Origin of the sequence: Gordonia sp. KTR9 (assembly GCF_000143885.2) — a bacterium.
Classification (GTDB): Bacteria; Actinomycetota; Actinomycetes; order Mycobacteriales; family Mycobacteriaceae; genus Gordonia.
This window is the reverse complement of sequence record NC_018580.1, coordinates 115,344-173,014: the sequence shown is the minus strand read 5'-3', so window position 1 is coordinate 173,014 and position 57,671 is coordinate 115,344. Positions and strand designations below refer to the sequence as shown.

The following is a 57,671-nucleotide window of genomic DNA, read 5'->3' as shown; positions in this document are numbered from 1 at the left end:
TCGAAGCTCCTCGTCATGCTGGGACAGCTGGCGAGCCCGTCATGAGCCCTGCCGAGCACGTCCAGATGATGGTGACCGCAGCGAAGCAAGGCTGGTCGGTGACCCGGGAGATTCGCAGATATGGGCGGCGCCATACAGCTGCCCTCATTCCGAGCCTGAATATCCCTACGTCAATGAGCTACCGCTTCGAGGCGCACAACTACTCCTACAACGACGAGACCAGCGAGCATTACCGAGGTGCCGGCGCCGAGCTCTCAATGTCCCTGGCCTTGGGGACCACTGAACAGAGCACGACCTGGAACTACGCTCTGCGAGACAGCGAGCGGGTCGATCCGGCTGAGATAGTCGCCGAGGTGAGCCAGACTCCGCCCTGGCACACCCGGGTGGCCCGATTCGACGAAAACCTCGAGGAATGGGTGCTCTGACCAGGTAGCGGGGCGTACCGGTCGCGCGAAGCCGATCGACGTTGCAGGCCCGATCGGTCCGTGCTGACAGCCAGAGAGCCCGCACCTGCTTCACGGCAGGTGCGGGCTCTTTCCGTTGCGCTCGGCAAGCAGTCGACCGTCATCGGCTGGCGTAGCCACCGTCGGACGAGGTCACAGCATCCCTGCTTCCACCAGCGAAAGGATCGACTGATGGCACGAAAGTACTTCACCGACGCTCCGACTGACCGGGCCATACAAGCGTGCCGCGCCGTCGGCGTCGAGTTCCATGCGCTGCATCCCGACCACGGCAAAGCGTGGGGGATCGCCCTGGACGGTTATGGATCATTCGCCTGCTTCGTTCTCGTTCACTACCGTGCGAACCGGGCGACCGGCTGTGTGCGCATCCAAGCGTTCTACGGCGACGCCGGGAGCACCGGCGGCGACATACTGCGCGACGGCATCGAAAATCGCCGCCCCGCTGACTTCCACGGCTTCCTGCGCGACGGCTTCGCACCGCGCGCAACGACCGAGGACGTTCTCACGCTGGCGTCGTCGGTCGATGACCTCGAGCTCCCTGAGCTGATGCTGGCGTGATCAGCGCACAGCCCGGGTTCGGGCGGTGGGCAGCGCACGGCAGCTTCACAGCCGCCCGGTGACCTGCGTCGCGGGCCACCGGGCGGACGAGCGGAAGCGCCTCGTCGTCAGCAGTACTGATTCCGAGCAGGAGAGATCATGTCCACCACGACCCACCAACCTGTGATCACCGAGAGCCAGCACGTCGCCGCCGTTCACCGGCTGGCCTGTGCTCGACAACAACACCCGCAGCTCCGCGCCGCTGAAGCCAACGCACGGGTCGTGCTCGCTGCCGCGATCATGGCGATGGACGAAGCGTGCGACACCGGTCCCGCCGTTGCGGAACAAGCCGCGGTGGAGCAGGCCCGCCACGCCTACGCCGTGGCACTGGCTGATCTCATCAGGGGCGAAAGCAACAGCTGCATCTGATGTGAACCGACGCAAGATCACCGCGTCACGATCTCTGGAACCCGCGCTCTGCCCTCATGGCAGGTGCGGGTTCCTCTTTTCACTCGAACGAACGCCGTGAGTGAAACGAGGGGAAGCGGCGGAGCCACTTCCGGGCCAGGTCGGCCGACATGTCGGCCGACCAAGTCACCATCGAGGTACGACCGGCTCCGACAGTAGGCACTATTTCTGGTACCGGAACCGGTACCTTAGATCGCAACGAGAGGAGCTGACATGCCGTCACTGAACATCGAGTTCACCGAGGAAGAGCACGCTCAGATCAAGGCCGCCGCTGAGAGCGCCGGCGTCTCGCTCAAGCCGTTTGTCCACGACGCCGCGGTCGACCGGGCGAGCGAGCATCGTCGCCGGGTCCTCGACGCCGCGAAGTCGGTCGCATCCTGGTCCTCGGAGCTGAACGAAAGGCTGCGATGACAGACTTTCTGGATCGAGAGGACGTCCTCACGGCCGGTTCGGTGGCGTGTGGCGAGCAGCTGATCGTGCGGGACGAGGGTCTACTCCAGGCCGCCGTCGCCAGACCGCTGACCTCAGTGTTCGGTGTTGAGGCGTACCCGAACCTCTGGGACAAAGCAGCGGCGCTGATGCACTCGCTCGCGCGCAATCACCCGTTCGTCGACGGCAACAAGCGCACCTCCTGGGCGAGTGCCAACGTCTTCCTACACATCAACGGCATCATGCCGACTGTGGATCTTGACGTCGATCGCGCCGAGGTGTTCGTCAACGACGTCGCCAAAGGTGTCATCGACGAGTGGGCCGACATCGCGGACGGCCTGCACTACCTGTACGGACTGAGCCATCGATCGCTGCCCATCAACTCGCCCGTTAAGGATGATCGCCGTGAACGATAAACGTCGTAAGAAGCTTGACGGCATCGCTCAGCGTGCTGATGTCAACCTGCGCACACTCCTCGAATCTCTGTCCGAAGAACTTGACGCGGTCCATCGCGAGGAGGTCAATGCGTACAACAACCTCCCCGAGCCAGTAGAGGACAGGTCCCGCCGCGATGAGATGCAAGCAGGTCTCTACTTGATCGCGGAAGCCAAGCGCCTGCTGGATAGCTGGGCCTCGCACGTTGACGAACTTGCCTACCTCATCACGACTGCGACCGGCGTCAATGGATACGCACAACGCAGGCCTACCCCGAAGAACCCGCACCCCCATCCTGAACGGAGGCGATCTACCATGCCCGCCGCACACATTCCCTCCGTATCTACCGAAGACGACCTCCAAGCGTTCACGAAGCCCGAGGTGATGGCCCGGCTCAAGTGCTCAGAACGGCACGTTGACCGTCTCATCGACGCCGGTAAACTCCAGCCCATCGGCCGACGTGCTCGCGGCGTCACGGTCCGCATCACGGCGCGTTCTCTCCGTGAATACATCTACGGCCCAGTGAGCGCGGGCGAGCCGGCATGAGTTGCCAAGCCACAAGCTGGGCTCTAACTCACACCGACGTGACGGACGCCCAGGAACACATGGTCCTCCTCGCCATGGCGTACCACGCTGACCCGCGCGGCGACAATGTGTGCCCACATCAGTCCACCATCGCGACGATGGCCCGGTGCAGCGTGCGGACGGTCGGTCGCAGGCTGGCCGCGATGGAGGCCCGAGGGGTCATTGTCCGCGGCGACCAACGCTTGGTCGAGCACCTGGGACGAGGTCATCGGCCCGTGGTCTGGCGGCTCGCGCTGGAGCGCCGACGACCCTCTGACAATTTGTCACCCCCATGACAGAGGTGGCATGTGCACGCACAGCAGTCCCCGCTTGAACCCGCACCCCTGCCGCCCTGGCGGGGTGCGGGTTCGTCTTTTCACCGCCGGGGGAACACACTGTGACCGCGAACTCGCGGCGGCACGACAATTCATCAGCGCGATCAGCGACTGTTATACCGTCTCTTCCGCGCTCGACACCGGGTGTCCGCGCCGCTCTGTATCCAGCCGACCGTCCGTATAACTGGCGCTAGAGTGTCAGATCGCCGACAAAGATACAGTTGTGCGCCGGTAATAGTGTCTCTTCGGCGTCCGATACGATTGAGACCTCGCGTCGAGGGCCAGTTATACGGCGCTTCACAGACATCGTGACCGGCTCTTAGGTCGCACGAGCGCTTACTTCAGGGAGACTGGAGCCGCTGATACAGTCCACAGCCAGACAGTTACACGGACAACTGCGAGCCACCTATTGCGCGAACAATATCCTTTCAGTTGCTATCTCGGACAGCGCATAATGGGTCCGCGGCACCTTTCGACCATTTCGATACCGCGCATTCGATTTGTTTGACGACCATTTTTTGGCGACGTGGATATATCACTGCGTCGGAGGTGTCGAATTGCTCAAACAATCGCCGCGTCAGCGGCGCGAAATTTTTTTCCCTAGCGCCGAAAATAGCCGTCGCAGAAATACTCCTGCGCACGATGGAACAGCCTCCTCCGCCCGCCCGTGGGACCAGGTGAGCTACCCACCTTCGGTGACCTGGTCGGCGTCCCGTTGGTCCGCCGGCGGCCGCGGAAACCCGCTGCGGCCGCCACCCACGGGCGGGCGAATGAGTCAGTCCTGTGTCGCCTCTGCTGCCACACGACGGCAGCCGAGATGGCAGCCTGGCGGCTGCGTGAGCTCGTGGCCGAGCTCGAGGTGCCAGATCGCCGCTGAGCTCAAATCGGGGCCCTGTCGCCGGCCGGTGAAGCTGGCAGGCGACAGGGGATCGGCGACCTGGACGCGGCGGCCGCCGCCCACCCTCAGCGACCTCTTTGAGACGCCACTGTAGTGACGTCACCCCCCATCTCGCGGCAGCCCTGTCGAGCCGTCTGCAACGGCCTGAACCGCCCGCGGATCGAGGTCCTGAAGCCGAGCTTGTGACAAGCCCCCGTCGACCCGGACTACCTCCATCGGACGGGGCCGCCACCCACCTGCGATCGCATCGACGCGGCCTCGGCCCTCGCATCGAAGGCCGGTTGCACCGGTGGCCGCAACCGCTTGCCGGCCGCAGTCGCGACCGGCCTTGCTACCCGACATCGGGGGCACGAGCGAACAGACCTCGACGCCCCGGCTGATACCTGATGCGCCTTCGGCGCCGAATCGACCTCGCGCCGGGGCCGCTGCGGTTCCGCGGTGTCGTGGGGCCCTCACCGATGCCTGCTTCTCTTCGAGCGCGCTCACGCGCGGGCATCGGACCCACGACACCGCTACACCTCCACGGAGGTTGGGACCGGCGGCTGACGCCGCCTGCTGTCACACACGGGTGCTCCCAACCAGGGGCCCGCGGCTGGCGCCACGGGACGGTCACGCCGTGCTGAGGCGTGCCGCTGGCGCGACCCGCAACACTGACGCCATCGACTCCTGCAGCCCCGCCACTCGCTGCGCTCGCCGGCGGTTCTGAGCTGCCACAAGGCCAAAAGCGGGCCTTGCGCCACCTGCGTCAGTGACCTAGCCCATACTACGCAAGGCGTACCCGCTCTGAACTGGGGAAATCCGTGAACGGAACCGTCCTTGCGCCCCCTCGTTCCGAGGTACTCTCACGGTCTTGCGGCCGGGCGCAAGGACGGCCATGCTCTCATGTTTCCCCAGTTCGCCACGGGCGCAAGCTTCACTCGCTGACGCTCGTTGCCGCATGCTGTGGCGCTACACGAAAAGGGCATAAGGAGTCGTGACGTCACTGCGGTTCCGGTCGCTGCGCTCCCTCCACCTCCGTTAGCCCGGCAGAGCCGGGACGACCTCCTCGGCTGGCGCCTCGTCGCCCTCGCTGCGCGAGGGTCCTTATCGCCTTCGGATCGCTTCGTCCGGTCGCTGCGCGACCTCCCTACGCTCACCTCTCGGCGCCCCCTGCGGGGTGCCCTGGTCCGCTGCGGCTGTGCTTCTGCTGCGGTGCTCGGCGCTGGCGCGCCTGTGCCCGCAGCGGGTCGGTTGCTCGCTCGCTCGCAACCTCGTGGCGCCGCTACGTCCTGCCGGCCGGTGACGCGCCCCGGGCGCGCATTGCTGGATCAGGGGCGGCCGGCTGCCCGGGTCGAGCCCTCTGTTCATCGAGACCTGGAGGCGGTGTCCTGGCGGCCCGACGGATCTCCACCAGCTCGTGGCCTCGCTGGGGTGTGGCCACGCCCCGCGTGGCCGTCGATCAGCACGGCTGCTGCATCACTTCTTCGACATGCGGCGGCCGTCTGCCGAGCCGGTTCTGGGGACGCCGGTCAGCGTTCCTTCGGTGCCAGTGTCAGTTCTGCTCCGCGAATCTCGCCCTGGACACTGCGCGGCTCACCACACCGGCTGGCACGCTCTGCGTCGTGCCGTGTGATGACGTCACTGGGTCGGATTGACTGACGAATCGCAGACGGCTGGAGGCCCCTCGTGGCCCGGCCCGGTCGGGGTCACGAGACCAGGACGGAACCGTGACCGGACCAACTCGAGACTCCTTGGAGAAGGCACCCGGAGGGTGCTGCGGGAGACAGGTTTGCACCCGTTGAGGGGGTCAGGGGCGTGCCGGAGTTGTGCACCGAACGTGGCGACGATGCGGGACCCGTTGGGGCCGCATGAGCGCCCGCAGCAGAGCCAGGTCACGCACCTTCGCCGGTCTCGCTGTGGCCCGACTAGACCCCTGGTCTTGTGCGTCGAGATGCCCCTTCCGATGGTGCAGAACGGCTGCAACACGGGCCGAGCGTGGAGGCTGTTCAGCTTCTCTGAATTGATTTTCGCGGACCAACGATCTGAATCAACGCTGATGTCGTTCGACAGGCGCTATTTGTTTCTTTGCGGACCGATCTCACGGTCGTACGCCATGTATCTGTCGTTTCCTTGAGCGTTTCCACTGACCATTCCAACGCGAATTTGTTGACTAGCGATGAATGCGCCTGTTCATCCGTCAACGGACACGGTCTTGGTCACCAGGCATGGCCGCGCGGCACGCGGCCCGGGCGAAGGCGTGCCTCGACGGATGGCCGAGGACTGCGCCACGACCCTCGTGCTCCCCACACCGACCGGTGAGCTATCCCCTCACGAAAGAAGCACCCATGAGTGACTCTCTGCGAGCCGTTGAGCTGACCCAGCCGCACTGCGACTACTTCGACTGCACGAACCGGCCGACTGTCACTGACGGCGACTGGGTCATGTGTACGCATCACGAAGCCCGCGCGTACCGCACCTCGACCTACTGGCGGCCGATTGTCGCGATCGTCACCAACCTCGCCGGCCGGTATCCGGTCCTGCGCGCTGAGTACCGACTCCACTGACGACCACAGATCTCACCCGAAAGGTTCCTTCACGATGTCCACACTGACCATCACCCATACCCACGCCGACGGCACCCTCATCGACGGAACGAGCCGCGACGACGGCTCCAGGGAGATCCTCAAGACCCACCGGTGGCGCTGGTCACGCAACCTGGGTTCCTGGTACATCCCGCAGTCCCGGGATCGTCGCGCGAAGACCTACCAGATCAATACGACCGCGGCTGCGCTGCGCGAGGCCGGCTTCGAGGTCACCATCGACGTCGACGACAGCTATCGGCCTGCGGCGGAGGTCGAAACCGACAAGGTCGCCCGCCAAGAGGCCCGAGTGGAGGCTCTCGACGCGAAAGCTGACCGCAAGGCTGCCGCCGCCGAGACTGCATGGGGCGCCGAACGCGCTGCTTACAACGCCCTGCCCGAGGGTGGAGAACCCATCAAGGTCGGCCACCATTCTGAGAATCGGCACCGCAAATCGGTGGAGAAGGCTTGGGACGCCCTCGGCAAAGCAGTGACGTCCGAACGTGAGGCCGCAGCTGCGCGAGGTCGTGCCGACGCCGCAGCCAGAACCACGGAGGCTCGCTACGCGCCGGTGACGGTGGCGCGCCGCATCGAGAAGCTGGCCGCGGAGCTGCGTGGTTACGAACGGACTCGCGACGGCTACAGCCGAACCTTGTTCACCAACAGCCAGACCGGGCTGAAGGAAATCGAGAAGCATGAGCCGGCGACGGGTGCCCACCGCGAACGAGTCCTCGAGGAGATCGAGCGGGTGGCCGATGAGCTGGCCTATTGGGAGGGCGTTCGTGCTCAACAGCTCGCTGACGGGAAGGTCACGCCCTACAGCAAGAACGTCGTGATCAAGGGTGACCAGATCTTCTACGTCGGCAGCTGGCACCACGTCGTGCGCGTCAATGCGAAGTCCGTGACGATCCGATCGATCGTGGGCGGGAGCTGGACCGATCGTGCCGCGTACACCGAGATCAAGAAGGTCCGCAGTGCGGACGGCGCGCCGGTCCATGTGGTCGACGGCGCACGAGTCGTCGGCGACATCGACGCGACCAGCACAAAGCTCTCACAGGAGGAGGACTCCAATGCCTGAGACGATGACCGTCACGATCTATCACAACACCGACCGCGACAGCTTCTGTGGGTACCAGGATGGGCACAGGCTGGTGCGGGTATTCGACTATCCCACTGCCCTGACCGATCCGGCGGCGATCTGTTCACATGCATTCGTCGTGTTCAACGCGCCTGAGGAAGTCCTCGAGATCGACGACTTCTTCACAGCCGCTACCTATCGCGACCGCGGGCTGCGGTCTCTGAGCGTCGGTGACGTTGTGGTCGTCGGCGAGACCGCCTGGGCCTGCGAGCGGATCGGTTGGCGATCCGTGCGCCTGACCGCCGAGCAGGTGGTGCCCTGAGGGCACATGGTCGACATGCCCGACCGCCAGGTCGTACACCTCGGTGCCGGCCTGGCGGCACACCCCATCCCAACGACTCGCGATCTCGCCACCGCAGCCGCTGACCGCTTCCACCGGGTGGAGGACCAGGTCAGCTGGCGAATCGGTGCGAGCTCGCGCAAGAGGAGAACTGATGTTCAGCACGAAGATGCCTCCCACCATCGAGGGCTACACGACGCTCGGCACCGAGCTGCTCGTCGTGACGAGGGGGACCAAGAGATGAGCTGTCCGCACACGACGATCAGCATCGTCAACTACGAGAGCCGGTGGGGTCACTCTCGCATGCCGGAGGACGGATTCCTGCAGCTGATCTATCCGAAACTGCTGGAGCACATCGGCACCTGCGCCCTGACGGGCTCTCTGTCGAGCGCGGAAGGCAATGCCGAGGAAGGCAGGTACGTCGTCGACGACGGCGAGGCGAAGCTGCACTACCTGTGGCACACCGATACTGGCCGCGAATGTGAGATTCACACTGCGGATTGCGCCTGCCAGTGCTGCAATCCGGTCGACCCGGATCTCATCGAGTGTGTGGACCTCGAGGACTGCGCGGTGACCTGTGACTGATCACCTGCGCTCCTGGCTCAACTGCCAGCCACGTTCGGTTGCCTATGGCTTGATGCGTGACTGCGCACGAGGCGATGTCTACGAGGCCCCCTTGCGCTGGTCACGCATGAGCAAGGGCCAGTTGATCGACTGGCTCGTCGAGATTCTCGACGCGGGCGACTACCCAATCCAGCTGAGAGGCAGGACCGCGCCTCCCGGCGAGCAAGGCCTGCGCGCATCCCCGATCCCTGCCACCTCGGCGGTAATACCGCCACGATCCACCCGCACAGATAGAGGTACTCAGCCAATGAACATCACCGTCAAGTTCACCGACGTCTACGGCGGCGAAGAGCACGAGCGCACCGAGGAGATCGCCGTCAAGCGACCCGTCACACTCGCCGGTGAGGCGTTCGACGAATGGGCGCTGAAGGACCGCGGCAGCGGACGCGAGCGTGTCGGACATGATGATTCCTCTCGGGTGGATCGAGCTGCCCGCGGGTCGCGGGCAGGTGAGATCGGATCGGTTTTCAGGACAGGACGATCGGCAGTTTTCGGTAGCGCCGGGCGAAATCGTTGTGCGCCACGGTGGGTTCCTCGGCCAACTCGATCCGCTCGTACCGTTCGGCCAGCACGGCGAAGACAGTCGTTGCCTCGGCACGCGAGATGATCTGTCCCGCACAGGAATGCGGCCCCAGACCGAACGACAGGTTGCGGCTGGCCGCAGGCGGGCGGGTGTGGTCGAAGACATCCGGGTCATCGAAGACCTCGGGGTCGCGATTGGCCGCACCGATCATGAAGCGGATGGGCGATCCGGCCTCGATGAGCACACCGCCGATCTCCACGTCCTCGGTAGGAAACCGCAGGAAAGACAGTTGTGGCGGGTCCATCCGGACCATCTCGTTGATGATCGCCGCACGTGCTGACTCGTCGTTGCGGAATGCGGTGAAAACCTCGGGCCGACGAGCGAACAGTTCGATACCCGAGGCGATCAGGTACCCGATGGCCATGTGCCCCACGGCATAGAACACCAGAATCGTGGCGATAGCCTCGCTCTCGGTGATCTCCCCGGCGCGGGCGGCGTCGAGCAACGAATCGGCCAGGCCGTCGCCCGGGTTCACCCGCTTGTCCTCGAGCATCTCGGCGACGCGCGCACTCAGATAGCCGAAAGCGACTGCAGCCCGGTCGACATCGCCGTCCGCGGGCTCCGCGCTTTGCATCAGCATCGCCTCGAACATCGCCTCCATCACGGCGTCGGCATCGTCTTCGGGTAGTTGTAGGACGCGTGCCATCGTGACGTGGGTGGGGACGACGGCGAGGTCGCGCCTGGCCTCGATCACCTGACCGGCCTCGACACCGTCGAGCAGGTCGCCGACCAGCTCACGGGTGGTCCTGACCCAGCCGTCCACCAGTTTCGGCGTGAACCACTTGTCGGTCTGCCGGCGCAACACGGTGTGATGCGGGGGATCCGAACCCAGCGCGGTGTCGCTCGCGACCGCCCAGGGCCCGGCGTCGGCCCATCCGGGTTCGACGCTCATGATGGGCAGTTTCGCGAAATGACTCACGTCGGCGTACCGGGACACCAGGTAGGTGCCGTCCTCCAGCTTGTGCACCGGATGGTCCTGTTGCAGTCGCCTATACCAGGGATAGGGGTTGTTCCTGAATTCGGGATCCGACCACGGCACGAGCTCGCGATCGATGGACGCAGCGGTCATCTCATGTCCTCCTCGTCGAGTTCGATCAGAGAGGGCTTCGGCGAACTGTTTGGCCCACTCGGCCACGGGTCCGTCCGCCGGCTGGAAGGACGCGGCATCGTGCCGGCCCGTTGCGCCGACCTGTGTCGCTCCTGCGTCTGTCACCGCACCGACGAGGATGTCGATCGCGTTGTTGTAGGTGTCGTAGGTGCTGTCGCCGAGGCCGAAGGCCCCGAACCGCAGACCCGTGAGGTCAGGCTCGGCCGCCTTCATCGCATCGAAGAAGGGCTGGGTCGTCGCCGGCAGTTCACCCTCTCCGTAGGTGGAGGTGACGAGCACGACCGTGCCGGAGGCGGCCAGATCTGCGACGTCGAAGTCCTCCATCCCCACCACGGTGGCCTCGATATCGAATTCCCCCAGGGCAGAAGCGATGTCGTCGGCGACCATCTCGGCGTTGCCGGTCTCGGTTCCGAACAGGACAGTTACGTCGGTCATGATTCTCCACACTCCATCTCGGGTGTTCGGGTGATTCTCGGGTTCACTGCAGGCCTGCCGTCTCAGCAGACCGATTCGGCCGGCACGGTGCGGGCCAACGCCAGCATCGCGTCGACCTCGCGGACCTTCTGCCGGATGCGGCCGGGCGAGGCCGAGGCGACCTCCGCCTCGTCGATCCGCATCGAGCCGTCGAAATCGACGGTCCGGTCGATCACTTCGTAAGGGATTGCCACCAGACCCGGACGGGCCGGATGGTGACCGGCATGATCGCGGCGGATTCGGGCCGCCAACGCCCGGGCACGGGCCCGCATCTCGGGAAGCGCTCCGGTGGAACTGTGCAGCCACCCGGTGCGGTACAGGCCCGGAGCAAGAAAATCCTCTCCCGGATCGGCGTCGCGGTACAGCGTCAGGTCGAGGTCGTCGTTTACGGCCGACTCGAAACCGATTGCGGTGATGACGGTGTCGCACGCGAGAGTCGTGGTGTGCACGCCGGTGCGCACCTTGACGGCCTCCGCGCGGTCGGTGCCGATCACCTCGACCGGGGTCGATCCGAAGTGGAACACCACCGTCGTGGCCGGTGCCGCCGGGCTCTCGCGTTCGACGACGTGGGCCAGGGCCGCACTCCGCGGGTCGGAGGACTCTGCCGTGGCGAGCACCCCCGCATCGGCGAGGCGGAACTCCGTCGACGCCAGGTGCGCCAGTTCACGCATCATCACCGGGTCGAACTTGGCGTCGGTGGGCGTGGAGCGCACCACCACGTCGATCCGCCGTGGGCCCTCCGATCTCAGTCTCCCGAGGGTGTCCGGGTGCAGATCGGAACCGGTGAATTCGTCGGGCTGCTTCGACAGCAGCCGGATGATGTCCATGGCGACGTTGCCGCCGCCCACCAGGACCACCCTCCGGCCCACCGTCGGCAGGTCGCCGGCGGCGGGATGGTCGTTGACGCATCGGGTGAAGCGCCCGGACCCCACGATGCCGGGCAGGTCATCGCCCGGGATGCCGAGACGGCGGTCTCCGCTGAGGCCCGTCGCGAGGACCACGACGTCGAACGCGGCTCGCAGGTCCTCGATCGACAGGTTCCGGCCGAGCTCGATGTTGCCGACGAAGCGAGTCCGATCGTCGAATACCCGCGAGAGTTGCCGGATCACGTTCTTCGTGCCCTGATGGTCGGGAGCCACGCCGTAGCGAAGGAGCCCGAACGGGGTGGGTAGCCGGTCGAAGACGGTGACCTCCACCTCCGGCCACTGCTTGCGGAGTTGCTGTGCGGTGAAACAACCCGACGGTCCCGCGCCGACCACCGCCACGCGCGGTGCCACGTCCACTTCACTCATGATGTCGCCGACGGTCGGCGCTCCCGGGTCGGTCTGGTTCTTGAGGCCGTCATCGATCGCCGCGAGCAGCACGGCATGGGTCAGGAACGGATTGCACGAGGCGTCCGGGAGCTTGTACTCGAGCCGGCCGTTGGACGACAGGCGCATCGTGCAGGTCTTGTTGTCCATACCCCAGTTGATCCGCGACGGGGCGAACTGCCCGGCGTCCCAGAACCGCTTGTAGGAGTTGACCGTCGAACCCATGACCAGCATCGCACCCGGGGTGTGGTTGAGGACGCCGCCGACGGCGAAACGTCCCGCGTCGGTGAGGTGCAGTTCGGAACGTCCCGGCTCCGCGAGGACGTTCACGCCGTCCTTCCACAGGCTCCAGTTGTGGTGACAACCATTGCCCATGTACCCGACACCCGGCTTCGGCATGAAGCTCGCCTCGATACCGAGTTCGCGGGCGACCTGCTTGCAGATCTGCCGGTAGGTCACCAGGCGGTCGGCGGTGAGGTTCGCGTGATCGTACATCCAGTTGAGTTCGACCTGGCCGGCGTCCTCGAAGTCGCCCTCCACCATCTCGAACCCCATGAAGGACGCGTAGTCGATGACCTTCTGGTAGATCGCGCGGTAGCGCTCGAGGTGCTCGATGTGGTAGGCGGGACTCGAATCGGGACGGAAGGTGGTCTCGAATCCCTCGCCTTCCCAGGTCATCTCGGGTTCGGTACCGGTACGCATCTCGAGTCCGGTGCGTTCGGTGAACGAGGCGTGCAGGCGCTTGAGTAGTCCGCGGCTGTCGGTGGCCAGCGGGACGCCGGCGTTCTCCTCGAGATGGTCCGGCTCGTACAGACTGCAGAACACCCGCGCCGTCGAGTGATCCCACGGCAACACCTGGAACGTGTCGAGATCCGGGACTGCGCAGTACTCGGAAGCGCCGACCCCGCCGGCCATCAGCACGCCGTCGCGCCCCGCCTGCAGGTTGGCCATCGCGGTGCGGTGCTGCATCACCCCGCGCGTGGCCAGACGGGCGAACTGTTCTGCCGGAACGACTTTGCCCAGCACCCGGGAGGTGATCGTCACGGCCTGGAAGTAGACGAACCGGACCCCGTACTGCTTGATCGCGTCGAGGGCGGCGTCGAGCGCACCCGGGGCGGCGTTGACCTCCCGGTGCTGGTCGAGCGCGGATGTACTCATCGAAGAACCTTCCTGTGGGTACGCCGGTGGGACAACGCTGTCCAGGGGTGGCGGTGGTAGATCGCGGCGGGCGTCGGTGTCCGCCGCGGCAGAAGAGCAGTGGGATCGGGCGGACCCGATCAGATCAGTGCGCGGACGAGAAGGTCAGCGGGAGACTGACCGGGCCGGTGTTGCCGGAATCCGGCAGCCAGGTGGCCGAATCCTCGATCCGGAACCGCCCGAGTCGGCGGGCCAGGAGCGGCAGCGCCTCGCTCATGTCGCAACGGGCCACGAAATGACCTACGCAGTGGTGGATTCCGCCACCGAAGCCGAAGTGGGGCTGTCGCTCGGCGGTGATGTCGAACTCGGCGTCGCCGAACACCCGCGGGTCGGTGCCGGCCGATTCACTGAGGAGGTGCACGGTCGTACCTGCTTTGATCTCCAGGCCTTCGTACTCGAAATCCTCGATCGCCTCGCGGGTCACCCAGCGCACGGTGGGGTTGATCCGCATGACCTCCTCCACCGCGGCTCCGCCGAGGTCGGGCCGCTCGGCGAGGATGTCCCACTGGTCCGGATTCCGGGCGAACGTCTGCATGGCCAGACCCAGTTGGTTCCGGGTGGTGTCGTATCCGCCGAAGATGAGCAGCGCGATCACATCACGCAGCTCATCACGGCTCAGTTTGTCGTCACCCGAACCGGATTGGATGAGCTTGGTGACGAAGTCGTCGCGGGGCTCGGCGATCCGCGCCTCGATCGCGGCGTCGGCATAGTCATGGAGTCGAGCGAGCGCCGCCTCGATCTGCGGCAGATCCTGCTTCAGCGTGACCCCCATGGCGAGCCCGATGGTCGTGGACTCGGCCGCGATGATCTCCCACTCGTCCTCGGGCAGTCCGAGCATGATCGCGATGACCCGTGCGGCATACGGTTCGGCGAACTCGGACATGAACTCACAGGAACCGCGGTCGGCGAACGCATCGACGAGTTCGCCTGCCAGGGCCTGGAAGCGAGGCACCAGAGTGTTGATGAGTTTCGGCGCGAACGCCGGGTTCATCAGGCGCCGCAGCCGGCGGTGGTCGCCGCCCTCCTTGTTGAGAACCCAACTCGCCCACCAGTGTGCGAGCGGCCCCTCCGTGACCCCGTTGTGCGCCGGCCAGGCCGCGCTGCCCTGCCGGAGCTTGGGGTGGCGGAGAAGAGCCTTCATCTCCTCGTACCTGAGGACCGCGAGGCCGTATTCGGTCTCGGCGAACCAACTCTGGTCCCGCGCGTTCTTCACCTGGTCGGAAGTGATTGCGAAGCCCGGGTCAGTGACGTTGAGCCGTGGTGCATTTCGCGTCGATACCGATGACATTGTGGCCTCCCTGATCGGATGCCTTAAATCTTCTAGATTTAGAGTTTTTAAGTCAAGGGAGTTGTGCAACCACTGTGTTAACTTGCTGTTTCGATCGTGGCCAGGCTCCAGCCGGACCATTCGCTGATGAGCTCGACGGCCTCGAAGGTCGCAGGGGCGTCGCGTGGATGCGTCCGCAGTGTCTCCCCCGGCATCCAGTCCGGCGTGTTCGACGCGATCACTGTTCCATCGCCGCCGACCACCAGGGCCCGGCCCGTGTGGCTGCGCAGGATGCCGCACAGCGAGGCCTCGACGCGGTCGGCGAGCAGATCGGCGCCGACCACACCCAGGAATTCGTCGTCGACGACCACCGGAACAGTGAGGGTGAAGACGAACCGATCCGACCCCGAATAGTCCAGATACGGACCTTGGATCACCGGCCGACGCCGATCGCGCGCGTGCACGTACCAATCCATCTCGAGATAGTCATAGACGTCGGCGTCGCGACGGTCGAGATTGAGTTTCAGTGGTACCGATCGGCTTCCGCTCAGCTGCATCCAGTGCAGATACAGGCTGCGGCCACGCACCTTCCCGGGTGCGGCCACGAAACCGATACCGACGGAGACCGCGGAGCGGCCCAGTTCGGCGTCCAGTGTCGGGGTCAGTGCGGCGAGACCGGCGTCGGTCAGTGGGGCATCGGCCGCCATGCCGGCAACCTCGTCGACCAGAGCTTCGAGCGGGACCAACTGCTTCTGCAGTAGCCACTTCTCGATCCGACCATGGATGGCGGCGTGGTTCATTCGGCGTCGTCCTCGAACGTCAGCCTCGTGGTGGCGAGACGACGGATGTTCGCGTGGATGTGCCCCTCGGCGGCGTGCCTCGCCTCGTCGGGATCGCCCTTGTCGATGGCCTCGACCACCGCCCGGTGCTCCGAGACCACACTGGCGAAGTCGGTCACCGTGCTCATCACCTGTGGAAGCCAGAGCATCCGGCACATCTCTGCCTGAAGAGTGACCTCACGCCGCAGCAGTCGTGACGAGCGGGTGGCGACTGCTATCTCGATGTGGAAGCGGCTGTCCGCACGGATTCGCGCACTACGGCTCTCGCTGCGGTCCAGCTGGTCGACGAGCACCGCGATCCGCCGGAGATTGAGAGGCGTCGCACGACTTGCCGCGAGCCGCGCCGACTGCCCGCCGACCGCGAGATGCTCGTCGCCGAGATCGCGGAGTCCGCCGAGGCTGAACGACCGCAACTGGTCGAGGTCGGGAACCTCGGGCGGTTCGACGTTCGGGATCACGAAGGTCCAACCGTTGCGTCCGCGGCGGGTCTCGACCAGACCCTCGTCACGCAGGACCGCCATCGCCTCACGCAGGGTCATCGGCGACACGCCCAGCAACTGGGCGAGATCGACCTCGGTGGGGAACTGCTCGCCGGCCCCGATCAGACCGATCGTGATGGCGTCACTCAGCCGTTGGGCGATCTCGTCGGCACGCCCGAAAGAGCCGAGCGGGGTCAGTAGGGAGATGCTTCCGATCTGCATGCAGTGTGCGTCCGTATCGCCTTAGAGATGTGCCCGGTCAGTCTATACCGTGGCCTATTCTGAATCACGTGCCCGCACAATCTTTTCCCAACGAACCGCTGAAGGTCCACCGAACACAGCCGAGGGTGTCGTCACGGTGGGTCATCCCTCCGCAGCCCGAGGGGTGGGATTCGGTCGCCGTCTCCGAATGGTCGCTGACCGCCGCCGGATGGGCAGACCACCACCCGCACGACGAGGTCAACATCGTCCTCGAGGGCGAGTTGCACGTGGAGTCCGGCGGTACCGTCGTCGTCGCCGGCGCCGGCGACACCGTGGTGGTGCCGGCGGGCGAGTTCGGCCGATACTGGGCGCCGCAGTACGCGCGCATGATCGCGGTCTACGGACCCAACCCGCTCGGCGATCCCACCCCGGCCGCCGAGTACTGGGAGGTCGAGCGAGACGAGGTACGCCAGTCCCCCGAACCGAAGGACTGACGCATCAGCGGGCTCGCGGGGTCAGAGGAAGAGGTAGATCTTCCGGACGGGTTCGACGGCCTCCCAGCTCCCCGACCACCCGACGGGCAGGTGGAAGCCCTCGCCGGCATGGACCAGCGTCTCCTCGCCCGTGCTCGCGTCGGTGATCTTCGCGATGCCCTCGAGAACGAACGCCGCCTCGGCCGCCGGGATGTTCTCGTAGGTGAAACCGTGGTGATCACATGACCATGCCGCGATCGTGCCGGGACTGACCCCGTCGCCCGCGAGTATGGAGATCTTCATCGTGTTGTCGCCGACCCGGGTACAGAAATCGGGGAGTTCCTCCATCACCTCCCACTCCAGGCCGTCGAAGGTGTCCAGGGAGAACTTCTCGACGAAATCTTCGAGCACACCGGCGACGGCAACGCCACCGACACGAACTCGGCCTACTTCGCCGAAATCGTCGCATCCCCGGACATGCCCGAACTGGTCGGGCGCGAATTCGAGTGGGGCACCTGATGGCCGGGACAGGAATGCTCGCAGACCACCTGCGACAGCATCGGGTGGTCGAAGGACCGTACACGCATCCGAACGCTGCGGTGTGGCTCGCCTGGATCGAATGCGGCTGCGGATGGCGGAAATGAGCGCCCACTGCGATTTCAGCCGGGGATCGAGGACGACGAGCTGGACGAAGCCTTGATGCAGGATCACGAGCGCCACGTCGCGGAAACACGTCTGGCCTGACCCACACACTCAGCACCTTGTCGCTCACGCGCCGGCAACTTCCCACAGCCTGCACGACACCCATACAGACGTGATCAAAGTATTTGTATGAGTTTTTCAAAAGTCGCCATAGTCAGTGTTCAGAGCCTTTTCGAATAACTATCTGACAATGCTACGGTAGGGCGCATACACCCTGAGAAGCTCCGTGCGAACGCCTTCCGCCGGACCTGAGAGAACGGACCATCCACTGTGACCACTCCGGCCGAGCACGTGCTCGACAATGTCATTTCGGTGGCACGCAATTTCTCATCCCGCCGGCCCTTCGACATCATCCGGGAGCGCAAGGGCTGGGACACCGACGTCATCGAACGACTCGAGGTCTCCACCGACGAACCCCTCCCTGACCTGGATCTCAGCGTCGAACTGATCCACCGTGCGATTTCGCAGGGTAGAACCATCACAGTTCTCACCGACTACGACATGGACGGCGTCGCCGCCGGGATCCTGACCTACGCAGGGTTGGCCGAGCTTGGGGCGCACGTTGAGCTGGTGATCCCACACTATGAAGGGCCACGCGAGATCACTGCCCCGAAAGTGGATCAGGCACTGGCCCAGTACCCAACAACGTCGCTGCTCATCACTTGCGACGTTGGCATCAACTCGAACGAGGGCATCGACCGCGCACACGACCGCGGCGTCGCGGTCATCGTCACCGACCACCATATTCAGACCGTCGATGTATGCCGCGCTGACGCGGTCGTCGACCCCAACCGAACGGGGGCTACCTACCCCGAGCCCGACATCTGCGGATCGCAAGTGGCTCTGCACATTCTGAGCGCGTACGCGCGCACTCACTGCCCGACCAAAGCCACCGCAATCGCAATGCTGTCGGTGTTCGGAGGGATTGGCGGGCTCGCCGACGTGATGCCGTTGCGCGGACAGACCCGGGCACTGGTCCGTCGCGCCGTCGGCCTGCTTGCTCTGGCTGTCCCCGACGTGCCTGTCTACACCAAGGCGGACGCCGATCGCGACGAGAATCCGATCAAGTGGCACCAGATCGGCCAATGGAACCTCGAGGAGCCAGATCGCATCGACCCGAACACCTCCACACTGATGCAGATCGTCAACGGGCAAAGTCATGACCGCCGATACCGTGAAGCGCTACGCGGTCTGTCGGTGCTCTTGTCGCGGCTCATCGCTGCCGGCAAGGTTCGTTCCGTCGACGATCTGGACGTGTCGTTCCTCGGTTTCACGCTGACGCCGATGTTCAACGCGACACGTCGAGTCGAAGCGGATATGGCCGACTCTTTCATGGTGTTCGTCCCTGAAGCTGTGCGCTCGTCGCGGCCTGACTACCATCCGGAAGTCTTCGACACCTACGAGCACCTCGACGCCGGCCGCCGGTCTGCCGCCGACACCTTGGTCGCCAACAACGAGACCCGCAAAGAGCTCACGAAGGCTGCGATGGAAGGGATTTTTGCGGCCGAGCAGCCTTACGCTCCGTACCTCTGGTTTTCAGACGCCAAGCCCGGGGTGCTCGGGTTGCTGGCATCGAACCTTCTGCAAGAAACCTCGATGCCGACGATGGTCATCAACCCCGAAACGCTGTCCGGGTCCGCGCGTGCGCCCGAATGGTTCGATGTGCTGGGGTTTGTCTCTCAGATGAACGACCCTCGACTTCGTGCCCAAGGGCACCATCAGGCATGCGGTGTCGGCTTCACTGATACTCACGCTCTCGCCGAGCTGATAGCGGCTATTGCGGTCTACGTGGACTCCCTTCCCGAGGTCGACCCTGAGGACCAGAGAGCGGATCTCCACATGATGGACATCGAGTCTCTCGCACAGCTCGATATGGAATCCGCGGAGGTTCTCGTTCGCTTGCGCCCCGACATTCCGCTGCCGATGGCGCCAGAGCTCATCTCGCTCGCTGAGTCTCTCAGCGTGCTAGGCCCATTCGGGCAAGGCTTCCCGGCCGCTGACATCCGTCTCACCTTCCAGCCGGCCAGCGCATCAATCAAGCTGATGAGTCGCAAGGAAGAGGCTGGTGAACTGCAGAAGGGACAGGCACCCGAGCCTGCCGACTACAAGCACCTGAAGGTGGTCACCGGCCATGGACTCGAACTGCTGTGGTGGAACAAGGCCGATCAGTATCAAGCCTTGTCTGACGCCACACTCGTAACCGCCACGATCGAACTGTCGACCAACCTGTTCATGGGCAACACTCGTCCACAGGCATTCATATCCTCCCTCGTCGTCCACACTGTGAGGCAGGCTCGCGGCGCTGCGTAGGCAGGCCCTCCCCGACACAACACAGCCCCGCGCATTCGATGATGCGCGGGGCTGTTGTCGTCAAGGATCAGTCGACGACCCGAACTGGGTTGACTCCGATCAGTGAGCCATCGGGTACCGCCGCTGGATGCACCAAATACATTCCGGGGCCGTACGTCCGGCGCAGCTCGCCCAGCCAGCTCGACTGCAGCTCGTCGTCGCTGAGCACCATGGCCATACCGCAGAGATCTGGCAGTAGCCGGTAGCCGACTGCAGGGTCGCCGGCGACGGTGTGGCGTTGGTCGTGGGCCATGTACTCCCGGCCTTCGTCCGGCAGCTCGGATAGACCTGCTGCGCACAGTTCGCAGGCCGCCACGACTGCGCACGGCCGCAGCGCCGTCCCTGTGCCCAGGACGCCTTCGCGGTCGTCGGCGCTGAGCCAGAAGCACTGCACCTTCCACTCGGGGCTATCGCCCCGGACGTCGACCAGATGTGCGGTGGCTGGATCCAGCTCATCGGGGAGGACCCCTCGGCTCTGTACGGCGCTCCATTGCTCGACTGCGGTCATCTTGTCCTCCCGACAACGGTCTCGCTCAGACGCGGCCGTGGTTATTCGTATCTGGTAGCTCACCCCTGTGAACTGCACTAATAGGGGCATTGAGTGGAATAACTATTCTCAACGTATATACTACGGACGCATTTGCCGTGGGCAAGTGCGTCGGACGTGTCCCTGGTCCCGCGCCCTGGGGACGACGCCTTCCCTGGGCACCGGCGGAGCCTGTACCCGGGGTGGGTTGGAAGGATGTTGCAGCCAGGCCTCGGCCGGGCTCCATCGCGCACCCGGCACATACATTTACCGAAACGAAGGAACGCCACCATGAAGGTCGCCACTGCGTTCTACGACGAGAACAAACTTCTCGTTCCTCCGGCCAAGATCTGGACGGGTGAACACCCGACCATGAATCAGTTGACCCTCCAGGGTGGTTACTGGCACATCTGCACGAAGTACTTCGAGTCCGCAGCTGTGCGTGACGTGATCGCCGAGGCGTCTCTACAGGCGATCATCGACCACAACGGAACAGTCATCTATGACCAGATCGACGATGCGCCGTTCTATGACGAGGTGACCGGTGACTTCATCGGTTGGCGGTACTACATCCAATACGTCATCGAAGAACCGAACTACAAGCCGTTTCCGAGCTATGCGGCGACGGCCGACCGGATCGGCATCTCGCCCAACTACGTTCAGCCTTACGATGGCGTCGCCGAGGAAGGCCCCGACTACCAGACGCCACGGCCTCAGCGGCTGTCCGCGTTGCAGGCGCTTCGGGAATCGCAGGCCTTCCACGGTCAACGCAAGGCTGGCCGAACGCATGAACCGACGTTGTGAAGGTGTCACAACAGAACGATGCCCCGCTGAAACTGCAAGGATGAGAGCAGTTTTAGCGGGGCATCAGCCATTTCTGACCCACGTTGAGAGACTAACATGATCCCGGCGTTGGCCGGCATCACATCCTAAGACCCAGAAGCGACGCCGGCGATAGCCCGTGTCGTTCCATTGGCCGGGCACGAGGCATGCTGTCACGGCCCGTCGACTACCGACCGCAGCCGACTAAGAGAAAGAGACCGTGCGCTATGAGCCCCAGCTCCGAACAGACGCAGCCGATCTCCTCTGACTGGAAATCGAAGCAGCGCGCCATGATTCGAGTCGATGAGCTGACCCCCGGCGACGTCATCCTTGGCGGCCTGACTCCCGCCGCAGTCCTCCGGGTGGAAGTCGAAGGCGAATGGGTGCGCATCGAGTGTCAGCTCGTCGATGAGGACCTGGACCAGGAACTGTATGAACTGGTGGAGCGACCGAGCGACCCAGTGGTGATCGCAGTCGAGAAACACCCCTCGCTACCAGCCAAACGACAGTCGTGAGCGCAGGTTAGGGCCTTCTGCCCAACCAACGCATCTGGAACACCTCCGCGGCCTCAACAGTTCTCGCTGGTGCGACGGCCTTCAATCGATAGCCTCGCCAGAACTGCGGTCTGACTGACCTCCACTGATCGGCTGGCACCGAAACCAGGCGCTCGTCCTCGCGGCCTCTAGCTGGTATCGGCCGCTGTACCGGTCCACTCGGGCGGCACACCCTGCGGAATCAGGCCTCCTGCAGATAATCCTGTGAATACAAGCATTACTTGCAGGAGCATGTTGGCTCAGGGGGAGGCATTGCATTTCGCGATCGCTTGCACGATTTTCCTGAGATCCGGACGCTCTGTGGCCGCAGCGGCGACGGTGTCGAGGTAGCTGGCGAGGTCATCAACGAGTGGCGGTTCAGTGGAGACGAGCGTCGCGATCGCCGTTGCCGGGGTCGCGACGGGAAGTCCGTCGAGCAAGCTCACCTCATCCCACGTGACCGGTACTTCAACAGTGATCACGTCTGCGGTGCTCAGCTGGTAGCGGGGCCAGCGGGCTCTGGTGTGGGCGAGCTGGGGCAATTCCCCGGCGGGTTCTGCGAGCCCGTGGATGGCGAGTGCGGTCGTGGCGGTCACGACGTAGTCGGGCCACCCGGCTGCTAGCCGTTCCTCGGGGAACAGGTCTTTGCCCGCATTGACCCATCCCAGACGCGCGTCCGCGAGAACACCCTCATCGTCGGTACGGTCGAGTTCGCGCATCACGCCGTACGCGACAGCTTTGAGCATTCCTCGCAGCCGCAGTCGCTTCTGCTGAGTCAGGTCCAGTCCGAGACGCCCGCACTGGCCGCTCGTGATGAATCCCCACTGCCGGGCGCGAAGTTCTGCGGTGTCGATCCACCGCGCCCACAGCGGCGACGAGCGGCGGGGTGGTCGGACGGTAGACGTCATCGGGTCAGTCCTGGTCGAGGTACGTCTCCATGGTGTCGATCATCCGGTCCTCGTACGCTTCACGGCTGATGAACTGAGCGTCAAAGCCCTCTTCGGTGTGATCGCCGGCGGCCGTCTGTTCCCCCAGGGTGATGATGCGGGCATGGCGATCCTCGTCGTCGAGCAAGGACTCCAGTTTGCTCCGCAGACGCTCAAGCGCACCTCCTCTGGAATCGGCGGTGACCGACCAGCCCTCCCCGCCGTAGCGGCCGGTCCAGTCGCCGTTGTCGTCTTCGGCGAGAATGGCGCGCTGGGTCACGTGCAGCCGTGGTCGCTCAGTCACCGTCTCACCCGCTTAGCCGTAGAAGGTCTCAACGATCATGCCCCGCTGAGAGATCACGGTGCAACGGTGCGTGTAGACACCCGGTTTCGGGTTGAGTTGCCGGATTGGATCGGCTGACAGTTGATGGTCGTCGGGCTCGCCACATTAGGCGCGCCGACAGCCAGCACGGGCGGGCCCGCCGCCCGGTGTGACGTCACCACAGAAACGCCGCCGAATATGCATCGATGTCGTTACTGAGAACCACACGGACAATCTGACAACGACCACTTGGAACACCGCTGAACTGCACATAATGGATGACCTGAGTTCTTAACAGTGATTCCCAAAGTACCGCGCATGGAGTTTCTTGGTAGGTAGTTAGTTTGTGGCGTATCGTCACCATCAAGCCTTGACCCACAACCAAGGTCACCCGCACTGTGCGGCACCCAGCAGTACCCCGAATAGACGCTCGATCGACCCGTCACGACACGCGCCGTCGACCGCGCTCACAAACCCACGGGGATTCGGCGACGAGTCGTCCCCCTCGGCCATTCGGGCATCGTCAGACGACCGAAGGATGACTATGAGTTCTGGCTCGGTACGCGCCATGTATCTCGTCGGGAGTGAACCTGACCTCGATCCTGAGATCAGCGCTCGATACAAGCCCAGCTCCGACTACCTCAAGGCCAGTGACGGCAAGCCGTTCGCGGAATCAGTGGCCGTCATCAGCAAGCGCTGCGCCGACTCCTATCTGACTGCCGACCGGATCCCGACTCTCAAGACCATCGCGCCGGCCACGGTCCATGACGGTCTGCTCAATGAGATCAACAGGCAGATTCTGGCTCAGAACGAACGGATCAAGACCGCGGAGATCCACGGCACCAAGCGGCTGCCCCTCACCCAACTTGGGTTCGCCGAGGTCGCGCGATTGATCTTGGCGTTGTACTCGATCATCTCGATCTCGCCGTCGAGCCGAAACTCCGATCCCGACTTGAACATCCTGGCCGCATACGACGATGACCCGTCGAGTCCCACCTTCGGAACCTACCGGTCGTCGCAAGGGCATATCCGGTCGATCGCCCGTCGATACTGCCTGAACCTGACCACCCGGGATTTTGCCGAAATCATCGCGGCGCTCAGCGATTCCGCGCCGAGGCGGACTCGGGGCGACAACCGTGACTTGATCGCGGTCAACAACGGCATCATCGACTACAACGACGGCGATCCCCAGTTCATCGACTTCTCGCCAGAGTTCATCTTCCTGGCCAAGTTGGATGTTGCGTGGAATCCCGACGCCCGCAACGTCGTCATCCACAACGACACCGACGGCACCGACTGGGACGTCGAGTCGTGGATGGAGAGCCTGTCCGACGACCCAGAGGTTGTCGAGTTGCTCTGGGAGATCATCGGTGCCACAGTGCGCCCCTACGTCAGCTGGAACCGGTGCGCCTTCTTCTACTCAGAGCAGGGCAACAACGGTAAAGGCACGTTGCTCTCGCTGATGCGCAACCTGATCGGAGTTCAGTCCTACGCCAGTGTCCCGTTGGCCGACTTCGGTAAGGACTTCCTTCTGGAACCGCTCACGCGAGCCAGCGCGATCCTCGTCGACGAGAACGACGTGGGTACTTTCATCGAGAAGGCCGCCAACTTCAAGGCGATCGTGACCAACGACGTGATCACGATCAACCGGAAGTACAAGTCGCCGATCGCCCATCAGCACTTCGGGTTCATGGTGCAGTGCCTCAACGACAAACCTACGATCAAGGACAAGTCAGAGTCGTTCTACCGGCGCCAGCTGTTTGTGCCCTTCACCAAGTGCTTCACCGGCGCCGAACGCAGATACATCAAGGACGACTACCTCACTCGCGCCGACGTTCTCGAGTACGTGCTCAAACGTGTCTTGACCATGAGCTACTACTCCCTCAGTGAGCCCCAGGCGGTGAAGGACGCCCTCGAGGATTTCAAGGAGAGCAACGATCCGATCCGGGCTTTCTGGAACGAGGTGAAGGGCGAGTTCCGCTGGGATCTGGTTCCGTTCCCTTTCGCTTACGACCTCTACAAGGCGTGGATGGCTCGGAATATGCCCAACTCGAAACCGCTGGGTCGCAACAAATTCATCGACTCGTTGGTCACTCTGGTCCGATCGGACCGTCACTCGATGTGGCTCTGTGAGGACCATCGGACGCAGTACCGCCCGGGTGACCGAATGACGGTGCCCGAGGAGCTGATCTACGAGTACACGCTCGTCGACTGGGCCAACGTCGCTGCGCCCAAGACCAGCCCGAAGCAGTATTCGACACTGCCGGCAGACCGGCAGAAGAACAGCTACCGCGGTCTCATCCGCCGGGACACCGACGAACTCGCCGATGCAGCGAGTGAGGCCCAGCAAGAACACGACCGAGAGGTCATCGACATGCTCGCCGCGCGCGACATACCGATCTCGAGTAGCCCGCGCAGGGCCGCGGAAGCGACCCCGGGGGCGAACGGTGTCTACCGGGAAACGGTCCCGGACACCACCGACCCCTTCGTCATGGATCCGGCCGCACCACCTCCTCACCGCACCGCTGCGCCGCCCACCACATCCGAGGGGTCGCCAGCACACGAGTAATCCACCCGCCTGCCTCACCGTGGCCCACTGGCCCAGCACTCAAGGAGACGCTGATCATGACCCCGACCCCGTACGCCAGCAAACCGGCGGCCACGGCCGCAGAGTCGGCTTTCCTGTTTTACGACGTCGAGTCGCTGAACAACGCCTTCACCGTTGCTCTCTATCGCACCTCTGAGGCTGCGGCAGTCGTGTACTACCTTCTCGACGACGATCCCAGCGGTGTGGGTCTGACGCGCACAGCGCTGGCAACGATGCTGGCCGATCCCGCCGGCGGTCTCACCGACAAGCTGTACCGTCTCAACCCGGGTCTGCTGGCGCGTCAGCGTGAGACCGAGGGGGCCGTTCCCGGCCGGGACATTCCCCTGCTGGACTTGGCCGACGAACGTAACGCTCGCACGCTAGCGAAGCTCCTTGGTGGGGTGATCGATTCGGGCTCGGTCGGCGACGTCCACACCCGGGAACGGTGTGTCATCAGTGGTGCACCGATCATCTGTGACACCCACCCTGACTACGACCATCGGCTCCCCGAGCACGCCTTCGTGACCGGGTACAACTCGAACCAGTACGACACGACGATGCTCGCGCTGTATCTCTCGCTGCGCTTCGACGAATCGAACCGGGCACGTCCTGTCACTGCTGCTCAGATGCGTGAGCACAGCGATGCGATGTTCGCACTGAACAAGCGCGAAGATCGTCCATCGATGTCGAGTTATCTGTCTCACGCGGGGAACCGTCGAGCTGCAACGATCCGTGGTAACTGGCTGTCGTCCGGCCGGCATCTGGATGTCGCCCGACTCAATGAGCTTCAGCAGAAGGTCTCGCTCAAGCGTCTGCTCGGGATGCTCGGTCACCAACTGCTCGAATCCGAGAAGCTCTCAGGTCCGAATGCGTGGCTCGACTCGCTCGACGACTTCATCGACCTTGTCGCCTACAACATCTCGGACACCGTCGGTACTGCGTTGCTGTTCAACGACAACACCTACTCGGGCAGCTTCGATCTGCGCTCGGGCCTTCTACGGACTTTCCCCGAGACTGTGTTCAACCACGACAACGACTATCGGACGCCTGTCCTGGATACCTCAATGGTTCTGACGTGGCCTCGCCCACGCCTGACCACTGACACCTCCTCGGCGCAGTTCGCGGGTCGCATCCTCGCCCCTTACCGGGATCTGCGAGCCATCCCCGGTCACATCGCAGACCTACCGGTCGTCTCGTACCGCTATCCCGATCCGTTGGGCCACAACGGATCGACGATCGGTGCCGCCACCAATGTGCTCACCGCCACCCGGGACTTCTTCTTCGAGACCGTACCGACCGACACCGTCGCTGGTCGCATGGCGCATGAGGCCTTCGAGAAAATCTATCGGTACTACCGGCGTATCGAAGGTCTCAACTTCGATCACGCTCAGCATGAGGACTTCGCTCCGATCGTCGTCAGCGGTCGAATCTCAGCGTGGTTGCGGTCCGCGGCACGCAGCAGTGGTCCGATCTCGTCTGAGGCGAGGCGCGTCGGTGACGAGTTCTTGCATCTGTTCGGTGGCGGTGTGTCCACGACAGCTGAGGGTCCTCGACGCTTCAGCGTGCAGCGGTTCGCCTCGCTGAGCAACTCGCTGCTCGAATGCGCCAACGCCGACACGTCCTTGACGAGAATCCGTCACCAAGAGCTGATCGCCGACATCAACCGACTCAAGATCGTCGTCTTGGCTAAAGCGGATGCGGCCCAGCCGTACTGGCCGGATGATCGACCGCCAACATTCAGTGACACCGTCATCGAATGGCACACCGATCGCAACCATGCGACGAACGACTCCTTCGAGCTCGCTTCCATCGCCAAGCTGCCATGCAACATCCCGTACTTCGACAGCGCCGGCGAGGCGACCAGCTGTTTCGCCACCTTCTCCACCGGTGGGATCCATGGCGCCGAGGCTGATCTTGAGGCATTCAGCGCGGAGCGTGACGCCTCCGAACGTCGATGGGCGATGTTTCGAACCGCCATCGATACAGCGGTCGATCAGTTCCGCGCGGCAGCCGGACACACCTGCGGTGATCGTGCTGTTGACGAGGCGTTGTTCCCTGACCCAAAGATCGTCAAGATCGTCACCGAAGGTCTGGAGTGGATCGCTGCAAACGCCGCGACGATGCCTGCCATCACACAGACCGACGGCCAGCCCTACCCCGGCGAGGACCTGGCGATGGCCGCGTGGTGGATCCGCAAACGGATCCGCCTCGAGGTGATTGACCCTGTGTCGGGTGAACCGGTCACTGTCGAATGGTCAGACGTGCTCAAAGCCGGGTCCAAGGCGAACAGTCCAGTACTACGTGATCGCCCCAAGGGGGACCGAGGGGTGGAACTGTTCACTGCACGCGAGATCAAGGAGGTTCCACTGTTTCCGCCGCGAGCGGTGCACGCGGACAACAAACTCGATTCGAAGTACCGCTTCACCTCGGTGGCTGATGTCATCCACGAGGACTTCACGAGTTACTACCCGCTGTTGTTGGTCAACCTCGCGGCATTCACCAACCCGGACCTTGCCGAGCCGGGTCAGCCTGCTCCTGACAAGTACAGCCAGATCTTCGGTGACAAGGAACGCTACGGGAAGCTCCGCAAGGACCGCTCACTCACCGCAGCTCAGCGCGAGAATTACAGTGTGCTGCGCGAAGGCACCAAGCTGATTCTGAACGCGGCATCCGGAGCTGCTGACGCTCGCCACAACACTCCGATTCTGATGAACAACATGATCATCACTATGCGGATCATCGGTCAGCTGTTCAGCTGGCGGATCGGGCAGGCTCAGACGTTCGCCGGCGGTCGGATCGTCTCGACAAATACCGACGGCCTGTACTCCACGCTCGATTCTGAGACGAACCAGACGGTCCTCGACCAGCACACCGGAGCCATCGGTGTCGAGATCGAACCGGAGTCGCTGACTCTGGTGTCGAAGGATTCCAACAACCGCGTCGAGTTTCTCACCGCCCAGGAGTCATTCGAGATCCTCACCGACGCCAGTCGGGGGGCGCCTGAGTACGCACCGGAGGAGATCGAGGGCAAACCGTGGTACCGCGTCGTCGCCTCAGCCGGAGGCGGGACGTTGGCGTGCTGGGCCGGACCGAGTCCGCGCAAGGCCCTGGCGCATCCGGCCATGATCGACCGGTTGCTGCTCGAGTACTTCAAGCTCATCGCCGGCGGATATGTGCCCCCACATCGACCGATCCCCTACGCACTGACCAAACCGGTGTCGATCTCAGAACCGATGGACATCGACGCGATGCGAGAGGTGTTGGTCGAATTGCACCGTCACCTCGAGGTCCGTGATCTGCTCAGGCTCTATCAAAACCTGCTGGCCTCCTCTCCTGGGGCCAGCAGTTACCTCTACGCAGCTCCCTACCGTCTCGATCCTGAGACGAACAGGGTCGTCGAGGCCACTGAGACTGCGCATCTGACGTTCCCGGGCGATCGGCGCAATGTGACCGACGATGAAGCACTGCTACGAGAGGGTGCCCTGCTCAATCGGCACCCCAAGGCGACGCCGGTCCAACTGTTGGGGCACTTCACTCGTGTGTTTCTGGTTCGACCTGACGGTGTCGATACCGAACTCTTCGGTGAACCTCTGGTCATCGCCGCGGCGAAAGCTCGAGTCGTCAGCACCACGACGTGGACCTCGCGCGAGGACAAAGGCCTGCGGCCGGCTAATCCGAACGGAATCGATCCGATCGCTCAGCACCTGCTCACAGCTGCTGGAGAGGACGCCGGCCACCAGGCCCGTACGCGCGATCTGATTCTGGCGCGGCACAGCGGTGTGGACCCGTCGACACCGATGCTGGTGTTCAACCACACCCTCGCGGATCACCCGGACACCGCGGTCCTGGAAAAGCTACTCGATTCCATCGATACCGAGGCCTACCTCACGATGGCCGCGAGCTCGTACGAAGAGAACTGGCGCAATGGAGCTCGGTAACGAGGCTCGTGTGTTGTCACTGCCACCCCACCAAGGAGTCCGATGACCCACCGTATTCGCGTACCCGAGGTCGGCCCGATCGACCTCGTGCCAGGTCTCATCCGACTGCGCGAGCCCTCGCCATTCGACGGGCGAGCCTGGTCGCGGTTGCGTGTTGACGACGCCGATCGTCTGGCCGCTCGTCACGAAGGACTCGTCCCAGTCGATGGGCCTCAACGATGGGTCGAAGTCAACCAATCCGGAAACTGGATGGCAGTGCAACGCTTGGCGATACAACGCGTCGAGCTCGGCCTCGGATTTTCCTGGGTCATCGACCTCGACAACCGTTTCGCAGGGCAAATCGAACTGACCGGCTTGACCCAGGCGCCACATCGCGCTGCACGCGTCGGTGCCTGGGTTGGCCGGCAGTTCGCAAGCCGAGGGATCGCCTCCGCAGCCCTGGCGCTCGCCCTCGATCACGGCTTCGGGTCTGCTGGTGTCGACGTCGTAGAGGCCGTCGTCGACCGAGACAACGAACACTCTGAGCGAGGACTTCTGTCGATGGGGTTTCGCCAAGTCGAGGCAGGCCGCCGCCTGCGCTCGACATGGGAATCGGTGTACCCCCCTGATCCGGACGCCAACATCTTCGAGATCACCCACGACGATCTGCCCGCCGGCGTCTCCTCGTTCGTCGACCACGCCATGAAGAGGCGGAATCGACGAACCCGCGACACAACCGACAACCGGTTCCATCGGGAGCAGTCGTGACCCATGTACAGCTCCCGATGGAACGCATCGTTGAGAACCATCTCGTCGCATCGTGCCAACGCCACGATCTGCTGTGTCTGAAGGTCACCTCACCCGCCCGGCGTGCCATAACTGATCGGCTCGTCATCGGCCATGACGATCGCTCGGATCCGGTCGTGTTATTCCTGGAGCTCAAACGACCGGGGACTGTCCCCCGGGCCAGCCAGAAGGCGATGTTCGCACGTATGCGCGTTCACGGCGCCCACGTCGTAGTGGCCGACTCCGTCGCCGCCGTCGATCACTACTTCCTGCGTACCCCGATTCCCATCAGGCGGCGCGATCCGCAGGTCGCACGGCTACCGGGGATGGCGCCAACCGTGCTGGTCCTCGACCGCGGATCAGGCGACAGCTCGACATTTCCAACCACCTCCACGAAAGACGATCCGTCATGTATCTGACCTGCCCCAACTGTGGCGAAAAGTGGGATTCCTCAGGGAAGTACACCTCCCCGCAGAACAACAAGCTCAATGCGATCTGGTGGCGCGACGAACATCTGTCCGCCGCATGCCTCACACCGGACGCGCCTACGACGAAGGAACTCATCATGCCCACCTCCGCGACCAGTGCAACTTCCGCCGGCTTCGATCTCACCGGCCTCGCTCCGCTACACCCGATGCTTCCCCATGCGGTGATGTACACCCTCCCCGACTGCCCCAACTGCGACCGACTCAAGACCTGGTTCAAAGCTGCAAAGCTCCCTGTCGTCGCTGTGTCGCTGGAGCTCGACTCCGATGCGTATCGACTCTTCAGCGGTGAACTCCGCGTGCAACAAACCCCGATTGTTCTAGTGCACAACACCTTCGAGGAAGCTGCATACTTCAGCGGCTTCGATTCGAACAAGATTCGGCTGGCAGTCGCAGCAGTGAACGCTCGCCTCAAGGCGCTCAACGCATCGAACCTGCTCCCCTCGCTCGACAGCTACATCACCGAACTCACCGCCAGCGTTGAACCCGAGCAGAAGTATCCGTTCCTCCGAGCCGAGGTATTCGCAGCCCTCGCCGCACGCCATGTTCGGAACGACAGTGCGCAGCCTGCCCGGTGCACGACGCCGGAGGAACTATCTCGATCGACACCAGTCATCGCTGCCTGACCCAGGAACGTCGCGCTCGATGTCACCGGTTGCAGCCGCGTGCGGACACCCCTCAGGAGACCATCATGACCGTCGTATCAACCATTCCTGCCCCACCGGCGCTGCCGGTGTGGATGCAGGCCATCGAGAACACGCTCAAACCGTTTCAGAAGCAAGTCCGTGACTTCATCCGCACCCGACATGCCTCGGCCGTCTGGATGACGATGGGTAGTGGCAAAACGCTGGTCACCCTGTCAGCCCTGTCATATCTACGGGAACCGGGCCACATCTTGGTAGTCGCACCGCGCAACATCGCCGTGGACACCTGGCCGGAAGAACTCTTCGACTGGGACATCCCCCTGCAGGTGACTTCGTTCAACATCACACCTCCCGGCATGGTCGGGAAGAACGGCCGTCGCAGTAAGGGCCAACGCAATCTGAAACCTGCAGAGTTCAAAACTCTCGTGGACAACATCGGCACCGACAAGCCGGGCCTCTACACCGTGGGATCGGACCGGTTCACCGACCTCGTACAGCGCATCATCTACGCCGGCGAACCTCGAGTGCGGCCGGTCGGGTGCGCACGGGATGACGGCGTCATTGACCTGGACGCTGTGCGCGATGCATTCAGTGAGATCGAGGACCGCTACGCAGCACTGTGTCTCGACCGCGTCGAAGCGGCCCCCGAGGCAGAACGCGGTGCTGTGGACGATCAGTACTCGGAGATCAAGGCCGCGCTGGGGCAAGCTCGCCTGGTCAAGCTGAAGCCGGGAACCGCCTCCGGCGGCGCACCGACGGTGGTCTTCGCTCATCGAGATCCGAAGAAGGCGAAACGTCTTCGTGCCGAACAGGTTCGCCACGACCTGGCAGATGTGATCACCGCGGTGACCGGCCACCCCTTCCGGGTGGCGGTCATCGTCGCCAAGCCGGACTACCGCCAGTGGCCCTTCCCCACAGTCATTATCGATGAAGCCCAGGGATTCAAGAATCCTCAGTCCCTTCGCTGGAAGGCCATGATCGCGGTTCGTCCGCACATCCGGCGTCTCATCGAGCTGTCCGGCACCCCGACCCCCGAAGGAGCTCACGAGATTTGGCCACAGATCTTCCTGCTCGATCAGGGCGATACGTTCGGTACCAGCTACACCGATCACCTAGCGACATGGTTCACCCCCGAACAAGTCGTTCAGAACCAGGTCACGCGGTGGCAGATCAGTCGCTGGAACGAGACCCAGCTACATCAAGCGATCTCTCATCTGGCGATCTCAGCCGAGAACACCGAGCTGCACCTCATGGGTTTCGGTCCCCCGATCACGCATCGCGTCCCGTTGAGCGCTGACCTGATGAACGCCTATCAGGCATTTGCACGCGACGCGCTGCTGTCGGTCCTGCTGACCGGCTTAACCGAGCTGCGTGAGCGTGCCTACGACCAGTCGATGGCTGCTACAGCGGACATGTTCGCCGTGACCGCGGCCGAGGATGACGCTCGCCGACGCGCCCAGTGTTCCGGTCTCGACAAGTCCGAGACCGAGGGCGCTGTGTCGGAGGCACGTCAGCGGGCGATCGGGGCAACCGGTGACACCGCTGTGGCTCGAGCTGCCTACGACGCTGTGACCCTCGATGACGCCTCCGCGCACTACATCGAGGCGGTCAACGGGGGTGTCCTCCGCAACAAGCTGCTTCAGTTCGCTGCCGGCGCCGTCTACATAGATCTCGACAAGGGTGCCGACGGCTATGCCAAAGCGACATCACTGACCAGTCGGCCAACACTGCAGCTGCATTCGGCCAAGTTCGACAAGGTCATCGACATCTGCGATCAGCACTTCGCTACCGGCGGCGACGGATCTGTACTCATCGCCTACCGTTTCGATTTCGAGAAGACGATCCTGATCGATCGTCTGCGTCGCGCCGGTTACCTCGGCGCTCGCGCCTACAACGGGATGCCAGACACGAAGAAAGCTTGGAACCGCGGTGAGATCCCGGTCATGCTCGTGCATCCCGCAAGCGCAGGACACGGACTCAATCTGCAGTTCGGTGGACACACCTTGATCTGGACGACGCTGCCGGACTCGAACGAGCATTATGGTCAGACACCCGCGCGTCTTAATCGGCTTGGTCAGACGAAACCGGTTGTCGTGCATACGATTCTGACTGAGAACACGATCGATATGGCGATGCCCGGTGCGCTGTCCGACAAACAAGCGAGTCAGGAGCGCTTGATGCAAGCGACTCGTTCCGAGTTCAAATCCTCGATTGCCGGCGCTATCGCTGCGGTAAACCGTGCCCATCGGCAGTGAAATAGGTCCGCTATCCTTTCTAGGAATGGCGGACCTATTTACATAAAATCGCTTCTCTACTCGCTATTGTCGTCGCGATGATTGGGGTCCAGCAAACTGATTGGCCCCACACCTTTCGCCTCATGGTATTTGGTGATGATCTCTTTGCTCACCATGCCCCGGTCGCCAACTTCTATTCCATTGGCTTTCGCCCACAATCTCGCTTCATGATGCATCGCGGCATTCAGCGAACCGTGTGCGTTACGGCCAACCTTCTTTACTCGTCGGCCGCGCTTAACAACGTCGTACACCGAGATCGCTTTGAGTTCTTCTTCTAGGTTGTCGCGATCCAGATCCACCACGTAGATGGAATTGTCAAACACCACACCTACTCGGTACGAGTTCTCCACCTCTTTGCCGGTGACATCGCTGTATACCGTTGTAGATTCCTTGATCGCCATCAGCGCGCAACCTCACCTCGTGTCACATGGGCATCACGCCATGCCTGAGCTCACCTAATTTCTCAAATATTACACAGGGTGTGTCGATCTGGATGCTTTGTGCAGGTCAAGCAGGTCGTGTCGCCGGTGACCAGTTTCTTGAAATCGTCTGTTTGCCATATTGGATGGTGTCACGAGCCTGGCCCTCATCCTAACGTTCGACTGCCCCTGTTGGCTGGCGAGCAAGCACTCAGAACGCCAGACGGCCGCGGACGCCGGAGGCGACCGCAGGAAGGGTTGCGGTGTGTCTGTGTGAAAGAGGAGACGTGCTGGGATACCCAGCAGTCTTCCGAGGGGTTGACTCACTCTGGCTTGTGAACCGCTTCGGCCGTTCACAAGCCAGAGTGAGGCACCAATGTAGGTTCGCAAAGAATCTTCACGATGCACCTACGCGAAGGCCAGTAGCCACATAAGCCGCTCTGCGGAATCACGATTCTCCCTATTGCGTCGCAGCACCCACTGCGGCGACTCAATCGTTCACGAAAACGCTCGACCGATCACCCACACCGTCACACGAAAGGGCCATCATGACCGCACCCACTGTCCCCAACTCGACCAACATCCGACCGAACCAGGTCATCATCGTGCAGGGCGAGGTCGCGTTCGCGCGGACGGCGAGCCTGATCACCGGCGCCGAGCTCGAGCGCCGGGTCAGCAACTCGAAGAGCGCCTACCCGACCAACACCGATCACACGTTGATCAGCCTCTCGAACTGCAAGATCGTCCCGGCCAACCCGGCGCAGCTGACTTGGGAGGAGGCGTACGTCCAGAGCTTGTTCTTCGAGCACAAGAAGAACCCGGAGAAGGGTCTGGGTTACGAGGCCAAGAACCTCACCCGGAGCCTCCCCACTCTCCTCGCCCGTGACCCCGAGAACCCGGATGCCTACCGTCAGATCGTCGACGTCGAGGGTGAAATCGCCCGTGGCACCGAGGTCCGGATCGTGCTCAACACCTTCCAGTCGAAGGACAAGTTCGGCCGCGATCACCAGAAGCTGGGTGTGGGTCTCGAGGCGATCATCCTCTCGACCGAAGAGGTGCCCTATGCGCCGAGGACCGGCGCACGCAGCCTCGATCTCAGCTCGTACGGCATTACCGTCAGCGAACCGCTGGTGGCGACCAACGGTACCGCCGCACCGGTCATCGAGATCGTCGGAACCGATGCCTCGGGCCTGCCGGCTGCTCCGGTGGCAACTCCCGCCGCACCGCCGGCTGCTCCGGCTGCTCCGGCTGCTCCGGCTGCTCCGGCTGCTCCGGCTGCTCCGGCTGCTCCGGCTGCTCCCGTCGCACCTGTCGCACCTGCCGCCGCGTCGGCGCCCGCGGCTCCGACAGCGCCGAGTGCGCCCGTGACGCCGACCGCTCCCGCTCAGCCGATCGTCCCGGTGGCCGAGGCCTACCAGGTGGCCGCTCCGGCCGCTCCCGTGTCGGGCAACCCCGCCGATCCCTTCGCCGGAGCGCCCGCTCCGAGCTGGGGTGGCGCAGGAATCCAGCAGCCTGCATGAGTCGCGCTCCAGTGAGCGCGTCGTAACCGCTAGCGACGTCAGGGCCGTGGGGCTCCTCGAAAGAGGCACCCCACGGCCCTGCGTTTTCAATCGCCGTCTCCCCGCACAGAAGGGCACGCACCACTCATGAGTGACCCCCGGACTGATCCGATCTTGCGGTTCCCGGAGTTCTACGGGAACCGCCACGTTCGTTCGATCCTTGCTCCACAACGACTGTGGACGGTCTCCGACTTCGACAAACGCCCCGTGGACATCGTGTCTGCTCTGGATGGCGGACCGGTATGCCCACGCTGCAATCAACCTGACTGCAACGAGGTCCACGGGGCTCGACTCTCGGATGCCGATACGCAGCTGATGACCCTCGGTGAACTGACCGCGGCGCTTCCGAATGCGCGCAATGTCGCTACCCATATCGACTGGCGCTCATCGGGTCTGATGGTTCTGGACATTGAGCCGGGTTGCCCCCCAGACGTGACCGATCAGCTCTTGCGCATGGTCACCGGGAATACCGCTTCTCCACAGCCCTCAGCTCTGTACGCAGAGATGTCGGGATCCGGCCGCGGGTACCACCTTGTGCTGCCAGCGCCAACCAATATCGCCCTGTTTCCGCGAGCAGTGCACGCGACCAAGCTGCAACACCCCCAACGGTGGTACGAAGTCTTGCTCTATCACTGGATCACGTTTTCGCGAAACCCAATCCCCACACAGCGTCTGGTCTCCGCGGCATCAAACACACGAGGCGAGGAGTTGACGTGGGAAGGTGTGTTCGGGCAGCTGGTCCAGATAGCGCCCGGCGGCACGGCCGCCGGCGATCGAACCTCTGGTGAGTTCGATCAGGTGCTCAGTCTTGTCGAGGGCGACCTCGATCCGACGACCATGTCCATCGACATAGGCCGTGAGGTCATCGACGTACTCGGCAGAGAACCCGCCAAGGATCTTCATGACGATTTCGCTGGTGACACCTCACGGTGGGAGATGTCTCGACTGATCCGGATCGCAGCCATCAGCCAGAACAAGCTCCATATCCGGCAGTCCATCAGCCGAATCACCGGCATCGGCACACAGGATCCTGAACAGGACAAGCGACAGCTACTGAGTCTCGTTCACCATGTGGCCCGCGAGACTCTTCCTCCCCGGATGAAGCATGACGAACGTCGCGCCGGAACCACTTACCTGCTCAAACGCTGTGCTGAAGCCCTAGAGCACCTGGACATCTGAAATTCCACAGGCGGTGGTGGGTGAGTGATGGTGCTCGCTCGCCTCGCCGGTCTGACGCGACGATCGCGCCGAAGGCGCAACCGGAGATGTCCGGAGCTGGTGTCTGCCCCACGGCCGCGGCACTGCTCAGTTGCGCTCAGACCTCCTCTCAACGCCACACCTCAACACGACACGAAAGAGATCACAGACATGACCTTTCTCTTGAACGACGACTTCATCCTGCGCCATCTCCGACCCGACCTCCGCAATGCGCGCGTGGCGCCCTGCCTGCTCGGCCCGCCGGCCATCGGCAAGACGATGGCGGTCAACGCCCTCGCCCAGAACGGTGACTTCGCAGTCTTCTCGATCGACGTCAACACCCTGTCCGATGCCGCGGACCTCACGGGTGTGCGAACCGTACCCGACCCGGCGAACCCGAACAGGTTCGTCCAGATCTTCTTCCCGCACTACACGATCCAGGAAGCCAACGACTACGCCGAGGAGCATCCCGACACGCTGGTCGTCATCCTTCTCGACGAGATCAATCGCACCAGCTCCGATGTCACGTCCGCGGCACTGACCTTGTTGACCTCGCGTCGTTGCGGAAATCTCAAGCTCGCCGACAACATCCGCTTCATCGTCACCGGCAACGACAAGGGCAACATCTCGATGCTGGATTCGGCGTCGCTGACTCGCTTCGCTCTCTACCCCGTCCGTCCCGATGCCAAGGTTCTCCTGAACCTGCTCGGCGAGGATCTGCAGCCAGCAATCCGCGATGTCCTCACCGAGCATCCCGACTGGGTGCTCCAGAGCCCGACACCGGTGGGCATGGTGACGGTCGCCGATGAAGACCCTGATGACCCGAGCAGTTCAACCGCTGTGTCCGACCGTGAGATGGCCGAGTTCGCCAGTCAGATGGATGACTCGCAGGACATGAGTCAGTACACCGCTCCGCGTACCATCGAAGGTCTCAACCTGTGGATGAACGAGCTCGGTCCGACGGTGATGGCCGAGCTGGCTGTCGAAGAAGCCGTCAGTCCCGATGGTCAGACGACCACCGAGTTGATGCTCGGCATGCTCGCCCACACAGGCAACACCGCATTCACCGCCGAGGTGCACGCGAAAGTTCTCGCATCGCTGCTGGCGCCGGCGGCCACGTCCGGACCGGGCGCCATGAGCGTTTCGCGTCCGGCTGCCTGGGACAAGCTGCGAGCGGCGACCACCCAGAATCAGATCGAGCAGATCATCAGTTCTCTCGACACCGACAAGCAAGCCGACGTCCTGATCTTCGCCTTGACCACCAAGGGCGAAAACACGCTCACCACGCAGGTGGTTGACCGGATTCTCGAAATCGGTGCACTGTCCACCCTCAACAAGGACCAGCGCAGCGTTCTGCTCAACCGCGGGACCTCCGGAGTGCTCAATCCGGCTTCCGTCAGCTACTTCCTCGGCAAGTCGACCGAACCCCTCGTCGTCTCGCTGACTCCGATTCACGAGTTCCTCGCAGCCTGAACGCCGCCGTACGCCCCGGATCGCGCAGTGCGATCCGGGGCGTCGGTGTCCCGGGCATGGCGACACACAACCGAGACGTACTCTCGCACACCAAGAAAGGGCCATCTCCATGGCAATCACGATCTCGGGTCAAGCCCCGCATCGCATCAGCCCCCACGACTTCCCGCCGCCGTTGACCACCGATCCGGCCGACCCCGGTGCCGAATACCGATTCGGTTCGGTCCTCGCGACGTTCGCTGCGGACCACCTGCTGCAGCCGTTGACTCCCGCCGTGCCGGCCCGCGCCGTCGACTCCGTCTCGGGCAATGCCGTCACACCTGCCGATCTCGGGCAGCTGCTCGCGACCCCCATCCTCGTTGACAGCTTCAGCGGCGGGACACCGGGTGATACTCCGGAGAACAACGCTGCGGCCCTGGATCTTCTCGCGCAGACGACTTCGGCGATCTCTCGCAGCTCGCACCCCTACATCCGTCAGGTCTTTCTCAACCAAGGACTTGGCGAACTACGTCTGCCGGCCCCTGCGCCGGGCCGAGTGATCTATTCAGCGGAGAACGCGGTATCGCCTTCGGCGAAGGAACTACTCAGTGTGATCGGCGACGGCTCGTCACCGACCGCCTACGACGACGGTGATGCTGGATGGACACAGTTCTTCGTATCGCTGGCCGCTGCATTCCGACCTGCGACCCTGGGTGTCGCGATGCTCGGGCCTGACACTTTCACTCGTTTCGGCGAGCACCTGATGGAGGTGGCGTCAGCCCTGCACGCCAGTGGCAAGGTCAGCGCCGACGTGCTCGACAAATGCCGTCAGTGTGCGGCCATCACTCTCACCGATCTCACTGAAGCCCTGCGTCTACGGCCACGGGCGAACGTCCCGACCGAGGACTATTCCTTCGCTCGCCTCGTTGTCCACTCGCTGTTCTCGTTCGTCAGAACCGAACAGGTCAGCGCTGCCGCTTCGTCCGCTCCGGCTCACGCCGCACTGCTGCCGTTCGATCTCACCGAAGTCATCTGTCCCGAGACGATCGTCTTCGTCAATCTCGACGCACACGCCCGGCGTACGCCTTCGGAGATCAAAAAGGAATGGACCTGGGTCACCGGTCAGCTCACCAGTGGGCTGAAGGTGATGTCGATGAAAACGATCACCCGGCTGGGGGCCGCGGCGTCCCGGTTGCGCAACGCCGAGCGGACGGCTGTCAATTCACGGAACCAGCTCGACAGGGACAGCAAGCGCGACGCGCAGGCGGCTGACTTCTCGGCGGCCGCGCCGCCGCCGGCGCAGATCCTGAACGATCTGCGAACCAAGCTCGATCGGATGGCCACGGTCAACAAGTCTCAGAACATCCAGCTCCACAAAAAGAAGACCCTCGCTCGCCCCAATCGGCGTCGCCCGGACAACCCGGACGTGCCCGGGATCACCACTCGTCAAAACTTCAAGCCCGATGTGCACTACTTCCCTGACACCTCAGGCTCGATGAGCTTGCAGGACTACATGGACGGTGCCCTGTTCCTGATGATGATGGCGAAGAAGTTCCAAATGAACTTCTACTTCAGTTCGCACAGCCACCTACTCGCTCCGGAAATCCTCTTGCCCGTGAAGGGCAAGTCTGTACCTCAGATGAGGAAGCTCATCGAGTCGGTTCCGAAGGTCGGGGGCGGCAACGACTTCAGCTTGGTCTACGACTTCATCCAGGCCAGCACTGATCGTCGGCGTCGACTGAACGTGGTGGCTACCGATTTCGGCTGGGTGGCCAACTCCTCGCACATGTTCACCCACCCGGAGAACATCGTCTACCTCCCTGCGTTCGATCGTTCGAGCTCGTACAGCTGGGAATCGGTCAAGAGCAACTGCTCTCATTTCATCAACTCGATGCGTCCGCTCGACCCCGACATCGACACGAAGATCCTCGGCATGGGTTACGCGGGGGCTTCGCCCAACGCCACGTAACTCCCACCGTGAAGGGGGACTGGTGATCGTCCGTCCGATCACCAGTCCCCCTGTGCGTCGGCGCTCACCACGTGAGCAGTGGTCGTCATCGTGCCCCACTTTCACCTCTGAGAGGACACACCTTCCCATGACACACCAGCACACCGCTCTGCGTACCGGACCGCAGATCGTGGCCAAAGGCATCCATAACTTCTCCGAAGATGACGATGACTCCGCCGGCTCCGGTTCCGGCGCGACGCCAGGCTCAGCCGCATCGAGCGCACTTGGTGCGATCATGGGCGGTCTGCTCCCGGGCGCCGCGGCTCCCGACGACCCGGACGAAGTCGCCAAGTCGATGCTCATCGACTACAACGACAAGTTCGCCGGCGCTCTACCCGCCGAGTTTCGCGACGAGGTGATCGACCGGACTGCGGCGGCCTTGATCAGCAAGAACAAGCCCAGTGCCATTCTGCTCGGTCCGGCCGGCGTCGGTAAGACCCGCGTCGTCGAGGAGCTCGCCCGCCGGATCGCCACGAAGGATCCGACCGTACCGCCTCGCCTGCGCAACAAGACCATCTACGAACTGAGTCTGTCGTCGCTGGTAGCGGGCACGATGTACCGCGGCATGATGGAGCAGAAGATCGAAGCGCTCATCGCTTTCGCCAAGGAGCCCAAAAACGGCGCCATTCTGTTCATCGACGAGATCCACCAGCTCGTCCCTGCTGGGAACCAGAGCTCGAGTTCCCATGAAGAACTTGCCCAGTCGCTCAAACCGGCTCTCGCACGAGGTGATCTCCGAGTCATCGGGGCCACCACCGATCAGGAGGGTCGTCGACTCGCCGGCGACCCGGCGTTCGCCCGACGTTTCACACGTGTCGGAGTCTCCGAACTGAATCAGGATCAGACCAGGCAGGTGCTGGGGACTGTGCTCCCGAGCCTGATCACTCACTACAAAAACGCCGTCTCCGCCGACGAGACCGTCCTCGACCATGTCATCGCCCTCGCCGACGAGCATCTGACCACACTGCACCGCCCGGACAGTGCCCTGACATTGCTCGATCGATCGTTGGCGCGACTGACCATCAAGCGACACAAGCCCGACCTGGCTGCGTTGATGGCACCGGGGGATTCCCTGCCGCTGACACGAGGTGTCGTCAAAGAGGTTGCGGAGAGCATGCACGGCTCAGACGCCGTGCCTCGCGCGTTCGACGAGGCGGCGCTGGCCCAGGCACTGTCTCGGATTCAGGGGCAGGACCAGGTATGTGCTCGCGCAATCACTCTGCTGCGCAGGGACGCCCGAGGCATCTTTCCTCGCCGTCAACCCCTGGGGTGGATGTTCGCTGGCACCTCGGGGGTCGGCAAGACCGAGGTGGCCCGACAGATCGCGCACTCGATGATGGGTACCGAACCGATCATCTTGAACATGGCTGAGTTCTCCGAGCCCCCATCGATCACACGGTTGCTCGGTTCGGCCCCCGGTTATGTCGGCTCCGAGTCGAACAAGGAGATGCCGTTCGACCCGCTGGATGCCAATCCTCGGCAGGTCATCGTTCTCGACGAGTTCGAGAAGGCCCATCGCGATGTACAGCGAATCTTCCTGTCCGCCTTGCAGGAAGGTTCGGTACGAATGGCCTCCGGCAAGACCGTGGACTTCTCGAAGTCTCTGATCATCGCCACCACCAACGCAGGCCGCGAATCGATCTCGAAGGGCGGTATGTCGTTGGGATTCACCGGCGGTCCCGCGCCTACCGGCGCGCACTCGCTCTCCCGCGAGCAACTCACGAAGGCTCTCACCGCGTCACATACCGGCGCCGGATTCGAGCCAGAGTTACTGGGTCGATTCTCATGGATCGTTGCGTTCGACGTGATCTCGCGGGAGACCTATGCCAACGTGCTCGCCGCAACGTTCCTGCGGCTTCGTGCTGACATCGAGCGGAGCAATCCGTTCCTGGCAGCATCTCTCCCCGAGGAACTCGACGACGATCAGATCGCCGAGTTCGTCGAGAGCACGTATGTTCCCGCCCAAGGTGCTCGGCCGGCCGAAGCAACGGTCCGGAACTGGATCGAGGATGTTCTCGATCCAAGCATCTGATTCATCCGCACAGCAGGGGTCCCGCCGGCAGCGGGGCCCCTGTTGCGTATCTGGTCGCAGCTGCTGACCGATCCAATCCGACATCCCCACCTGCTGATGGGAGGGCCAACTATGTCCGCAACATCCACAGAACCGTCCCTCGCCCGGTCTCCGGACGAGATCATGCACGACCTCGATCAGGCTCTATGCGGCCGCGCCGACATTGACGCCAAGGCCGTGATCTTCGAGCTCATAGACGACATCCGGTCGGCCTACCGCCTAGCCATCGCCTCCCACATCGGCCGCCCCTGCACTGCCGTCTCGACGATCGACCTCGAGATCGATGACTACATCGCCAACCACTACGGCGACGACTGACTCCCGGGCTCGCCTGCGCCTACTCACTCGACATCTCTTCTGCCAGATCAGCATTCGCTCTGGCCCACACCCCAACTCATTGCCCTGCCGCCGTGCGAGGGCCCACCGAAAGGACGCGTTATGGCATCCCCGCAACTTGCCCTGAGCCACTATGTGCACGACCTGACCGAGGCCGCGGCGACCCGCCTGATCTCCACCGAGAACCTCCATCGTGAGAATGGCGAATCGGCGACCGAGGCCTTCCTGTGGGCGATCAACGGCGGTGGCCTGTTCTCGCTCGAGCAGGCTCTGATCCTGCTCGTCGATCAGGCGCTGACCGTTCACGAAGAGCAGCGCTCACAGTCCGAGGCCGTCGACTCGATCCGCCGTGTCGCGGACGAACCCTCCCTGTCGGGACTGCTCACCAACGACCTCTCAGCGACATACCCCGAGGACGTCCTCTTCGCCGACTGGCTCCCCACGGGTTCGGACGAGGAAGACCGCATTCTGTCCTTGCTGTCACTGGAGCCGAGCTGATCCCCGACCGGTCATCCTCTCCCTCGCTCTTTCTCGCCGGTGGGCTTGCTTATCTCTCACCACGACGAGTTCCGGGGTCCACGAGACCGCGCCCGCCGGCGAGTGGCAACCAGGGTCACCTCCCGCTGGACCCCGGCCTCTCTTCAAGCACTACAACCCGTAGCTGAAACCCCGCCGGCCGCTTCGAGATCGGATACGACGCACTGCGCGCCCACGGGGCGCGCCGGAGGGGATTAGAGACAGCTCACCAGCCGGGCAACGTGCCGGCTGGATCGCCACGCACCGTTGCGAGCTGCGCTCCCCGCACAGACACCACCACTGACTCTTCCGCAAAGGAGACCGGCTATGCCGATCCAGCCGCTCGTGATTGAAGACGACCTGCTCGACCAGGTTGCGCTCGGACCCAAGTACACCCCGAAGGATTTCCACAAGGACGTCACCGGTACCGGTGGTGGCCGTGGTCGTATCGACGTCGCTGTACATCCGGCGAACCCGGATCTGAGCTACGATCCGATTCCCAAAGTCGATGCTCCCACCAAAGAGCAGATCGACGGCGAGACCTCGGTCCGCACGCTTGTCACCCAGCCTCTGCTGGAAATGCACCTCGAGGAAGCCCTGCGCCGCGTCTACACCGTCGACGTCGAACGCTCCCGGGTCGGTCAGAGCGCCGCTGAACTCGAGGCGACCCCCTACCTCTACCGGTTTCCGGTGCCTCCGACGATTCACTTCGAAGAGGTCAAGAAGCTGAAGAAGGTCTCAGTTCGCCAGGTACAGAACATGTTCGATGTGAGCGCGGCGCTCGGCAACGGTGTCGCCGGCTACCGGTTGTGGCTCAACCTGGAGCCTCAGCTTGTGGTGCTGCGTGACCGCGGTGTGATGGACGCCAGCACCGGCAAGAACGTCTGGACCAAGACCACACACATCCGCTATCGGATCGAACTGTTCGCGATCGCCGAGGCCCAGCACACCGACGAGCTCTACGACGTCGACGGCGTCACCGCGCTGCTCGATGGCGATGGGAATCCCATCACCGCGCCGTCGATCTCCCAGGTTGCTGCAGTCACCGACGTCAACCTCTACGATCCGCTGCAGTTCGAAGGGGTCGACTCGTTCGTTCAGATCGCCTACTCGTTCAACGTTCCCGAGACGTTGGCCGAGATGATCGATTCCACCGTGGCCTACCTGGTCGGCCGTTCGGTCGCAGTGCCGGCGTTCGACAAGAAGGCGTTCATGTCATGGTCGCTGGATCATTACTCGGTCTATGAGCGTTTGTGCAGCGCAGCGGAGGTTTTTCAGACCGAACTGATCGTTGAGCCGATCCTGACCTACGTCACTCGGCTCTACGCCGCGCTGCACTGGTTCGCCGGCGTCCACGGAACCACTGTCGAGATCACCGACATGGATCCGGCCGGGCGTCAGCTAGGTTTCCTGGACAATTTCGCAACGCCTCTCGAGGCATACACCGCGATCTACACAGGGCTGTTGGCACTGGACAATTCCGGGCCGGTCTCGGCGGCGCTGATCTCGCGCAACATGCAGCTCAAGCAGAACGCCGAGCTTCAGCGGCTCAACGCCGTCAAGCACCTACTGCCGGTGCCCGGGCCCGTCGATCCTGCTCGATACACCATTCCTGATTACGCCTCGATCCAGCAGCGTGCTGCGGTCGAGACGACCGATCCGCTGGTAATGGTCGTGGCCGGCGCGGGTGCAGGCAAGACCTGGACGATCACCGAGCGCATCAGGATGCTTACCCTGGGCTGCTCGGTTGTGCCGAGCTCCATCCTGGCGTTGTCGTTCACCAACGCTGCAGCGGACGAGATCCGAGATCGCAATCCGGGGATCGAGTCGAAGACGATCGCCCGAATGATCCACGAGATCTACACGCACAACTTCGCGGATCAGGAACTGTCGACCATGGAGACGATCCAGAACTCGCTGGGTATCTACTTCGGACCCAAGGTCGAGACCGACCCGGTCCTCAGTGAGTTTCATCGGCTGGTCGGCAAGTCGATCGTCAAGGAGACGAATGCGGACATCATCGCGATGTCGGCCTTCATCGAGCGGTATACCAGCGAGGTCGTGACCATTCTGAACACGATTGGTCAGACAACCCTGGAGCTGGAGATCATTCTCTCGTATCTGCTCATCGATAAGTTGGTGGAGCCCTACCCCAGCCCGGCCTATCTGATCATCGACGAAGTCCAGGACAACAGCGCTTTTCAGTTTGTGTACGCGATGCGGTACGCGGCCAAGCATCAGTGCGCGCTGTACATGGTGGGCGATGCCAGCCAGACCCTGTACGAGTTTCGTGCGGCCAACCCGAAGGCGCTTTCCGCGCTCGAGGCGTCCGGTGTGTTCACCGTCTGCAAGCTGTCGACGAATTACCGTTCGGCTCAGGAGATCCTCGACTTCGCGAACATTCACCTGAGTGACATCGAAGCCAATCGGTTCACGAAGATCCAGTTGCAGGCGAACTCGGTGAACGCCTCCACTGCCGACAGTTTCACGAAGTCGGTGCGGTTGATCAGCAAATCCTGTGGCACACAGCGGGCCTTCGACCAGAACCTCAAGCAGTACTTCCGTGGGGACGAGCTCAAGAAGTACTTCACCGATAATCTCGCAGCCCGTGAGACCACGGTGGTGCTATGCCAGACTCGTCGTCACGCCAAGATGGCTCAGGAGGTGCTGGTCGAACTGTTCCCGGACGAGGCCGTACACAACCTCGTCAGCGATCGGGCGTACAGCATGAAGACCTTTTCGACCTTCATCGCTCGGTACTGGGACCAGGTGACCTGCGTGGAGCCCGCGGTGGCCCCGTTCACCTTCCATCAGCAGATTCGTCTTCAGATCGGCTCTCTGGAACCTCGGAATACCGAGGTCGCCGAACGGATCCTGGACGATGCGCTGGTGGACTGGTGGAGGGAGACCAACAGTGTCTGCCAAGCCTGGTTGCAGATGGTCGCCTCAGGCATGATGACCGACGCCGACTTCTTCCTTCACCTGCGAAAGTCGATTCTGGACTACGAGATTCGCAACAACGCGATCCGCAACTCCCTCACTGGACAGAAGAACGCGGTTCGCAAGGAAGAGATGGCAGCTCGCGACCCGAAGCTGATGGTCTCCACGGTCCACGGTGTCAAAGGTATGGAGTTCGACCACGTCGTGGTCGTGCTTCAGCCTGAGACGTCGAGCACTCGCAAGGATGAGTCCTACAAGCGACTGCTCTATGTCGCTCTGACCAGGGCCAAGATAGACGAAGTCATCCTGGCGGGCGTGTCCACAGCTAAACCGCGCATCGAGACCGACTACGAAGCCGTTGTGGAAGCGCTACGTCGCAGGGAAATCGAGGATGCCGCCGCGAGCGACGATCAGAGCATCGACATCGTGGAGGTTCCCGAGGGGGCGGTGGCCGATACGGTCGACCCCACTCCCGATGCCGGCGATGTCGTCGACCAAATCAACGCTATCGGCGCAGAGGTCGGTCTCGACACTCGAACTCCGGTCTCGGTGTCGGCGGCACACGGTGATGACGGCGGGGCTCCGTACTGACCCTCTGGCCATTCTCGTGTGCAGCAGCCCCGGATCTCCAGTAGGTCCGGGGCTGCTGCTTCGACTGCTCAAGCTCGGCTCCTGCAGTGTTGTCGAACTCGATAATCGAGACGACCGCCGTCACCAGCACGACTCGCACCATCTCTGACCAGCATTTTGCAACGAAGTACCATCTAGGATTGCGTCGGTTCCGTAGTCGGACCAGCACACATCGCTCATAGGGGGTCGTATGACAGACGTCGTGTCCGAACTGGCAGTGAAGCAGATCGAGCACCATGCCGAGGAGTTCGTTGTCCGCCTCGATGTGCCAGTGGGGCCGTCTGATCCGCAAACCTCAGTCACCGTCCTGGGCGCGAAGAATCAGGGTCACTGTGCGGTACAGGCTGCCCTTGCGCTCGCTGAGAATCAGCCGACGTTTCCTGAAGCGAATCTGCAGGTCAGGGTTTGGAAGATGGTCGGTCGAACTCGCGAACTGGTGTTCGACCGGTCAATGCAGCCAGGATCGTTCTCTGCTGTGATGACCGAGTTCGCACGACAGGACGAGCTGCGTGCAATCCCTCCGCTGAGTCCCGAAGCTGCCAGCAGACGCGAAGCGTTCGGCGGCCCGTTCGACACAGATCATGCTTTCATCGTCGCAACGGCGCGCGCCGCGTCGTCTGGCAACTAGCGGCTGTTCCAATGGATATGCCGACACCTGAATGGTTGCTGGTCACGACGTTTCGTGGCGAGATTGACCGCGTGATGACGACTAGTCGCGCGCCGGACGAGATCATCGTGACAGGGAATGGCGAGTCAGTCTACGGGCAACAGCTGCACAGAGCTCTAGGGAAACCGCGCAAACCGCTGGTCGATCTCGCGCGTCGAACGGTACGCCGCGCCATTGCGGAGCAGCGCCCCGTCGTCAGTGAAGCTATCCCCGTACGAGGTCAGCGCTACCTCAGCATCGGCTCTCCGGTGCTGTCGGGTCGTGGCGAGGTATTCGCGGTCTGGCTGTGGACTGGGCACGAGGGCGAAGTCCCGACGTCCCCTCCAATGAGCGCCGGTTGGAGCTGGAACATCGCCTCGAGCCCGCCCGTAGCGATGTACGGCCCAGGGGTAGGCGACCTCTACGGCCTAGACCTGGTCGACGGCGTCGAGTACGAGTTCGAGACGATCACCGGGCTGATGGCGATGGATGACATCGACATTGACCGCGTCGCGCACATGATCCTCAGTCCGCGCGATGGCGAGCAGATCGAATTGCGGCCGACAGTACTGCGGGAAGACGAGCGTTACGCGTTTCGCGCAATGACCCAGGTGGTGGTGAACGAGGACCGCAAGGAGTGGCGTGGGGTGACATGGGATGTGACGGCCTCGGCGCCGCCCGTGGATTCACCGGCCGCGGCGGCAGCCCGGGCAGTGGCCGCCGACGGCGTGTGGGTTGTCACGGCGTACTGGTGGCCGATCGCGGTCGTCGGGATCATGGGGAAGAGGCCACCCGAGATCCTCATTGATCCTGACACCCACAAGGCAGTCCCTCATGAGTCCAGCAAGGGAGTGGCAGCGGGGATGGTGCGCGACATCTTGTCCGGCGCAGAAACGACGTCTGGACGTCTCAGCCTGCTGACCACCAGCGGGACATTCCGCTGCTATGACGTCAATGCCTCGCGGCTATCCGGTGCGACAAAACTAGCCGCCACTGTCTCGATTCGTCCGACAAGTCCGAGTTGACGCTCACGGCCGACCGCCGGTAGGGTCGCACACGCTCTACCAACGAATGTTGGTAGATTCCGCCCGGTTGACGACCCCGCTTGGTGGGAGCGAAGGAAGTAGAGAGCCTTTTGGGCTCGTACCTGCTTCATCGTTTCCTGCTGCCGAAAAGAGTGTCGTGCCGGTTTCTGATCCTGTATCTCTCCCCCGTAGCGCAGCCGCATATCGCGGCATCAACCTGCGCTTATACGACTATTTCGTCTTGCGGTTCACGTCTCCGTACGCGTGGGGCTGTACCGCTGACGAACTGCGCGCGATGTATCGGAAGAACATCAGTGCGAACCACGTCGAAGTCGGAGTCGGCTCGGGGTATTTTCTCGCCGCTGAGCAGCGGACTACCACGTGGACTGATCTGAACTTGATCGATCCGAATCCTTCCGCGCTCGAATACGTCGCCAAAAGGTTGAGCTCCTCGAGTCCAACCTCTCATGTGGCCGACATCCTCGTACGCACGTCGCTTCCAAACCGTCGGTTCCGTTCGGTCGCGGCAAACTACGTTCTGCACTGTTTGCCAGACGATCGCGACAGCAAGCGAGAAGCAATCGCGAACCTGGCTCATCTGACCGATGACCGCGGGACGCTCTTCGGTGCAACGGTTCTGGGCGAGGCCCAACACAACTATCTCGGCCGTGCGCTCATGCGGGGCTGTAATGCACTTGGAGTGTTTGGCAACAGGCGCGACACCGAACAAGGTCTGCGACAAGACCTTCGGGAACACTTCAAGAACGTGGAGGTCGAGCGTAGAAACCGGGTCGCCATGTTCAGGGCGTCGGAGCCGGTGAGATGACCCGCAGTGAAGTGCCTGCATTCATAGAAGCCTCGTTCGAGGAACGCCCAGGCTTCCTCTATCCAGAAAGGAACACCATGCCCGACACCAACAACCAGAACGACGGTTCCTTCAATCTCATTCCCCTGGAGCAAGCGCCCGGCCTGGTCCTTCGAATGATTGCACGTTTCGCCGAAGGTCTCCCCGAACCGATGGTCATCGGTGCGTCCGGTCAACCCGTAGCAGCCTTGATCCCGATCGCCGATCTCCTTCGGCTGCGTGAGTACGACAGCCGGGCCCTGGACGCGGAGGACTCGTTCTACTCCGAGCTTCACCACCGGCTTCACAACGCCGATACGACAGAGATCGAGGAGACCGATCTCGACGCTTTCGCAAGGTCTCTTGGCCCACTCGGTGAGCAGTGGGCAAGCCGGCGCTCCAGCGCCGATAAGGACTGAGCATGGCGGGTGCGCCGTACGACCTGTCTCTGCATCCGGAGTTTGAACGAGACCTACAGAGTCTCGCGGCAGACGCAGGTCGCAACCCGACAGGCGAGTCGCGTCGCCTACTCATGGTCACGTTGAACGCTCTGGAGGCCATCCGTGATGGCACGATCCCCGAGCGCCGACTCGATCAGATGAGCACCTACCCGGATTTGTCCGACTGCAACAAGGTCTACATACAGACCGATCCCAACGACAGGCCCAAGTACCGGCTGGTATGGCGTGAGTTGCCAGCGGGCGAACCCTGCGGTCGGCCTGTCCGACAGGTCATCCAGCTAGGCACTCGGGAGCTCGGCTCGGTCTACCACCTAGCTGGACAGCGCCTTGGCCGTCCTGCCGGCGTCAGTCTTGAGGAGCTCCTCGAGTCGGAGCGCACCGAAATTGCTGCGAAAGTCGCCTCGTTATCAGACAGACAACCTTCCGGCCCCTCGAAGAAGGACTCCCCCGAGTTCGGTGGGTGACCAAGAGCCGCGGCAATTGCCGCGGCTCTTGTCTTTTCGCCGTCACGTAACAGTACCGACGTTGAACTGCGCCGTTCCCCGGCTCCGACATGCCAGAACTTCCGTATAATCTCGTTACAAAAGTCGTCGCCATTCGGCGACGCGGGATGTCGGGAGGACACCAACGTCATGAAGAACAAACTCCAGCGCCGTATCGCTGTGGGAGCAGCCGCCGTCGTCACGACGTTCGCGGCCGCCGTCGGAGTGAGCGCCACCGCTCCCGTCGCTTCTGCTGCAGTCAACCCGGGCAAATACACCTTCACGACGACGTCGTTCGGCATTCCGTCGTCCGCGCCGGCCACCGTTCGGGGCAAGGTGCTGACCGTCTACGGACCGACCGGCCCGATCCACTACAGAATCCACAACACGCCGCGCAGCGGCTACATCGACTCGGGTCAGGGGCAGCGGTACTTCCTGAATGGCCGCACCTTCTTCGGCCCTGTCGTCATCGGCCACAGCACCCTCACTCCACGCCGCTGACCCTCTCACCCGAAACGCCGCCCCGTACACCTACGGGGCGGCGTTTCTAGTCTGTTCAACAGTTGACGAACTCGACTAATGCTCGGAGGGTGAGATCGCCCACGAGCAATCTGGAACGCTCTGTCGCGTCCTTCCTCGGGCGCCTTCGGTGAATCATTGGCCGCGCCGCTATCGGGCCGGTTCTCGGCCACCTCACACCCACTGCTCCGAGACTTCTCGCGCTCGCGTAGCGAGCGCACGGTGACCAGCGCATCGGTTAGATCATCTCGCTCTACCGCTGACCACGCCCTAGTAGTCAGCAGATCTGACATCCGAACCCACCTGAAGGAGAAGAACGCCATGGCCGACCGAACGTGCTTTCAGCTACGTGTTGCCCACTGCCCTGCCAGCGAGGTCTCCGAGATCCTTGACATCATCGACGCATACGACCTGGGCTGCGAAGACGCCGCCGATGGTGTGCTGGTGATTGGTACTACCTATCTCGGCCCGGAAGTCCGTTGCGGTTCGGCAGAGGACATCGCCACGAGCCTGCAAGAACGCGCGCCGGGGGCCTCCTGGGAATGCTGGGAGGACCCCAAGTACGAATGGATGGGACGACTGTTTCGGTTCACTCCTGAACTGGGACTTTTCGACAAAGACTGCGACGCCGACGGTGTCGCACGCTTCACTCCGCACGACGTGCGCTCGCTGTTGAACCTGCCGAACACCCTTGACGAGCCCGCTCAAGCTCGAGCCCTGGGCGAATTGCACACGACAGCTCTCGAAGAGATGGCTCGCGACGCACAAATCAGTCGCGTGACCAGCTCACCCCCCGAGTGACGGGCTGACCAGAACCCCCTCCGGGGTGGCTTCCCACATGCTGCCATCGCCAGCCGCCCGGGGATCGAAAGGCCCCATACTATCCGGTGAAGTTCATGTGCTCTGCGCGTGCTCACGTACGTCACGTGCTATCACCGACGGCAATTATTCTTGAGGTGCGTCCGGGTAAGAGGCGGAAACCTGCAAACCAAACAGAAGTACCCTCTCTAACTCGGGGATTGCGGATCTAACAGTCACCATGAATTCAGCTGCTCGCCGGTATCTATCCTCATCTGCCTCGATCATCTGACCTCTTTGAAAGGCGGAATATGCGTTTGTGAGCACATATTGAGACTGCTCCGAAATCGCCATACGATGCGTCTGCTCGTGCGACAGGTAGCTCACTGCGGCCAAGGACAAAAGGCCGCGTGCTTCCTCAAAGCTTGTCGAGAACTCGTTCCAAAATTTGCGCGACAGGCGTCGCAACCCATTTGGAAACGTCTCAGGTACGAATATCCGCAGAAAAGTCTCTGCGTCCCCTTCTCCGGCATGCTTTACAATCGTCGCAACGCTGACTGGGTCCCGATTTATCTCTTGGTAGCCACTGAGAAATGAGAACGTTTCTATCAATCCGTCAGAGTGTGGGAATTCATCGATTCCTGCAATTCTTGCGGTGGCCTCGATGCACTGCGCGCGTCTCATTGCAGGATGGGGGTGGCTTTCCCTCCGTCGCTCGAGCAGCTGTGCAACACGCCGGTCATCATTCAGAGCTATCAAACCAAGGCCCCGCGACTGCATCCAAAGAGCATCGGAGATCTCAAAGAAAAAGATTTGACCAAAGAACGATCGATCGTCGGGCTGCTCAAAGCAAATATGCTGGAGGATGCTCGAGTAGACGTCTGCATTGTGTTCATCGAGACGGGAAGCCAGATCCGCGGGTGCCTCATAACCAGGCGCAAATTCGTGAGCAAATTGAAATGTGAGGTGGCCAAGCAGAATATGAGCCAACTCGTGCGCCAAAACGAACCGTAAACCCCATGAATAGTATCTCAGCGCGCTTCGTTCATTCTCGAGCGCAAGCTCAAACGCTGGTTCCGAGATACTTCCTCGTTCTAAACTGTCAGTGAATGCCTTCCTGTAGTAATCTCGGGCATCCTGATCACTCAGGCTCGGTGGGTGGTATTCATGGCTTTCATCGATAAATCCCAGAGTGCCACAGACGATCCGGCTAACACGATGAAGCAATCTGAGCAAGCCGGTATTCACCAATACCAGAGCTACGTCACCGATCTTCTGACATCTCGCGTTGACCGTGTTGTCCGGCCACAGTCCGCAGTAGATCTGACAATGATCCCGCGACATCCAGGCTTCTGGGTCGATAGGGATCTCAGGATGCGTCGCCTTCAGTGCCCATGCCGCCTGCAAAATTTCAAGCATCCAGGAATTGAGCAGAGTCGTCATACTTAGCGTTGGGGGATAATCGCCGCGCAGAATATTTGACTCGTCGATTATCCCCCAATCAAAGATGGACCCGAAAGAATCGTCAAGTTCTGCAAACACAGACCGCGGTATACCTTGACGCGTGAGCTCGATCCTAAGAACTGTCTCATAGAGATTCTTGCCGGGGACTCTTGATCGCTCAGATTCGCCCATCTTCTACTTTCTGGCAACTTTGCAATATACTGTGACGCTCCGTGGCTCGCTATCCCATCTCGACTCTGAAGCTGACCTCATTTCCGAGCGATTCGCTGACCTTCTTGGCCACGGCCTCTGTTGTGATGTCCCCCGCGATCTCTGCTGTCGCTGAGATAAGTTCGCTGACCACTTGTCCCAGCAGCCCCTTTGGCTCCTTAACTTCGACCGAAACGCTGCCATCTGCCGTGATTATCACGACCAATCCATACATCAACGACTTATCCCGGTAAAGAAGATCGGTAACGCCCGGGCGAAGATCAATTACTTGGCCGCCTTTTCGGCGCTCTAGCATATAGACCACTGCGCCGACTGCGGCTGTCGTCCCTATGAGAAGCAAGGTTGTGCCTGTGATGGGATCAAGCCCTCGAGTAACTACTCGTTCAATCGTCACACCCTCGATTGCGGCGAGTTCCTCGACCGAGGCTAGGTCGGCAACGTCGACCTCAACCATCTCTTGTACGACATCCTGGTCTGCCATTATTGCCCCCTACACTTTCGACTACCGCGTGTATAGCAGCGCCGGTGGGTGAGCGCTACCTTGTCAGCACGGGCCAGCCACTGCGCGTCAACGTCTTCCGAGGACGCCGCCACCTCTTCCGTTCGGATCAGGTGTGCCGACTCGATCGCAACATCGGGATCGAAGGACTGCTGTGCATCGGTCACTTATAGCGCGGTAGCGTGCCGCCTCGGAGACACCGAAGCCTTCACCGAACCGCGGTGGCTCACCGTCGCGCGCAAGTTCGGCGCACCCTCACGGAAGCCGGTCAACAGCCTGCACGGTCTCAAGTTTGCCGAGTACGGCTAGACGCGTTTGCTCAGACGAGCCATCCCAGTACGAGCAAAGTGCAGGTCTGATCGGCCGCTACATCGCCATCGACGGCAGCTTGAACCTCGGCGAGTTCTGACCCAATGACGTGCGAGGACTCTTCGAAGCTTGGTTCTCAGATCTCTTCGCCGACATCTCGACAATCATCGTGTCGAGATGCAGCGAAGATTGACAAGAATCGTGGGGGGTACTTCGACAACTTCACCGAGTGTCGGCATGCACTGTCAATCTTCACTGTCGCTTGTCTGTACGGTTGCATCCACGAGTGAGCGGACGGACCACCGCGGGTCGCGTAGAAGAATGCCTCGGGCGCTTGAGGCCTGCCGATGTTCTGCCGCAGCCAACGCACGTGCCAGCGCACGTCGGACACGAACATCACGATCTTGGCTCAGTACACGCCCCAAGTCGTCCGGCATGTCAGCCGATTCGGCCCACAAGATGGCCGCCAGACTTCGGAGTGTCCAGCTGCCTTGCGCCAACAGGCCGATGCTGTCGCCGAGCTCAGATTGAACGAGTTGGAGGGCGGTGGCGATTCGATAGTCATCATCCGAGCCGACGCCGATGAGGCGCAGCGCTGCATCGCGCACAAGTCGCTTCTCGCCAGCAGATTCAGCAAGCCTACCTGCAAGAAACGCTGCTGCCGGACGGCTGTCACTTCGGTCGTTGACGCGCATCGCGCCAAGCGGATTGCTCATGGACGCGTTGAACGCATCTGCCTGAGAAGTAGGTGGGCTGGAGACAAAATTCATTGTGGTGCTGAAGAATTGAGCGCGATGCTCCTGATCGAGGCCGTCGACTAAATTGCTTGCTGCGATGAAGTAGCTGTCCCGGTTCGATGACGGCTCCCAGGGCGAAGACGCGTTCGCCAAAAGCACCTTTATGCAGACAACACGCTGCTCCACTGGTAGTACGGCTGCGACGAGCGAGTCGTCCACAGCTCGTGTCCCCGTCCCAAACCTATTGGGTCCGTTCGTCGTTTGTGTGCATAATTGCTCCGCTGCGGCCTTGGCCGCTTCCGCCGATACGTGTTCGGGATCGCTATATCCGAGCAGTGCACCAGCGTCACGGCGGCCGTTGTTAGCCATCTCTTGCAGGCGATCGCGAACTTGGTCCAGGTTGTCTACTAGGACATTGCGAGCAGAAGCTCTAAATGGGTGCGCCTCGCGTGCATACAGTCCGACCAGCTGTTCGAGAGCAGTATCCCGAAGTTCACCGTTGTGGGCCCGGGCTACGCCTGCCGCGATCTCGACATGGCTTTCATCCGTGCGCCGGTAGTGATGTTCCTTCACGACAACCGCGTCAGCAAGCATTTCGAGCAGCGTTTGGGCGTGACGTGCTGCGAGACGCTCTGCTAGCTCGGCGAGCAGACCATAGGCCGACAGATAGATCTGCGGACTCAACATTGGAGAGTCGAGGCGCGTACCTGCCGCGGATTCGTTGATCGCGCTTAGTGCTAGCTCAGCAACGGTATCGACATCTTCGTCGGGTATGAGGTCAGCCTGTTCGGTGGCGAACTGCAGGGCGGACGCTGCCACCCATGACAGCGGACTCCTCATCCATTCGGTGACATCGTGGTAAACGTCACCAAATGCTGCGGCGACTGCGCGCGCCGCTTTCGGATCACCTGCCCCGATTGTGTAGTAAGCCGCCAACTCCAGATTATCCGTGCTGCGGTAGGTCTCGCCGAGCAGCCGACGAGCTTCACGTTCGTCGTGGAAAGACGCCGATCTAATCCCGTCGAGGAGCAGCCTCCGGAGATTGATCACAGCAACTCTCGGCTCGTCGTAATGCATCGCTGCGAATGCGCGCTCCCGCGCGTTAGTCGCAGTTGTGACGATTCTTGGCCGCGAGGGCAAGTCGGATAGCGCTTGCGCAAGAGGGTGCCACGTGTCTTCGACGAATCCACGGTAGCGATTCGCGACGAAGCGCTGACTATAGAGCCAGTCCGCTGCGTCCGCGTGTCGCTGCGCTAAGCACGCCTCACCGATGGCGTCGCGCCACTCGCTGTCTGCCTCTGCCGGAGCCGCCTGAAGCAGCCGGTGACGGGCAAATCGTGCAAGCGTTAGAGCTTTGAGGTCGCGACGCATCCGCGTCCTCGCAGTATGCACTAAGTCGGTCCACTCTCCGGTCGCGTCGGCTATCGCTAAACGTAGCCGGACTGCCAACTCGATGTTGCTGACGTCTATCTCGGCTGCGGTCGACTCGATCTGCTGCTGGTGCTCAACGAGCCAAGTCAGATCGTCGTTGCCTAGCGCGCGTTCAGCAGCGAAGGCAATCGCACGGGCCCGGTCTCCGAGTTCGGAGAGCGCAATTGCTTCTGCCGGAATCTCGATACGCGTCGGGATCGGCGTATGCATCTGATCCGAAACGAAGTCTGCAATCTCGAACGCAGCACCAAGTCTTGGCGTTCGAGGCACTTTGTTGCGCGTAGGTCCGAACTCAGGGAGGTCGGCGAGATCGCGTAACCTGCGACCAACTCGGTCAACGCCAAGCGAGTCACCTTTACCCTCCGCCACCCACAGTGCGTCCATCAGCGGCCGTATTGCAGTCTCGGCCTGGTCTGTTCGAATAGACAGCGCCACCACTGTGTCATCAAATTCTGCTGCGTGGCCGGGAAACCCCGCCGCTGCTAGTCGCTTCTGCACCTCCTGGTAGAGCTCAAGTGCCGCACCAGGATCATCGTTGGCGATATCGTTTGCTCTATCGACAAGTCTTTGGGCATCGGTACTTACTAGCGGCCCGAGCAGAACGGCGTCTGCCGTTGCTACAGCATCAGCCCCCGGAATCTCGACGGGGACGAGCACGTGTGGAATACAGAAGCGCTCAGCAGCGCGAAGCCCAAAGTACTTGATCACGATCTCGGGTTTATCCCGCAGCATCTCCGATATCCGTGACTGATCCCAAACATCGATGTCTACAGGATGATGTTGCTCGTTAAGAACCGCTTTGCGCTCCACCACGGCGCGATCATCTACCTTGGCGCTGACACCAACGACGAGTCGGACGAGTGTGAAAGGCACATCGGATCGCGTGTATTTTTCCACCGCGGAGTCCAAATGCGCGACTGTGAACTTCTGGTAGCGCTTCGACTGGATGCCCTCGCACTTTCCGTGGGCATTTGTGCCGACAACGTCGAGCCCCTTCTGAGCTTGCCCTCGCTTCCCGAAGTAACTCAGTGAACGCAGCCCCAGTTCGTGCCGTCCGAGATCTAACAGGAGTCGCTCGAAGTCCTCCCAATCCATCAAGTTTGTAGGAAGCAACTCAAGCTGGGGATCGACGGGCGGTTCGACCACATTGCTTGCTTGCTGGCGGATCGGGTCGTCAACGGGGATGGCGAGCAGTTCGTTGCTTACCTGCATATCCTCCTGATCGCCCTCACTGTCGGTCACAGACTGCTCCCTATCCTCTGAACTAGCTTTCCTCGAAACCCGACTGGTCGAACTTGAGCGTCCTGGCATTCTCAGAGACGGTTCGAACCCGGTTCTCGTTGAAGCCGTCGGAGTCAGTCGCCTCTATCTCAATCCGTACTGTCACGTTGGTGTTCGCCCCCGAACGGAGATGTGCAAGCACCTCCTCGGCTACGTTCTTGAACTCGAGCGCAATCTTGTCGGAGTTGAGTGTCTTCACCCCGTAAAAGCGTGTCGGCCAAACGATGTCCACCCTAGGGCTGGGGCCGGGCGGCGGGGTCGGTCCGGGTCCCGGGCCCGGCGGCACAGG

General features: G+C 62.4%; 50 protein-coding genes (2 of these 50 cut by a window edge). 35 read left to right on the top strand and 15 right to left on the bottom strand.

Annotation, left to right across the window (positions count from 1 at the left end):
- The 10 genes from KTR9_RS00745 to KTR9_RS00690 form a co-directional block, all read left to right on the top strand.
- Positions 1-425 carry the 3' portion of a hypothetical protein gene (locus tag KTR9_RS00745; protein ID WP_148281130.1) on the top strand. The gene continues 319 nt to the left of window position 1, outside the view, so only the last 425 of its 744 coding nucleotides appear in the window; its start codon lies off the left edge, out of view; its stop codon occupies positions 423-425.
- Between the two features lie 210 nt (positions 426-635).
- On the top strand, positions 636-1,019 hold the full coding sequence (locus tag KTR9_RS00740; RefSeq protein WP_014924778.1) for a hypothetical protein: 384 nt from the start codon (positions 636-638) through the stop codon (positions 1,017-1,019).
- A gap of 138 nt (positions 1,020-1,157) precedes the next feature.
- Positions 1,158-1,427: a hypothetical protein gene (locus tag KTR9_RS00735; RefSeq protein ID WP_014924777.1), complete on the top strand. Its 270-nt coding sequence runs from the start codon at positions 1,158-1,160 to the stop codon at positions 1,425-1,427.
- Positions 1,428-1,679: 252 nt separating this feature from the next.
- Positions 1,680-1,877: a hypothetical protein gene (locus KTR9_RS00730; RefSeq protein WP_014924776.1), complete on the top strand. Its 198-nt coding sequence runs from the start codon at positions 1,680-1,682 to the stop codon at positions 1,875-1,877.
- Positions 1,874-2,311, top strand: coding sequence for a type II toxin-antitoxin system death-on-curing family toxin (locus KTR9_RS00725; RefSeq protein WP_014924775.1), 438 nt, complete (start codon positions 1,874-1,876; stop codon positions 2,309-2,311). Before KTR9_RS00730 ends, KTR9_RS00725 begins: the two co-directional genes overlap by 4 nt.
- A complete protein-coding gene (locus KTR9_RS27870) occupies positions 2,301-2,876 on the top strand; it encodes a helix-turn-helix domain-containing protein (RefSeq protein WP_238553844.1) in 576 nt (191 codons plus the stop codon). Before KTR9_RS00725 ends, KTR9_RS27870 begins: the two co-directional genes overlap by 11 nt.
- Positions 2,877-6,451: 3,575 nt before the next feature.
- A complete protein-coding gene (locus KTR9_RS00705) occupies positions 6,452-6,670 on the top strand; it encodes a hypothetical protein (RefSeq protein WP_044505541.1) in 219 nt (72 codons plus the stop codon).
- Between the two features lie 34 nt (positions 6,671-6,704).
- Positions 6,705-7,763 (top strand): DUF3560 domain-containing protein, encoded by a 1,059-nt coding sequence (locus KTR9_RS00700; RefSeq protein ID WP_014924767.1) that lies wholly within the window; start codon positions 6,705-6,707, stop codon positions 7,761-7,763.
- 4 nt (positions 7,764-7,767) lie between these two features.
- Positions 7,768-8,085: a hypothetical protein gene (locus KTR9_RS00695; protein ID WP_044505540.1), complete on the top strand. Its 318-nt coding sequence runs from the start codon at positions 7,768-7,770 to the stop codon at positions 8,083-8,085.
- A 321-nt stretch (positions 8,086-8,406) separates the two neighbouring features.
- Entirely contained in the window at positions 8,407-8,688 is a 282-nt protein-coding gene (locus KTR9_RS00690; protein WP_148281129.1) for a hypothetical protein, read from the top strand.
- Between the two features lie 100 nt (positions 8,689-8,788).
- Here KTR9_RS00690 and KTR9_RS00685 read toward each other — a convergent pair whose 3' ends face one another.
- The 6 genes from KTR9_RS00685 to KTR9_RS00655 all read right to left on the bottom strand — a co-directional run bounded on the left by KTR9_RS00685 (position 8,789) and on the right by KTR9_RS00655 (position 16,206).
- A complete protein-coding gene (locus KTR9_RS00685; RefSeq protein WP_044505538.1) occupies positions 8,789-9,130 on the bottom strand; it encodes a hypothetical protein in 342 nt (113 codons plus the stop codon).
- A 64-nt stretch (positions 9,131-9,194) separates the two neighbouring features.
- Complete coding sequence (locus tag KTR9_RS26680; protein WP_014924764.1) at positions 9,195-10,853, bottom strand: cytochrome P450; 1,659 nt, start codon at positions 10,851-10,853, stop codon at positions 9,195-9,197.
- Between the two features lie 62 nt (positions 10,854-10,915).
- On the bottom strand, positions 10,916-13,360 hold the full coding sequence (locus KTR9_RS28240; RefSeq protein ID WP_014924763.1) for an FAD-dependent oxidoreductase: 2,445 nt from the start codon (positions 13,358-13,360) through the stop codon (positions 10,916-10,918).
- Between the two features lie 124 nt (positions 13,361-13,484).
- Positions 13,485-14,687: a cytochrome P450 gene (locus tag KTR9_RS00665; RefSeq protein WP_014924762.1), complete on the bottom strand. Its 1,203-nt coding sequence runs from the start codon at positions 14,685-14,687 to the stop codon at positions 13,485-13,487.
- Positions 14,688-14,764: 77 nt separating this feature from the next.
- The gene (locus KTR9_RS00660; protein ID WP_049942552.1) at positions 14,765-15,466 is read right to left on the bottom strand and encodes a cache domain-containing protein; all 702 of its coding nucleotides are present in this window, start codon (positions 15,464-15,466) and stop codon (positions 14,765-14,767) included.
- Positions 15,463-16,206, bottom strand: coding sequence for a FadR/GntR family transcriptional regulator (locus KTR9_RS00655; RefSeq protein WP_014924761.1), 744 nt, complete (start codon positions 16,204-16,206; stop codon positions 15,463-15,465). The genes KTR9_RS00660 and KTR9_RS00655 overlap by 4 nt, the downstream gene beginning before the upstream one ends.
- A 68-nt stretch (positions 16,207-16,274) precedes the next feature.
- Here KTR9_RS00655 and KTR9_RS00650 point away from each other — a divergent pair, with 68 nt between their 5' ends.
- The gene (locus KTR9_RS00650; protein WP_044505537.1) at positions 16,275-16,679 is read left to right on the top strand and encodes a cupin domain-containing protein; all 405 of its coding nucleotides are present in this window, start codon (positions 16,275-16,277) and stop codon (positions 16,677-16,679) included.
- Between the two features lie 21 nt (positions 16,680-16,700).
- Here the strand turns inward: KTR9_RS00650 and KTR9_RS27200 are convergent, their stop codons facing one another.
- Complete coding sequence (locus KTR9_RS27200; protein ID WP_148281128.1) at positions 16,701-17,369, bottom strand: cupin domain-containing protein; 669 nt, start codon at positions 17,367-17,369, stop codon at positions 16,701-16,703.
- Between the two features lie 261 nt (positions 17,370-17,630).
- On the opposite strand from KTR9_RS27200, the gene KTR9_RS00640 reads away from it, so the two are divergent.
- Positions 17,631-19,670: a DHH family phosphoesterase gene (locus tag KTR9_RS00640; protein ID WP_014924758.1), complete on the top strand. Its 2,040-nt coding sequence runs from the start codon at positions 17,631-17,633 to the stop codon at positions 19,668-19,670.
- A gap of 67 nt (positions 19,671-19,737) precedes the next feature.
- Here KTR9_RS00640 and KTR9_RS00635 read toward each other — a convergent pair whose 3' ends face one another.
- Positions 19,738-20,217 carry a hypothetical protein gene (locus tag KTR9_RS00635; RefSeq protein ID WP_137811223.1) on the bottom strand — a complete coding sequence of 160 codons (480 nt, stop codon included), beginning with the start codon at positions 20,215-20,217 and terminating at the stop codon, positions 19,738-19,740.
- Positions 20,218-20,526: 309 nt separating this feature from the next.
- Here KTR9_RS00635 and KTR9_RS00630 point away from each other — a divergent pair, with 309 nt between their 5' ends.
- Together KTR9_RS00630 and KTR9_RS00625 are read left to right on the top strand one after the other, a co-directional pair.
- Positions 20,527-21,039: a hypothetical protein gene (locus KTR9_RS00630; RefSeq protein WP_044505534.1), complete on the top strand. Its 513-nt coding sequence runs from the start codon at positions 20,527-20,529 to the stop codon at positions 21,037-21,039.
- Between the two features lie 245 nt (positions 21,040-21,284).
- The gene (locus KTR9_RS00625) at positions 21,285-21,572 is read left to right on the top strand and encodes a hypothetical protein (protein ID WP_148281127.1); all 288 of its coding nucleotides are present in this window, start codon (positions 21,285-21,287) and stop codon (positions 21,570-21,572) included.
- Positions 21,573-21,850: 278 nt separating this feature from the next.
- Here the strand turns inward: KTR9_RS00625 and KTR9_RS00620 are convergent, their stop codons facing one another.
- Together KTR9_RS00620 and KTR9_RS00615 are read right to left on the bottom strand one after the other, a co-directional pair.
- Positions 21,851-22,498, bottom strand: a complete 648-nt coding sequence (locus KTR9_RS00620; RefSeq protein ID WP_014924754.1) for a hypothetical protein — start codon at positions 22,496-22,498, stop codon at positions 21,851-21,853.
- Positions 22,499-22,502: 4 nt separating this feature from the next.
- Positions 22,503-22,796 (bottom strand): hypothetical protein, encoded by a 294-nt coding sequence (locus KTR9_RS00615; RefSeq protein WP_238553842.1) that lies wholly within the window; start codon positions 22,794-22,796, stop codon positions 22,503-22,505.
- Between the two features lie 586 nt (positions 22,797-23,382).
- On the opposite strand from KTR9_RS00615, the gene KTR9_RS00610 reads away from it, so the two are divergent.
- The 6 genes from KTR9_RS00610 (at position 23,383) to KTR9_RS26440 (ending at position 33,512) form a co-directional block, all read left to right on the top strand.
- Positions 23,383-25,407 (top strand): DNA primase family protein, encoded by a 2,025-nt coding sequence (locus KTR9_RS00610; RefSeq protein WP_238553841.1) that lies wholly within the window; start codon positions 23,383-23,385, stop codon positions 25,405-25,407.
- Between the two features lie 56 nt (positions 25,408-25,463).
- Positions 25,464-29,363 (top strand): hypothetical protein, encoded by a 3,900-nt coding sequence (locus tag KTR9_RS26445; RefSeq protein ID WP_014924751.1) that lies wholly within the window; start codon positions 25,464-25,466, stop codon positions 29,361-29,363.
- 147 nt (positions 29,364-29,510) lie between these two features.
- On the top strand, positions 29,511-30,110 hold the full coding sequence (locus tag KTR9_RS00600) for a GNAT family N-acetyltransferase (RefSeq protein ID WP_158409739.1): 600 nt from the start codon (positions 29,511-29,513) through the stop codon (positions 30,108-30,110).
- Positions 30,107-30,547 (top strand): hypothetical protein, encoded by a 441-nt coding sequence (locus tag KTR9_RS00595; RefSeq protein WP_070415646.1) that lies wholly within the window; start codon positions 30,107-30,109, stop codon positions 30,545-30,547. Before KTR9_RS00600 ends, KTR9_RS00595 begins: the two co-directional genes overlap by 4 nt.
- Positions 30,538-31,239 carry a glutaredoxin family protein gene (locus KTR9_RS00590; protein ID WP_014924748.1) on the top strand — a complete coding sequence of 234 codons (702 nt, stop codon included), beginning with the start codon at positions 30,538-30,540 and terminating at the stop codon, positions 31,237-31,239. The genes KTR9_RS00595 and KTR9_RS00590 overlap by 10 nt, the downstream gene beginning before the upstream one ends.
- A 65-nt stretch (positions 31,240-31,304) precedes the next feature.
- Positions 31,305-33,512 (top strand): DEAD/DEAH box helicase, encoded by a 2,208-nt coding sequence (locus tag KTR9_RS26440; protein WP_014924747.1) that lies wholly within the window; start codon positions 31,305-31,307, stop codon positions 33,510-33,512.
- A 56-nt stretch (positions 33,513-33,568) separates the two neighbouring features.
- Here the strand turns inward: KTR9_RS26440 and KTR9_RS00580 are convergent, their stop codons facing one another.
- Positions 33,569-33,952 carry an Lsr2 dimerization domain-containing protein gene (locus KTR9_RS00580; RefSeq protein WP_014924746.1) on the bottom strand — a complete coding sequence of 128 codons (384 nt, stop codon included), beginning with the start codon at positions 33,950-33,952 and terminating at the stop codon, positions 33,569-33,571.
- A 566-nt stretch (positions 33,953-34,518) separates the two neighbouring features.
- Between KTR9_RS00580 and KTR9_RS27855 the strand changes: the two genes are divergently transcribed.
- From KTR9_RS27855 to KTR9_RS00505, 15 genes are all read left to right on the top strand, one after another.
- Complete coding sequence (locus KTR9_RS27855) at positions 34,519-35,490, top strand: hypothetical protein (protein ID WP_014924744.1); 972 nt, start codon at positions 34,519-34,521, stop codon at positions 35,488-35,490.
- A 246-nt stretch (positions 35,491-35,736) separates the two neighbouring features.
- A complete protein-coding gene (locus KTR9_RS00570; protein ID WP_148281125.1) occupies positions 35,737-36,708 on the top strand; it encodes a hypothetical protein in 972 nt (323 codons plus the stop codon).
- Positions 36,709-36,897: 189 nt separating this feature from the next.
- Entirely contained in the window at positions 36,898-38,199 is a 1,302-nt protein-coding gene (locus tag KTR9_RS00565; protein WP_014924742.1) for an ATP-binding protein, read from the top strand.
- Between the two features lie 109 nt (positions 38,200-38,308).
- Positions 38,309-40,144 (top strand): hypothetical protein, encoded by a 1,836-nt coding sequence (locus tag KTR9_RS00560; protein WP_014924741.1) that lies wholly within the window; start codon positions 38,309-38,311, stop codon positions 40,142-40,144.
- Positions 40,145-40,271: 127 nt separating this feature from the next.
- Positions 40,272-42,215, top strand: coding sequence for an AAA family ATPase (locus KTR9_RS00555; protein WP_014924740.1), 1,944 nt, complete (start codon positions 40,272-40,274; stop codon positions 42,213-42,215).
- Between the two features lie 111 nt (positions 42,216-42,326).
- Complete coding sequence (locus tag KTR9_RS00550; RefSeq protein ID WP_044505530.1) at positions 42,327-42,572, top strand: hypothetical protein; 246 nt, start codon at positions 42,327-42,329, stop codon at positions 42,570-42,572.
- A 120-nt stretch (positions 42,573-42,692) separates the two neighbouring features.
- Entirely contained in the window at positions 42,693-43,088 is a 396-nt protein-coding gene (locus KTR9_RS00545) for a hypothetical protein (RefSeq protein WP_014924738.1), read from the top strand.
- Positions 43,089-43,433: 345 nt separating this feature from the next.
- Positions 43,434-46,637, top strand: a complete 3,204-nt coding sequence (locus KTR9_RS26430; protein WP_014924737.1) for a UvrD-helicase domain-containing protein — start codon at positions 43,434-43,436, stop codon at positions 46,635-46,637.
- A gap of 229 nt (positions 46,638-46,866) precedes the next feature.
- Positions 46,867-47,304 carry a hypothetical protein gene (locus KTR9_RS00535; RefSeq protein WP_014924736.1) on the top strand — a complete coding sequence of 146 codons (438 nt, stop codon included), beginning with the start codon at positions 46,867-46,869 and terminating at the stop codon, positions 47,302-47,304.
- Positions 47,305-47,315: 11 nt separating this feature from the next.
- Positions 47,316-48,347: a hypothetical protein gene (locus KTR9_RS00530; protein WP_014924735.1), complete on the top strand. Its 1,032-nt coding sequence runs from the start codon at positions 47,316-47,318 to the stop codon at positions 48,345-48,347.
- Positions 48,348-48,504: 157 nt separating this feature from the next.
- Positions 48,505-49,173, top strand: a complete 669-nt coding sequence (locus KTR9_RS00525; protein WP_044505529.1) for a class I SAM-dependent methyltransferase — start codon at positions 48,505-48,507, stop codon at positions 49,171-49,173.
- The gene (locus tag KTR9_RS00520) at positions 49,170-49,610 is read left to right on the top strand and encodes a hypothetical protein (RefSeq protein WP_148281122.1); all 441 of its coding nucleotides are present in this window, start codon (positions 49,170-49,172) and stop codon (positions 49,608-49,610) included. Before KTR9_RS00525 ends, KTR9_RS00520 begins: the two co-directional genes overlap by 4 nt.
- A gap of 2 nt (positions 49,611-49,612) precedes the next feature.
- The gene (locus tag KTR9_RS00515) at positions 49,613-50,116 is read left to right on the top strand and encodes a hypothetical protein (RefSeq protein WP_014924733.1); all 504 of its coding nucleotides are present in this window, start codon (positions 49,613-49,615) and stop codon (positions 50,114-50,116) included.
- A 168-nt stretch (positions 50,117-50,284) separates the two neighbouring features.
- Positions 50,285-50,635: a hypothetical protein gene (locus KTR9_RS00510; protein WP_014924732.1), complete on the top strand. Its 351-nt coding sequence runs from the start codon at positions 50,285-50,287 to the stop codon at positions 50,633-50,635.
- Between the two features lie 339 nt (positions 50,636-50,974).
- Positions 50,975-51,454: a hypothetical protein gene (locus KTR9_RS00505; RefSeq protein ID WP_014924731.1), complete on the top strand. Its 480-nt coding sequence runs from the start codon at positions 50,975-50,977 to the stop codon at positions 51,452-51,454.
- A gap of 144 nt (positions 51,455-51,598) precedes the next feature.
- Here the strand turns inward: KTR9_RS00505 and KTR9_RS27190 are convergent, their stop codons facing one another.
- The 4 genes from KTR9_RS27190 to KTR9_RS00485 form a co-directional block, all read right to left on the bottom strand.
- Entirely contained in the window at positions 51,599-52,993 is a 1,395-nt protein-coding gene (locus KTR9_RS27190) for a hypothetical protein (protein WP_148281121.1), read from the bottom strand.
- 142 nt (positions 52,994-53,135) lie between these two features.
- A complete protein-coding gene (locus KTR9_RS00495; protein WP_014924729.1) occupies positions 53,136-53,606 on the bottom strand; it encodes a hypothetical protein in 471 nt (156 codons plus the stop codon).
- A 572-nt stretch (positions 53,607-54,178) separates the two neighbouring features.
- A complete protein-coding gene (locus KTR9_RS00490) occupies positions 54,179-57,343 on the bottom strand; it encodes a hypothetical protein (RefSeq protein WP_238553840.1) in 3,165 nt (1,054 codons plus the stop codon).
- A 22-nt stretch (positions 57,344-57,365) separates the two neighbouring features.
- Positions 57,366-57,671, bottom strand: the 3' end of a protein-coding gene (locus KTR9_RS00485) for a DUF499 domain-containing protein (RefSeq protein WP_044505526.1). The gene runs 3,042 nt beyond the window's last position; the window shows 306 of its 3,348 coding nt (coding positions 3,043-3,348); its start codon lies off the right edge, out of view — the gene reads right to left on this strand; its stop codon occupies positions 57,366-57,368.

What these genes read in the sequence shown, in the direction of transcription:
- KTR9_RS00740 (WP_014924778.1), top strand. Translation starts at nt 636, where the DNA reads ATGGCACGAAAGTACTTCACCGACGCTCCGACTGACCGGGCCATACAA.
- KTR9_RS00735 (WP_014924777.1), top strand. Translation starts at nt 1,158, where the DNA reads ATGTCCACCACGACCCACCAACCTGTGATCACCGAGAGCCAGCACGTC.
- KTR9_RS00730 (WP_014924776.1), top strand. Translation starts at nt 1,680, where the DNA reads ATGCCGTCACTGAACATCGAGTTCACCGAGGAAGAGCACGCTCAGATC.
- KTR9_RS00725 (WP_014924775.1), top strand. Translation starts at nt 1,874, where the DNA reads ATGACAGACTTTCTGGATCGAGAGGACGTCCTCACGGCCGGTTCGGTG.
- KTR9_RS00705 (WP_044505541.1), top strand. Translation starts at nt 6,452, where the DNA reads ATGAGTGACTCTCTGCGAGCCGTTGAGCTGACCCAGCCGCACTGCGAC.
- KTR9_RS00700 (WP_014924767.1), top strand. Translation starts at nt 6,705, where the DNA reads ATGTCCACACTGACCATCACCCATACCCACGCCGACGGCACCCTCATC.
- KTR9_RS00695 (WP_044505540.1), top strand. Translation starts at nt 7,768, where the DNA reads ATGACCGTCACGATCTATCACAACACCGACCGCGACAGCTTCTGTGGG.
- KTR9_RS00690 (WP_148281129.1), top strand. Translation starts at nt 8,407, where the DNA reads ATGCCGGAGGACGGATTCCTGCAGCTGATCTATCCGAAACTGCTGGAG.
- KTR9_RS00685 (WP_044505538.1), bottom strand. Translation starts at nt 9,130, where the DNA reads ATGTCCGACACGCTCGCGTCCGCTGCCGCGGTCCTTCAGCGCCCATTC.
- KTR9_RS26680 (WP_014924764.1), bottom strand. Translation starts at nt 10,853, where the DNA reads ATGACCGACGTAACTGTCCTGTTCGGAACCGAGACCGGCAACGCCGAG.
- KTR9_RS28240 (WP_014924763.1), bottom strand. Translation starts at nt 13,360, where the DNA reads ATGAGTACATCCGCGCTCGACCAGCACCGGGAGGTCAACGCCGCCCCG.
- KTR9_RS00665 (WP_014924762.1), bottom strand. Translation starts at nt 14,687, where the DNA reads ATGTCATCGGTATCGACGCGAAATGCACCACGGCTCAACGTCACTGAC.
- KTR9_RS00660 (WP_049942552.1), bottom strand. Translation starts at nt 15,466, where the DNA reads ATGAACCACGCCGCCATCCATGGTCGGATCGAGAAGTGGCTACTGCAG.
- KTR9_RS00655 (WP_014924761.1), bottom strand. Translation starts at nt 16,206, where the DNA reads ATGCAGATCGGAAGCATCTCCCTACTGACCCCGCTCGGCTCTTTCGGG.
- KTR9_RS00635 (WP_137811223.1), bottom strand. Translation starts at nt 20,217, where the DNA reads ATGACCGCAGTCGAGCAATGGAGCGCCGTACAGAGCCGAGGGGTCCTC.
- KTR9_RS00630 (WP_044505534.1), top strand. Translation starts at nt 20,527, where the DNA reads ATGAAGGTCGCCACTGCGTTCTACGACGAGAACAAACTTCTCGTTCCT.
- KTR9_RS00625 (WP_148281127.1), top strand. Translation starts at nt 21,285, where the DNA reads ATGAGCCCCAGCTCCGAACAGACGCAGCCGATCTCCTCTGACTGGAAA.
- KTR9_RS00620 (WP_014924754.1), bottom strand. Translation starts at nt 22,498, where the DNA reads ATGACGTCTACCGTCCGACCACCCCGCCGCTCGTCGCCGCTGTGGGCG.
- KTR9_RS00610 (WP_238553841.1), top strand. Translation starts at nt 23,383, where the DNA reads ATGAGTTCTGGCTCGGTACGCGCCATGTATCTCGTCGGGAGTGAACCT.
- KTR9_RS26445 (WP_014924751.1), top strand. Translation starts at nt 25,464, where the DNA reads ATGACCCCGACCCCGTACGCCAGCAAACCGGCGGCCACGGCCGCAGAG.
- KTR9_RS00590 (WP_014924748.1), top strand. Translation starts at nt 30,538, where the DNA reads ATGTATCTGACCTGCCCCAACTGTGGCGAAAAGTGGGATTCCTCAGGG.
- KTR9_RS26440 (WP_014924747.1), top strand. Translation starts at nt 31,305, where the DNA reads ATGACCGTCGTATCAACCATTCCTGCCCCACCGGCGCTGCCGGTGTGG.
- KTR9_RS00580 (WP_014924746.1), bottom strand. Translation starts at nt 33,952, where the DNA reads ATGGCGATCAAGGAATCTACAACGGTATACAGCGATGTCACCGGCAAA.
- KTR9_RS27855 (WP_014924744.1), top strand. Translation starts at nt 34,519, where the DNA reads ATGACCGCACCCACTGTCCCCAACTCGACCAACATCCGACCGAACCAG.
- KTR9_RS00565 (WP_014924742.1), top strand. Translation starts at nt 36,898, where the DNA reads ATGACCTTTCTCTTGAACGACGACTTCATCCTGCGCCATCTCCGACCC.
- KTR9_RS00560 (WP_014924741.1), top strand. Translation starts at nt 38,309, where the DNA reads ATGGCAATCACGATCTCGGGTCAAGCCCCGCATCGCATCAGCCCCCAC.
- KTR9_RS00555 (WP_014924740.1), top strand. Translation starts at nt 40,272, where the DNA reads ATGACACACCAGCACACCGCTCTGCGTACCGGACCGCAGATCGTGGCC.
- KTR9_RS00550 (WP_044505530.1), top strand. Translation starts at nt 42,327, where the DNA reads ATGTCCGCAACATCCACAGAACCGTCCCTCGCCCGGTCTCCGGACGAG.
- KTR9_RS00545 (WP_014924738.1), top strand. Translation starts at nt 42,693, where the DNA reads ATGGCATCCCCGCAACTTGCCCTGAGCCACTATGTGCACGACCTGACC.
- KTR9_RS26430 (WP_014924737.1), top strand. Translation starts at nt 43,434, where the DNA reads ATGCCGATCCAGCCGCTCGTGATTGAAGACGACCTGCTCGACCAGGTT.
- KTR9_RS00535 (WP_014924736.1), top strand. Translation starts at nt 46,867, where the DNA reads ATGACAGACGTCGTGTCCGAACTGGCAGTGAAGCAGATCGAGCACCAT.
- KTR9_RS00530 (WP_014924735.1), top strand. Translation starts at nt 47,316, where the DNA reads ATGGATATGCCGACACCTGAATGGTTGCTGGTCACGACGTTTCGTGGC.
- KTR9_RS00520 (WP_148281122.1), top strand. Translation starts at nt 49,170, where the DNA reads ATGACCCGCAGTGAAGTGCCTGCATTCATAGAAGCCTCGTTCGAGGAA.
- KTR9_RS00515 (WP_014924733.1), top strand. Translation starts at nt 49,613, where the DNA reads ATGGCGGGTGCGCCGTACGACCTGTCTCTGCATCCGGAGTTTGAACGA.
- KTR9_RS00510 (WP_014924732.1), top strand. Translation starts at nt 50,285, where the DNA reads ATGAAGAACAAACTCCAGCGCCGTATCGCTGTGGGAGCAGCCGCCGTC.
- KTR9_RS00505 (WP_014924731.1), top strand. Translation starts at nt 50,975, where the DNA reads ATGGCCGACCGAACGTGCTTTCAGCTACGTGTTGCCCACTGCCCTGCC.
- KTR9_RS00495 (WP_014924729.1), bottom strand. Translation starts at nt 53,606, where the DNA reads ATGGCAGACCAGGATGTCGTACAAGAGATGGTTGAGGTCGACGTTGCC.